Source organism: Nonomuraea recticatena, from assembly GCF_039533245.1.
In the GTDB taxonomy this organism is placed as follows: Bacteria; Actinomycetota; Actinomycetes; order Streptosporangiales; family Streptosporangiaceae; genus Nonomuraea; species Nonomuraea roseola.
The window spans coordinates 1-56,050 of the sequence record NZ_BAAATE010000019.1 but is presented as its reverse complement, the minus strand read 5'-3'; the positions used below and the strand labels follow the sequence as shown (position 1 = coordinate 56,050).

At 70.6% G+C, this 56,050-nt stretch carries 51 protein-coding genes (1 of these 51 cut by a window edge); 24 read left to right on the top strand and 27 right to left on the bottom strand.

Features of this window, described 5'->3' with window-relative positions; all coding sequences use genetic code 11:
* Together ABFX50_RS30535 and ABFX50_RS30530 are read right to left on the bottom strand one after the other, a co-directional pair.
* On the bottom strand, positions 1-1,179 hold the 5' end (the start) of the coding sequence (locus ABFX50_RS30535) for an ABC transporter permease subunit (RefSeq protein WP_346151112.1). The gene continues 1,524 nt to the left of window position 1, outside the view; only the first 1,179 of its 2,703 coding nucleotides appear in the window; the start codon lies at positions 1,177-1,179; its stop codon lies off the left edge, out of view.
* The gene (locus tag ABFX50_RS30530; protein ID WP_346151110.1) at positions 1,180-2,412 is read right to left on the bottom strand and encodes an ABC transporter substrate-binding protein; all 1,233 of its coding nucleotides are present in this window, start codon (positions 2,410-2,412) and stop codon (positions 1,180-1,182) included.
* A gap of 112 nt (positions 2,413-2,524) precedes the next feature.
* Here ABFX50_RS30530 and ABFX50_RS30525 point away from each other — a divergent pair, with 112 nt between their 5' ends.
* The 4 genes from ABFX50_RS30525 (at position 2,525) to qcrB (ending at position 7,259) form a co-directional block, all read left to right on the top strand.
* Positions 2,525-3,613: an alcohol dehydrogenase catalytic domain-containing protein gene (locus ABFX50_RS30525; RefSeq protein ID WP_346151108.1), complete on the top strand. Its 1,089-nt coding sequence runs from the start codon at positions 2,525-2,527 to the stop codon at positions 3,611-3,613.
* Between the two features lie 97 nt (positions 3,614-3,710).
* Entirely contained in the window at positions 3,711-4,241 is a 531-nt protein-coding gene (locus ABFX50_RS30520) for a TetR/AcrR family transcriptional regulator (RefSeq protein WP_346151106.1), read from the top strand.
* 277 nt (positions 4,242-4,518) lie between these two features.
* A complete protein-coding gene (locus ABFX50_RS30515; RefSeq protein WP_346151104.1) occupies positions 4,519-5,808 on the top strand; it encodes an NAD(P)/FAD-dependent oxidoreductase in 1,290 nt (429 codons plus the stop codon).
* Positions 5,805-7,259, top strand: a complete 1,455-nt coding sequence (gene qcrB, locus ABFX50_RS30510; RefSeq protein ID WP_346151102.1) for a cytochrome bc1 complex cytochrome b subunit — start codon at positions 5,805-5,807, stop codon at positions 7,257-7,259. Before ABFX50_RS30515 ends, qcrB begins: the two co-directional genes overlap by 4 nt.
* An 18-nt stretch (positions 7,260-7,277) precedes the next feature.
* Here the strand turns inward: qcrB and ABFX50_RS30505 are convergent, their stop codons facing one another.
* Complete coding sequence (locus tag ABFX50_RS30505; protein ID WP_346151100.1) at positions 7,278-9,341, bottom strand: protein kinase domain-containing protein; 2,064 nt, start codon at positions 9,339-9,341, stop codon at positions 7,278-7,280.
* Positions 9,342-9,636: 295 nt separating this feature from the next.
* Positions 9,637-10,431, bottom strand: coding sequence for a TIGR03619 family F420-dependent LLM class oxidoreductase (locus tag ABFX50_RS30500; RefSeq protein ID WP_346151098.1), 795 nt, complete (start codon positions 10,429-10,431; stop codon positions 9,637-9,639).
* A 58-nt stretch (positions 10,432-10,489) separates the two neighbouring features.
* Between ABFX50_RS30500 and ABFX50_RS30495 the strand changes: the two genes are divergently transcribed.
* Genes ABFX50_RS30495 through ABFX50_RS30485 form a run of 3 tightly spaced genes read left to right on the top strand, consistent with a single transcriptional unit; the run spans position 10,490 to position 13,334 of the window.
* Positions 10,490-11,263 carry an alpha/beta fold hydrolase gene (locus ABFX50_RS30495; RefSeq protein WP_346151096.1) on the top strand — a complete coding sequence of 258 codons (774 nt, stop codon included), beginning with the start codon at positions 10,490-10,492 and terminating at the stop codon, positions 11,261-11,263.
* Positions 11,260-12,507 carry an LLM class flavin-dependent oxidoreductase gene (locus ABFX50_RS30490; RefSeq protein WP_346151094.1) on the top strand — a complete coding sequence of 416 codons (1,248 nt, stop codon included), beginning with the start codon at positions 11,260-11,262 and terminating at the stop codon, positions 12,505-12,507. The genes ABFX50_RS30495 and ABFX50_RS30490 overlap by 4 nt, the downstream gene beginning before the upstream one ends.
* Positions 12,504-13,334 (top strand): TIGR03619 family F420-dependent LLM class oxidoreductase, encoded by an 831-nt coding sequence (locus ABFX50_RS30485; RefSeq protein WP_346151092.1) that lies wholly within the window; start codon positions 12,504-12,506, stop codon positions 13,332-13,334. Before ABFX50_RS30490 ends, ABFX50_RS30485 begins: the two co-directional genes overlap by 4 nt.
* On the opposite strand, the gene ABFX50_RS30480 is transcribed toward ABFX50_RS30485, so the two are convergent.
* Positions 13,324-13,881 (bottom strand): TetR/AcrR family transcriptional regulator, encoded by a 558-nt coding sequence (locus tag ABFX50_RS30480; RefSeq protein WP_346151090.1) that lies wholly within the window; start codon positions 13,879-13,881, stop codon positions 13,324-13,326. The genes ABFX50_RS30485 and ABFX50_RS30480 overlap by 11 nt on opposite strands.
* 63 nt (positions 13,882-13,944) lie before the next feature.
* Here ABFX50_RS30480 and ABFX50_RS30475 point away from each other — a divergent pair, with 63 nt between their 5' ends.
* Genes ABFX50_RS30475 through ABFX50_RS30465 form a run of 3 tightly spaced genes read left to right on the top strand, consistent with a single transcriptional unit; the run spans position 13,945 to position 15,671 of the window.
* On the top strand, positions 13,945-14,472 hold the full coding sequence (locus ABFX50_RS30475; protein ID WP_346151088.1) for an SRPBCC family protein: 528 nt from the start codon (positions 13,945-13,947) through the stop codon (positions 14,470-14,472).
* Positions 14,473-14,481: 9 nt separating this feature from the next.
* Positions 14,482-15,294 (top strand): HipA family kinase, encoded by an 813-nt coding sequence (locus ABFX50_RS30470; protein WP_346151086.1) that lies wholly within the window; start codon positions 14,482-14,484, stop codon positions 15,292-15,294.
* Positions 15,294-15,671: a DUF3037 domain-containing protein gene (locus ABFX50_RS30465; RefSeq protein WP_183648439.1), complete on the top strand. Its 378-nt coding sequence runs from the start codon at positions 15,294-15,296 to the stop codon at positions 15,669-15,671. The genes ABFX50_RS30470 and ABFX50_RS30465 overlap by 1 nt, the downstream gene beginning before the upstream one ends.
* Before the next feature lie 9 nt (positions 15,672-15,680).
* Here the strand turns inward: ABFX50_RS30465 and ABFX50_RS30460 are convergent, their stop codons facing one another.
* Entirely contained in the window at positions 15,681-16,421 is a 741-nt protein-coding gene (locus tag ABFX50_RS30460; protein WP_346151084.1) for an MBL fold metallo-hydrolase, read from the bottom strand.
* A 96-nt stretch (positions 16,422-16,517) separates the two neighbouring features.
* Positions 16,518-17,519 carry an NADP-dependent oxidoreductase gene (locus ABFX50_RS30455; protein WP_346151082.1) on the bottom strand — a complete coding sequence of 334 codons (1,002 nt, stop codon included), beginning with the start codon at positions 17,517-17,519 and terminating at the stop codon, positions 16,518-16,520.
* Between the two features lie 260 nt (positions 17,520-17,779).
* Between ABFX50_RS30455 and ABFX50_RS30450 the strand changes: the two genes are divergently transcribed.
* Positions 17,780-18,475 (top strand): DUF4097 family beta strand repeat-containing protein, encoded by a 696-nt coding sequence (locus ABFX50_RS30450; RefSeq protein ID WP_346151080.1) that lies wholly within the window; start codon positions 17,780-17,782, stop codon positions 18,473-18,475.
* Between the two features lie 9 nt (positions 18,476-18,484).
* On the opposite strand, the gene ABFX50_RS30445 is transcribed toward ABFX50_RS30450, so the two are convergent.
* From ABFX50_RS30445 to dxr, 6 genes are all read right to left on the bottom strand, one after another.
* On the bottom strand, positions 18,485-19,315 hold the full coding sequence (locus tag ABFX50_RS30445; protein WP_346151078.1) for an NAD(P)H-binding protein: 831 nt from the start codon (positions 19,313-19,315) through the stop codon (positions 18,485-18,487).
* Between the two features lie 10 nt (positions 19,316-19,325).
* A complete protein-coding gene (locus tag ABFX50_RS30440) occupies positions 19,326-20,168 on the bottom strand; it encodes a GNAT family N-acetyltransferase (protein WP_346151318.1) in 843 nt (280 codons plus the stop codon).
* A 52-nt stretch (positions 20,169-20,220) separates the two neighbouring features.
* Complete coding sequence (locus ABFX50_RS30435; protein WP_346151076.1) at positions 20,221-21,834, bottom strand: alpha/beta hydrolase; 1,614 nt, start codon at positions 21,832-21,834, stop codon at positions 20,221-20,223.
* Positions 21,835-21,932: 98 nt separating this feature from the next.
* A complete protein-coding gene (locus ABFX50_RS30430) occupies positions 21,933-23,300 on the bottom strand; it encodes an MFS transporter (RefSeq protein ID WP_346151074.1) in 1,368 nt (455 codons plus the stop codon).
* Between the two features lie 364 nt (positions 23,301-23,664).
* Positions 23,665-24,831, bottom strand: coding sequence for a flavodoxin-dependent (E)-4-hydroxy-3-methylbut-2-enyl-diphosphate synthase (gene ispG / locus ABFX50_RS30425; RefSeq protein ID WP_346151072.1), 1,167 nt, complete (start codon positions 24,829-24,831; stop codon positions 23,665-23,667).
* A gap of 35 nt (positions 24,832-24,866) precedes the next feature.
* Entirely contained in the window at positions 24,867-26,057 is a 1,191-nt protein-coding gene (gene dxr / locus ABFX50_RS30420) for a 1-deoxy-D-xylulose-5-phosphate reductoisomerase (protein WP_346151071.1), read from the bottom strand.
* 139 nt (positions 26,058-26,196) lie between these two features.
* Between dxr and ABFX50_RS30415 the strand changes: the two genes are divergently transcribed.
* The 4 genes from ABFX50_RS30415 (at position 26,197) to ABFX50_RS30400 (ending at position 30,191) form a co-directional block, all read left to right on the top strand.
* A complete protein-coding gene (locus tag ABFX50_RS30415; protein WP_183648471.1) occupies positions 26,197-27,189 on the top strand; it encodes a trypsin-like serine peptidase in 993 nt (330 codons plus the stop codon).
* A 104-nt stretch (positions 27,190-27,293) separates the two neighbouring features.
* A complete protein-coding gene (locus tag ABFX50_RS30410) occupies positions 27,294-28,313 on the top strand; it encodes a trypsin-like serine peptidase (RefSeq protein WP_346151068.1) in 1,020 nt (339 codons plus the stop codon).
* A 47-nt stretch (positions 28,314-28,360) separates the two neighbouring features.
* Positions 28,361-28,801 carry a GNAT family N-acetyltransferase gene (locus ABFX50_RS30405; protein ID WP_346151067.1) on the top strand — a complete coding sequence of 147 codons (441 nt, stop codon included), beginning with the start codon at positions 28,361-28,363 and terminating at the stop codon, positions 28,799-28,801.
* 169 nt (positions 28,802-28,970) lie between these two features.
* Positions 28,971-30,191 (top strand): saccharopine dehydrogenase family protein, encoded by a 1,221-nt coding sequence (locus ABFX50_RS30400; RefSeq protein ID WP_346151065.1) that lies wholly within the window; start codon positions 28,971-28,973, stop codon positions 30,189-30,191.
* Here ABFX50_RS30400 and ABFX50_RS30395 read toward each other — a convergent pair.
* Positions 30,188-30,403 (bottom strand): hypothetical protein, encoded by a 216-nt coding sequence (locus tag ABFX50_RS30395; RefSeq protein ID WP_346151316.1) that lies wholly within the window; start codon positions 30,401-30,403, stop codon positions 30,188-30,190. The genes ABFX50_RS30400 and ABFX50_RS30395 overlap by 4 nt on opposite strands.
* A gap of 152 nt (positions 30,404-30,555) precedes the next feature.
* The gene (gabT, locus tag ABFX50_RS30390) at positions 30,556-31,902 is read right to left on the bottom strand and encodes a 4-aminobutyrate--2-oxoglutarate transaminase (protein WP_346125340.1); all 1,347 of its coding nucleotides are present in this window, start codon (positions 31,900-31,902) and stop codon (positions 30,556-30,558) included.
* Between the two features lie 91 nt (positions 31,903-31,993).
* Between gabT and ABFX50_RS30385 the strand changes: the two genes are divergently transcribed.
* Positions 31,994-33,439: a PucR family transcriptional regulator gene (locus ABFX50_RS30385; RefSeq protein ID WP_346151063.1), complete on the top strand. Its 1,446-nt coding sequence runs from the start codon at positions 31,994-31,996 to the stop codon at positions 33,437-33,439.
* Here the strand turns inward: ABFX50_RS30385 and ABFX50_RS30380 are convergent.
* A complete protein-coding gene (locus ABFX50_RS30380; RefSeq protein WP_346151061.1) occupies positions 33,396-34,022 on the bottom strand; it encodes a TetR/AcrR family transcriptional regulator in 627 nt (208 codons plus the stop codon). The genes ABFX50_RS30385 and ABFX50_RS30380 overlap by 44 nt on opposite strands.
* 205 nt (positions 34,023-34,227) lie before the next feature.
* On the opposite strand from ABFX50_RS30380, the gene ABFX50_RS30375 reads away from it, so the two are divergent.
* Complete coding sequence (locus tag ABFX50_RS30375) at positions 34,228-35,655, top strand: aldehyde dehydrogenase family protein (RefSeq protein ID WP_346151059.1); 1,428 nt, start codon at positions 34,228-34,230, stop codon at positions 35,653-35,655.
* Between the two features lie 55 nt (positions 35,656-35,710).
* On the opposite strand, the gene ABFX50_RS30370 is transcribed toward ABFX50_RS30375, so the two are convergent.
* From ABFX50_RS30370 to ABFX50_RS30350, 5 genes are all read right to left on the bottom strand, one after another.
* Complete coding sequence (locus ABFX50_RS30370; RefSeq protein ID WP_346151057.1) at positions 35,711-36,292, bottom strand: FMN reductase; 582 nt, start codon at positions 36,290-36,292, stop codon at positions 35,711-35,713.
* Positions 36,293-36,298: 6 nt separating this feature from the next.
* Positions 36,299-37,372, bottom strand: a complete 1,074-nt coding sequence (locus tag ABFX50_RS30365; RefSeq protein WP_346151055.1) for an LLM class flavin-dependent oxidoreductase — start codon at positions 37,370-37,372, stop codon at positions 36,299-36,301.
* Positions 37,373-37,561: 189 nt separating this feature from the next.
* On the bottom strand, positions 37,562-38,695 hold the full coding sequence (locus tag ABFX50_RS30360; RefSeq protein ID WP_346151053.1) for an extracellular solute-binding protein: 1,134 nt from the start codon (positions 38,693-38,695) through the stop codon (positions 37,562-37,564).
* A gap of 105 nt (positions 38,696-38,800) precedes the next feature.
* A complete protein-coding gene (locus ABFX50_RS30355; RefSeq protein WP_183648504.1) occupies positions 38,801-40,306 on the bottom strand; it encodes a CoA-acylating methylmalonate-semialdehyde dehydrogenase in 1,506 nt (501 codons plus the stop codon).
* Entirely contained in the window at positions 40,293-41,567 is a 1,275-nt protein-coding gene (locus ABFX50_RS30350; RefSeq protein WP_346151051.1) for an aspartate aminotransferase family protein, read from the bottom strand. The genes ABFX50_RS30355 and ABFX50_RS30350 overlap by 14 nt, the downstream gene beginning before the upstream one ends.
* A gap of 279 nt (positions 41,568-41,846) precedes the next feature.
* On the opposite strand from ABFX50_RS30350, the gene ABFX50_RS30345 reads away from it, so the two are divergent.
* Positions 41,847-42,551: an alternative oxidase gene (locus ABFX50_RS30345; protein ID WP_346151049.1), complete on the top strand. Its 705-nt coding sequence runs from the start codon at positions 41,847-41,849 to the stop codon at positions 42,549-42,551.
* A 142-nt stretch (positions 42,552-42,693) separates the two neighbouring features.
* Here the strand turns inward: ABFX50_RS30345 and ABFX50_RS30340 are convergent, their stop codons facing one another.
* The 3 genes from ABFX50_RS30340 to ABFX50_RS30330 form a co-directional block, all read right to left on the bottom strand.
* Positions 42,694-43,035 (bottom strand): DUF6968 family protein, encoded by a 342-nt coding sequence (locus tag ABFX50_RS30340; protein ID WP_346151047.1) that lies wholly within the window; start codon positions 43,033-43,035, stop codon positions 42,694-42,696.
* Positions 43,019-45,079, bottom strand: a complete 2,061-nt coding sequence (locus tag ABFX50_RS30335) for an ATP-binding protein (protein ID WP_346151046.1) — start codon at positions 45,077-45,079, stop codon at positions 43,019-43,021. The genes ABFX50_RS30340 and ABFX50_RS30335 overlap by 17 nt, the downstream gene beginning before the upstream one ends.
* A 100-nt stretch (positions 45,080-45,179) precedes the next feature.
* On the bottom strand, positions 45,180-46,634 hold the full coding sequence (locus ABFX50_RS30330) for an MFS transporter (protein WP_346151044.1): 1,455 nt from the start codon (positions 46,632-46,634) through the stop codon (positions 45,180-45,182).
* Positions 46,635-46,688: 54 nt separating this feature from the next.
* Between ABFX50_RS30330 and ABFX50_RS30325 the strand changes: the two genes are divergently transcribed.
* The 4 genes from ABFX50_RS30325 to ABFX50_RS30310 all read left to right on the top strand — a co-directional run bounded on the left by ABFX50_RS30325 (position 46,689) and on the right by ABFX50_RS30310 (position 51,030).
* Complete coding sequence (locus tag ABFX50_RS30325; RefSeq protein WP_346151042.1) at positions 46,689-47,390, top strand: TetR/AcrR family transcriptional regulator C-terminal domain-containing protein; 702 nt, start codon at positions 46,689-46,691, stop codon at positions 47,388-47,390.
* A gap of 13 nt (positions 47,391-47,403) precedes the next feature.
* On the top strand, positions 47,404-49,011 hold the full coding sequence (locus tag ABFX50_RS30320) for an AMP-binding protein (RefSeq protein WP_346151040.1): 1,608 nt from the start codon (positions 47,404-47,406) through the stop codon (positions 49,009-49,011).
* Positions 49,012-49,099: 88 nt separating this feature from the next.
* Positions 49,100-50,716 (top strand): PucR family transcriptional regulator, encoded by a 1,617-nt coding sequence (locus tag ABFX50_RS30315; RefSeq protein WP_312895571.1) that lies wholly within the window; start codon positions 49,100-49,102, stop codon positions 50,714-50,716.
* Positions 50,713-51,030, top strand: a complete 318-nt coding sequence (locus tag ABFX50_RS30310) for a cupin domain-containing protein (RefSeq protein ID WP_246451980.1) — start codon at positions 50,713-50,715, stop codon at positions 51,028-51,030. Before ABFX50_RS30315 ends, ABFX50_RS30310 begins: the two co-directional genes overlap by 4 nt.
* A 91-nt stretch (positions 51,031-51,121) precedes the next feature.
* On the opposite strand, the gene trpS is transcribed toward ABFX50_RS30310, so the two are convergent.
* Positions 51,122-52,084, bottom strand: coding sequence for a tryptophan--tRNA ligase (gene trpS / locus ABFX50_RS30305; protein ID WP_346151037.1), 963 nt, complete (start codon positions 52,082-52,084; stop codon positions 51,122-51,124).
* Positions 52,085-52,265: 181 nt separating this feature from the next.
* Positions 52,266-52,394: a hypothetical protein gene (locus tag ABFX50_RS30300; RefSeq protein WP_346151035.1), complete on the bottom strand. Its 129-nt coding sequence runs from the start codon at positions 52,392-52,394 to the stop codon at positions 52,266-52,268.
* Positions 52,395-52,623: 229 nt separating this feature from the next.
* Between ABFX50_RS30300 and ABFX50_RS30295 the strand changes: the two genes are divergently transcribed.
* Entirely contained in the window at positions 52,624-54,093 is a 1,470-nt protein-coding gene (locus tag ABFX50_RS30295) for a phosphodiester glycosidase family protein (protein ID WP_346151033.1), read from the top strand.
* Positions 54,094-54,385: 292 nt separating this feature from the next.
* On the opposite strand, the gene ABFX50_RS30290 is transcribed toward ABFX50_RS30295, so the two are convergent.
* On the bottom strand, positions 54,386-55,624 hold the full coding sequence (locus ABFX50_RS30290) for a trypsin-like peptidase domain-containing protein (protein WP_346151031.1): 1,239 nt from the start codon (positions 55,622-55,624) through the stop codon (positions 54,386-54,388).
* A gap of 171 nt (positions 55,625-55,795) precedes the next feature.
* Here ABFX50_RS30290 and ABFX50_RS30285 point away from each other — a divergent pair.
* Positions 55,796-56,050 (top strand): hypothetical protein (locus ABFX50_RS30285; protein ID WP_346151029.1); only part of this gene is annotated, 255 nt, incomplete at its 3' end.

Genomic DNA, 56,050 nt, shown 5'->3' with positions numbered 1-56,050 from the left:
CCCGGAGGCGAACGCCCAGCCGCACGTCAGCGCCGCCATCGCGGCGAAGGCGGCCTGCGCCAGGTTGACCATGCCGCCGATCCCCGTCACCACCACGAACGAGCAGAAGATCAGCGCGAGCACCAGCCCCTGCGCCACCACGCCCACGTAGAAGTCGTCGGCGGGCCGGGTGAAGGTCCAGACCAGCAGCGCCGTCAGCGAGACGAGCCAGGGCAGGCGGCGCCGCCACACCGGCAGGTCGGCCAGGTAGTCGGGGGGCGGCGCGTCCTCCGCCGCGCTGCCGGCCACCCGCTCCCTCGACCTGTTGAGCAGGACCAGCCCCGCGAACAGCAGGAGCACGGGCACCGCGGTGCGCAGCCCGGTGATCTCCGCGGCGAAGTCGGCGTAGCCCGCCACCAGGTTCTGCACGACCCCGAGCCCGAGCCCCGCCGCGAACGTCCAGGGGATCGAGCGCAGCCGCCCGAACACCGACGCCGTCGCCGAGGCGAACAGCAGCACGGTGAACGCCCCCGAGTCCAGGCCCACCACCGGGACGGCCAGCACTCCCGCGAGACCCGCGAGAGCCGAGCTGAGCGTCCAGGCCAGCGCGGAGCTCGCGTCGGCGTCGATGCCCCTGAGCGTGGCCAGCCTGCGCCTGTCGACCGAGGCCCGCATCCGCAGGCCGTACGGCGTGTGCCGCATGAACAGCCAGAGCCCCGCCGCCACGAGGATCGCGACGCAGAAGGTGATCACCTGGTCGGAGTCGAAGCCGAAGGCCACCTCGACCGCGGGGTAGGGCCCCACGCCGTGCGGCAGCGCCGTGGCGTCGGCAGGCGGCAGCCCGAAGGGCTCCTCCACCAGGTCGGCGATCAGCAGCCCGAGCGCGGGCAGCGCGATCGTCAGCCCGATGGTCGCCACGATCTGCGCGGTCTCTCCCGCATGGGCCAAGCCCCTGAACATCGCCCTGTGCAGGCCGTACCCGAGCAGGGGGGCGAAGCCCAGCACCGCGAGGAGCCCCGCGGCCCATCCAGGCCAGCCGAGACCCACGTTGAGCTCGAAGAAGACCAGCGCGGTCAGGAAGCCGACCGCGCCGTGGGCGAAGTTGAACACGCCCGTGGCCGCGTACGACAGGGTCAGGCCCGACGCCATCACCGCGAAGACGGCGCCGGTGACCAGCCCGCTGAGGATGTAGGCCAGCATCTACTTGAGCGGCACGTTGTCGAAGCACTTCATGCTCTTGGCCACCCGGTAGGCGCCGCCTTCGAGCTTGACCAGCGCCCCGCAGCCGTTGGGTTCGGCGTGGTCCTTGGGGTACTGGATCTTCCCGAACCCCGCGTTCTCGTAGAGGAAGGAGCCGTTGCCCGTGGCCAGGAACTTCTCGCGGGTCAGGTCGCGGCCCGTCTGCTCCAGCATCTTCAGGAAGATGTCCGCCGACCAGTAGCCGATCGCCAGGTGCTGGGTGAGCGTCGCGCCCGGGGAGACCTTCTCCACGTCCTGTCTGAGCTGGGCGATCTCGGGCGCGCTCGACTCGAAGGGCTCGAACATCGGCGCGGCGACGACGCCCTCGAGCGCCCTCGCCGTGGCGGGGTCCTTGAGTATGGCGGCGTCGTAGCTGGTCGCGTCGCTGAGCACGCCCTTGTAGCCGGCCTTCTTCAGCGCGGAGTAGAGGCCGACGTTGAACTTGGTGCCCGCGATGATCGACACGACGATGTCGGGGGGTGCTCCGCCGTCCGAGGTCATGATCTTGTTGACGTAGGGCAGCCAGTCGGCGGGCGGCGCGGCGCCCGGCAGCGCCGAGTTGAGCCCGACCAGCGTGAACCCCGCCGCCTGGAAGGACTGCGAGATGGTCTTGCCTCCGTACTTGCTGCCGCTGGAGTCGGAGGTCTGCACGTAGACGGTCTTGCCGCTCGCGCCGCCGAGCAGGTCGGCCATCTGGTTGCCCCACCAGGTCTGCGAGCCCGCGCCCGGCTTGGGCGCCAGGCAGCCGTTGTAGCCGAAGCCGGTTCTGGTGCCGCACCACTGCGGGCCCGTCGCCCAGCCGAACCACGGCACGCCCTGCTGCTCGAGGAAGACCGCGCCGCCGAAGTTGGGGGCGTGCACGGGGACCAGCGCGAACACCTTGTCCTTCTGGACCAGCTTCTTGGCCGCGGCGTCGCCCTTGGCGGCGTCCTGGGTGTCGTCCTCCGCCCCGACGAACTCGATCTTCCTGCCGTGCACGCCGCCCGCCGCGTTGGCTCTTTCGAACCTGGCCCTGGCGCCGAGCTCGGCGTCCTTGGTGGAGTAGCCGCTCGCGCTGGTCTTGGTGAGGACCCCGCCCACCTTGACCGTCGTGTCGGTCACCCCTGGCGTCTGCGCGCCCGGAGCCGTCTTCTGCTGCGCCGCGCACCCCGCGAGCGCCACCACCGCCGCCAGCACCACGAGTTCTCGCCGCAACCCAGCCTCCGCCTTTTGGCCTAGCGCTCGCTTGGTTTTGCGTCAGCGTAGGTTCGGGCCGCGGGGGTGTCAACGCTTCTCTACCAAGCATTTGCTTGCTAGCGTGTGGCGCATGCTGATGCGCGCCGCCGTCCTCACCGGATTCCGCGAGCCGATGGAGATCCGCGAGGTCGAGATCGCCGACCCGGGGCCGGGCGAGGTGCGGGTGCGGATCAAGGCGTCGGGGGTGTGCGGGTCCGACCTGAAGGCCATCGACGGCAAGAGCCCCGTCGTACGGCAGCTGCCGTACATCCTGGGGCACGAGAGCGCGGGCGTCGTCGAGAGCGTCGGCGAGGGCGTGACAGGAGTCGGGCCCGGCGACCACGTCATCATCGCGATGAGCGGCGCCTGCGGCAGGTGCCGCCAGTGCGGCGCCGGCCGTTTCCACCTGTGCTCGGGCCCCGCGAGGATGACCGCGATCATGGGAGGCGCGCCGCGCGTCACGCTCGAGGGGCAGGAGACCCGCAGGTTCATCGGCATCGGTTCCTTCGCCGAGTACGCGCTCGTCAGCGAGGCGATGTGCGTCAAGATCGCCATCGACGCGCCCTTCGACGCCATGTGCCTGCTGGCCTGCGGCGTCGTCACCGGTGTGGGCGCGGTGCTGAACGTCGCCCGCGTGAGCCCCGGCTCCAGTGTGCTCGTCGTGGGCTGCGGCGGCGTCGGGCTCAACGTCGTCCAGGGAGCGGTGCTGGCGGGCGCTACCACGATCATCGCCGCCGATGTCGCCGAACAGAAGCTCAAGCTCGCCTCCCGCTTCGGCGCCACCCACACCCTGCTCGCGGGCGACCTGCCCGCACAGGTCGGCGAGATCACGCGCGGCGGCGTCGACTACGCCTTCGACGCCACGGGGGTGGCCGGCGTCCTCGGCCAGGCCTTCGCCGCCACCCAGCCGGGCGGCACCACGGTCATGGTCGGCAGCCCGCCCTCGGGCGCTGCCCTGACCATCGAGCCGGGGCTGCTCTTCGCCTCCCGCAGGCTCATGGGGACCCAGGGCGGCGACGCCGCTCCCCTGCGCGACCTGCCGATGCTCGCGGCGCAGTACCTGCGGGGCCGCCTCGACCTCGACGGCCTGGTCACCGAGCGGCTGCCGCTGTCCGACGTCAACCAGGCCGTCGCCCACGTGCGCGAGGGCTCCGTCGCGCGCACGGTGATCGTCTTCTAGCCACCGGCGGAAACGTCTCCCCACCTGCGTCCTGTACGTCCGTACAGAGCCCTACGATGGGCACACTGGATGTGCAAGCCTCTGGTGGAAAGAGACGATGACCACACTCGAGCAGGGTCACGACACCCGCACGCGCATCCTCGCGGCGGCCAGGAAGCTGTTCGCCGAGCGCGGGTACGCCGCGACCTCGCTGGCCGACATCGCCGCCGCCGTCGGGCTCACCAAGACGGCCGTCGCCTACCACTTCCACCCCAAGGACCGGCTGGCCGCCGAGCTGATCGCGCCGTGCGCCGACGACATGCTCGACCTGCTGGGCGCGCAGTTCCCCGACCGGGCGGCGTTCGTGACGGCGCTGGTGGAGTTCACCGTACGGCACCGCGCGGTGACCAGGCTGGTCATGGAGGATCTCGGCGGCGCCGACGAGGCCCCTCCAGGATCGCCAGGCGAGGCGATCAGGACCTTCCGCGACGAGATCTTCGCCAAGCTCGTCGGGGCCGAGCCGTCGGCGCAGGACCGGTTGCGCGGGTGGGCGGTGCTCGGCGCGCTCCAGTGGGGCGTCGTCCACACGATGGACCTGCCCGAGGAGACCGTCCGCGACACCCTGACCACCGCCGCCCTCGCCATCTGACCCGCCCGAGGCCGGCCGGTTCCCGATCCGCGCCTCCCTCGCCGGCCGTCCCACCGTGCGCGCGCGCCCATGGCCGGACTTCCTGCGGTGACCTCCGCCGCCGCGCCGCAGGGGAGGCCGATGTCACCTCCCCTCATGTCACAGCTCACCGGGCTATTCCGTCGTAGGTGTGTAAGCACCTAGGAACCGCGGAGGAGTCCACCATGGTGGAACCCACGATCGCGCTGGTGACGGGGGCACACGACGTGTCCGCTTCCCAGCCCCTGACTGACGCCCCATGTCGCCGCCACGTGTCGTGATCGTCGGAGCCGGCCTCGCCGGATATCACGCCGCCTCCGCTCTCTCCCGCCGCATGCGGGGCAGGGCCGAGGTGGTGCTGGTGAACCCGACCGGCTTCACGCTCTACCTGCCCCTGCTGCTCGACGTGGCGGCAGGGAAGCTCGATCCGAGCCGGGTCACGGTCCCGCTCGCCAGAGCGCTGCCCGACGTCCGGGTCGTCCTCGGCACCGTCGACCGCATCGACACCGGCTCCCGGCGCGTCCACTATGTCGACGCCGACCAAGCCGCGGGCCTGCTCGCCTACGACCGGCTCATCGTCACCGTCGGCGGCGTCACCAAGGTCCGGCCGGTCTCGGCGGTCTCGGCGCACAGCTTCGGCTTCCACGACATCGCCGAGGCCCTCCACCTGCGCGACCACATCGAGCGCCAGCTCTACCTGGCCGCCACCAGCGACAACCCCACCGAACGCGCCGCCCGCCGCACGTTCGTCGTGCTCGGCGCGGGGCACACCGGCACGGAGCTGGCCGCTGCCGGGCAGCTCATGTCCAGGGAGATCGCACGCGGTCACCCCTGGCTGCGAGAACAGCCGATCCGCTGGATCCTGGCCGAGCCGGCCGAGCGGCTGCTGCCCGACATGCATCCCCGCCTGTCCGAAACCGCGACGCGAGTGCTGCGGCGACGCGGCGTGGACGTGCGGACTCGGACCTCGGTTGGACAGGTCACCTCCGGAGGGCTGCGGCTGTCCGACGGCGAGTTCGTCCCCACGCGGACGATCGTCTGGAGCTTCGGAGTTCGCCCCGATCCCCTGATCAACGGCCTCCGGCTGGCGGTCGAGCAGGGGCGGATCAGGGTCGATGAGTACCTCTCCGTGCCCGGTCATCCCGAGATCTACGTCTGCGGGGACGCCGCAGCCGTCCCCGACCTCACCCGGCCCGGCAAGATCACCCCGATGAGCGGACGGCACGCCGTACGCCAGGGCAGGCTGGCAGGCCGCAACGTCGCCGCCTCCCTCGGATCGGGCAGGCGCGAGCCGTACCGGCACGGCAACCGCGGCGCCACCGTGGACCTGGGCGGCTGGCAGGCGGCGGCCGACCCGCTGGGCATCCCGTTCTCCGGCATCGCGGCCAAGGCGGCGACCCGCGCCTGCCGCCTGTTCACCGTCCCGGCCAACCGCATGGCGATCGTCAACGACTGGCTGGCCGACGCGCTGCTGCCGGGCCGGCGCACCCCGCGCCACCGGGCTCCCGTGTCGATGACGCCACTGAATCTCACCCAGGAGAAACGATGAAGGCAAGTGGGCTGGCCAAGGCCCTGGACGAGCGGGTCGGCGGCGGGGCCTGGCTGAACAAGGCGATGCGGAAGGTCTTCCCCGATCACTGGACTTTCCTGCTCGGCGAGATCGCCCTGTACGCCTTCGTCATCGTCTTGCTGACCGGCGTCTTCCTCACCTTCTTCTTCAAGCCGAGCATGACCGAGGTGGTCTACGACGGCTCCTACGTGCCGCTGCGCGGGGTCGCCATGAGCGAGGCCTACGCCTCGAGCCTGGAGATCAGCTTCGACGTGCGCGGCGGGCTGCTGATGCGCCAGCTGCACCACTGGTCCACGTTGGTCTTCCTGGCCGCGATCTGTGTCCACATGCTGCGCAACTTCTTCACCGGCGCCTTCCGTAAGCCGCGCGACCTGAACTGGCTGATCGGTGTCCTGCTGTTCACGCTGGTGCTGCTCAACGGGCTGTTCGGCTACTCGCTCCCCGATGACGCGCTGTCGGGCGCGGGGCTGCGCATCCTGCACGCGGTCATCCTGTCGATCCCACTGGTCGGCACCCACACCGCGATGTTCCTGTTCGGCGGCGAGTATCCGAGCGACGACATCATCTCGCGCCTGTTCAGCATCCACACGCTGCTGATCCCCGGCCTGCTGCTGGCGCTCATCCCGTTGCACGCGGTGGTGCTGACCTGGCGGCAGACGCACACGCAGTTCAGGGCGAAGGGCCTGTCGAACCGGGTGGTCAGGGGGGCGCCGTTCTTCCCCGCCTTCCTGGCGAAGACGACGGCGTTCTTCCTGTTCACGTTCGCGGTCGTCTCCCTGCTGGCCACGCTGTTCCAGATCAACCCCATCTGGCTGTACGGCCCTGCCCGTCCCAGCGTGGTCAGTTCAGGCTCGCAGCCCGACTGGTACATGGGCTTCCTGGAGGGCGCGCTGCGCATCATGCCCGGCTGGGAGATGACCGTCTTCGGGCACACGCTGACGCTCAGCCTCATCATCCCCGCGCTGATCGCGCCCGGCCTGCTGTTCACCGGCCTCGCCGTGTACCCGATGCTGGAGCGCCGCTTCACCAGGGACACCCGTGTGCACAACCTGCTCGACCGGCCACGTGACGTACCCTGGCGCACCGGCCTCGGCGTCGCCGGCATCGTGTACTACGGCATCCTGTGGGCGGCCGGCGGCAACGACGTCCTGGCCACCGCCTTCGGCGTCTCGCTGTACGCCACCACCTGGTTCTTCCGCGTCGCGATCTTCGCGGGTCCGGTGCTGGGCTATCTGATCACCTACCGGATCTGCCTGGGCCTCCAGGACCGCGACCGGCACACCGTCACGCACGGGGTGGAGACCGGCGTCATCGTCCGCGGCGCGGACGGCGGCTATGCCGAGATCGACCGTCCCGTCACCGAGGAGGAAGCCGCACTGCTGCTCGCTCCTGGCGCCGTCGAACCCCGTGAACTGGAACGCCGCCCATGACCGCCCGCGAACTGCTGATCAGTTCTCGGGCGGGCTCTCCTCGTCGGTCGGCGTCGGCCTCGGGGTGGGTTCGGCGCCCGCGGGCGGTTCGGCGCTGTCGGGAGGCAGGGTCGGTTCGGAGGGGTCGGGGAAGGACTGGCCTGCCACCCCCACCGTGATCACCACCGTCCGTCCAGGCGTGGCGCACGTTCCCGGCGACACGCTCTGTCCCAGGACGGAGTTCACGACGTCGGGGTCGTCCACGATCTGCGCCTTCTGCCGTACCGCGAAGCCCGCCGCCTTCAGCGAACCCCGCGCCTCGGCGCGGGAGAGCCCCACGACCGGCGGCACCCGTGCGCCCTGCTGGGCGACCAGCAGCGACACCGTCCTGCCCGGCGCGAGTCTGGCGCCCGCCCCCGGCTTGCTGCTGATCACCTGGCCGCCGGGCAGCTCGGAGCAGCTCTGCGTGATCTTCCCCGTCCTCAGCCCCGCGGCGGCCAGCGCGGACGAGGCGGCCTCACGGGTGAGCCCGGCCAGCGCCGGCACCCTCGGACCCGCCGCCACCTCCAGGTCGACGCGGGTGCCTCTGGCGACCCTGGTCCCGCCCCCCGGCGTGCTCCCGAGCACCTCACCCGGCGAACGCGCCGAGTCGCGCTCGGACACCGACCCCACCACGAGCCCCGCGTCCTTGATCGCGCGGACGGCGGCGGAACGATCCATGCCCACGAGTGAGGGCACGGAGTAGGTCACGGGAACGACGGACGGCGGAGGGGAGGGCTGGCGCTCGATCGAGGTGGGGGTGTCCTTGATCTTGCCGGAGCCCTGCTGACCCGGCGGCGACGCGGCGGCCGAGGAGGTCACCCGCGTGGGCTCGGCGACGGACACGGGAGGCGCCTCGCTGCTCTGGAGCGCGGGCACCAGCACCGCCACCAGCACCGCGGCGCTGACCAGCAGCGCGCCGGACACGGCCAGCGACGCCCTGTTCGCGGCGGGCCCCACCCATCTGCCGGGGTGCGTGGCCTCGGGCGTCCGCCCGTCTCCCCCCGGCCACGAGGGGTGCCCCCCGTCGTCGCCAGGCACCCGTGGCCACGGCACGACCGAGCCCCTCGGATCGCTCCGGACGGCGGGCGAGCCCGAACCGCGCGCCGATCGCGAGGCCCTGGCCTGCGACGCGCCCGACCGCACCCTGCCGCGCGACTCGGGCAGCAGGTAGCCCTCCGCCGCCCCCGTCGCCTCCGGCTCGGCCAGCGGGTAGGGATCGACCCTGAGGATGTGCGGCGGAGGCGAGCGCAGCACCTCCGCCGGAACCTCGTCACCGGCCCCCAGCAGCGCGAGCAGCAACTCCCTGCTGGTCGGCCGGTTGCGCGGGTCCTTGTCGAGGCAGTGCTCGACAAGGGCGCCGAGCCGCCCGTCGAGACGGCCGAGTTCGGGCTCCGCGGTCAGGATGCGGTGCAGCACCGGCGCCACCGAGTCCTGCCCGAACGGCGCGGAGGCGTTGGCCGCGAAGCACATGGTGGCGCCCCAGGAGAACACGTCCACCGCGCCGGTTATCGCTGAGGCGGTGATCTGCTCGGGCGCCATGTAGGCCGGCGTCCCCACGCCCCTGCCGCTGACGGTGGCCGCCGCGTCCAGCGCCTTGGCCAGGCCGAAGTCGATCACGCGAGGCCCGTCGGGGCCGAGCAGCACGTTCTGCGGCTTGAAGTCGCGGTGCACGATCCCGGCCCTGTGGATGGCGGCCAGCGCGGTCGCGGTGCCGACGGCCAGCCGTTCGAGGGCGCCGCCGCTGCGCGGCCCCGCCAGCGCCACCTCCCTGCTCAGAGAGGGGCCGTCGACGTACTCGCTGACGATGTACGGCCTGCCGTCGTCGAACCCCGCGTCCACCACCTGCGCGGTGCAGAACCTGGCGACGTGCTTGGCCAGCTCGACCTCACGCAGGAAAGCCGCCTGCTCGTCCCCCACAGGCCCGTGAAGCAACTTGACCGCGAACGATTCTTCCCCCAGAGTGCCCAAGTAGACGACGCCCTGACCGCCCTCCCCCAGGCGTCCGGACAGCTCGTAGTCTCCCAGTCTCTTCGGGTCCCCCATCTTGAGCGGTACAGGCACGGGCGCCTCCCCTCGCTGCCACCCGTCACCTCTCTACTGAAGTCGAGGGATCGTGGCGCGTCAACGGACCGTAACTCCGTTGTGATGTCCCTATTTCTGCACACTTGCGGTAGGGCGAGCGGCGGTCTCACCCGCCCTGATCACCCGAAACGCGTGCTTGGCCGGAAAGGCCGCCTCTGACCTGGGACAGGTCGAAACCAGGTGGCGAGCGCGGCCGTACGGGCAGGCGGGGCGGGCGCCGGAGGACGGGTGCGAGCCGTACCGGGAAGGTGACCTTCGCGTTAGGGTGCCGCGGCTAGAGAAACGTCGCGTACTGGTCCAGAACGGGCAGCACCTCGTCGCCCGGCCCGCTGGGCAGCGACAGCACGACCTCCTCGATGCCGAGCGAGGCGTAGTAGTCGAGCTTCCCCTGTGTGGGCAGCGTGCCGAACGGGATGACCCTGGCCGTGGCCGCCACCTCGCGCAGCGCGGGCAGCGCGGCCTTGATCCCCTTGCCCCCTATCGGCATCCATCCGTCGGCGTACTGCGCGACGTGCTCGAACAGCTTGGGCCCCGCCGCGCCGCCGACGTAGACCGGCGGCCCCGACAGCGGCTTGGGCCACGACCACGAGGGCTCGACGCCCTCGAAGGCCGCCACCTCCTGGCTCCACAGCGCCTTCATCGCCAGCACGTTGCGCCTGGCCACCTCTCTCCTGTCCCTGTACGGCACGCCGTGGTTCTCGATCTCCTCGACGTTCCAGCCGAAACCCACGCCGACCGCCACGCGCCCGCCCGACAGGTGGTCGAGCGTGGCGATCGCCTTGGCCGTGACGATGGGCTCGCGCTGGGCGGCCAGCAGGATTCCGGTCCCGAGCGTGATCGTCGAGGTCACGGTGGCGGCCGAGGCCAGCGCGACCAGCGGGTCGAGCGTGCGCCTGTACTCCTCGGCCAGCTGCGGCGTGCCCGTCGGCGGCGGCGTACGGCGGGAGACGGGGATGTGGGTGTGCTCGGGAAGGTAGAGCGAGGAGAAGCCGCGCTCCTCCGCCGCCCTGGCCAGATCGGCGACCGGCATCGCCAGGTCGGTGCTGAACATCGTGACGCCAAGCCGCATGACCGACTCCTTAACCAAGCGATTGCTCGGGACCGTTTCTTAGAGTAGCTTGCCGCTCATGGGATTCGCTGCGGCCGGGGATGTGCGGCTGTTCTACACCGACGACGGCTCGGGTGACACGACGCTGCTGCTCGTGCACGGCTGGGGCGCCGACTCCCACCAGTGGGTCCACCACATCCCCTCCTTCGCCGCGAGATTCCGGGTCATCGCCGTGGACCTTCGCGGACACGGCTACTCGTCGGCTCCGCCGAGCGGCAACAATCCGCCCACCATGGCCGAGGACCTCCTCGCCCTGCTCGACCTGCTCGCCGTCGAGCGCTGCGTGGCCGTCGGGCACTCCATGGGCGGCGTGATCGCCTCCAGGCTCGCCGTCGAACACCCCTCACGGGTCGAGGCCGTGGTCGGAGTCGACCCGGGCTACGGAAGGCCCGACGAGGTCGTCGCCATGGCGGTCGCGATGCGCGAGACCCCCGCCGTGCGCATCGACGAGTGGTGCTACACGCCCGCCTCGCCCGCCTGGCTGCGCGAGTGGCACAGGCGGCGGCTGCTCGCGACACCCCCGCACGTGCTGACCGAGGCGTACGACGCGCTGTGGTCGGGACCCGAGGCGATCGGCTCGCGGGCCGCCGCCGAGCCCTACCTGTCCCGCCGCGAGTGCCCCGTGCTCACCTTCTGGACCGACCCCGCGCAGGCGGCGTGGGAGTCGGACCTGTTCAAGCATCCCGCCTCGCGCACGGTCTGCTGGCAGGGCAGCGGCCACCGGCTGCACGAGGAGCGGCCCGCCGAGTTCACGCTCGTGGTCAACCAATGGCTGAAGGAGATCTCCCGGTGAAGTTCGCGATCTTTCTCAACCCCCAGATCCCCGGTTCCGGGTACGCGGCCGAGGAGAACGCCCGCGCCAGGCGGCCGATCGGGCGGGACACCGAGTCGTACCAGAGGCTGCTGCACGAGGTGCGGGAGATCGCGGTGCACGCCGACAGGATCGGCTTCGACGCGCTGATGATGACCGAGCACCACTTCCATTCGGAGGGGATGGAGTTCTCGGTCAACCCGCTGATGTTCCTGACCGACCTTGCGGCGCGGACGGAGCGGATCCTGCTGGCCCCGCTCGGCCTGGTGCTGCCCGCCTGGGACCCGATCAGGGCGGCGGAGGACGTGGCGCTGCTCGACCAGTTCTCCAAGGGACGGCTGCGGCTCGGCGTGGCGCGCGGCTACCAGAACAGGTGGATGAACGTGCTGGGCCAGCGCTGGCATGCGGCGGCCGCCAGATCGGACGGCTCCTCCAGCGACAACCGCAACTTCGACGTCTTCGGCGAGGTCCTGAAGATCATGAAGATGGCGTGGACGCAGGAGACGCTCCGCTACAAGTCCGACGTCCTCGACTATCAGGTGCCCTATCCCTTCGAGGGCATCGAGGGGTGGCCGGCCACCGAGTGGACGCGGACCTTCGGCGCGCCCGACGAGCTCGACGACGAGGGCAGGGTCCAGGCGGTCAGCGTGTGCCCGAGGCCGTACCAGAACCCGCACCCCGAGCTGTGGCAGCCGTTCACGATCTCCGACCGCTCGGTCATCAGGGCCGCGCAGGAGGACATCATGCCGTGGATGTTCACGCCGAACCCCGACGACCACGCCGCGAAGGCCAAGCTCTACCAGGAGGAGTCGGCCAAGCAGGGCCGCGACTACAAGCTGGGTGAGCACACCGGCATCCTCAAGATCGTGGGAATCGCCGACACCACGGAAGAGGCGATCAACACCTACGGCAAGAAGATCCCCAAGGACTTCGCCGCCTTCTTCGGCCCCTTCGGCTACCTGGAGGTGCTGCGCAAGAAGGAGGACGACAGGCACGAGCCGATCTCACCGGAGAAGGGCGACGTGCGGCGCATGAACGATGTCGAGATGGCGCTGTTCGGCTCGCCCGACGACGTCAAGCGCGGCATCCAGCGCATGCTCGACCGCATGCCCGACCTGGAGTGGTTCGGCCTGTACATGCAGGGCCAGCAGGGCGTGCTCCCCCTCGACACCGTCAAACGCAACCTCGAACTGTTCGCCACCAAGGTCATCCCGGAGTTCCAGTGAGGTTCTGGCTCGGCGCCTCGTTCTGTGACACGAACGAGTTCGTCGAGTTGGCCGTGGCGGCCGAGCAGTGTGGGTTCGACACCTTCACGCTGTCGGACCACCTGTTCTTCGCCGATTTCAGCACGCCGTACCCCTACGGCAGGATGCGATGGACCGCCGAGACGCACTGGCCGGACGTATGGGTGACGATCGGCGCGATGTCGGCGGTCACGACGCGGCTGCGTTTCTCCCCCAACGTCTACATCGCCCCCGCCCGCGACCTGATCACCGTGGCCAAGCAGGTGTCGACGGCCGCCGTGCTGTCGGGCGACAGGGTGAGCTTCGGGGTCGGCGTGGGCTGGTGCAAGGAGGAGTTCGCCGCCACCGGTCAGGACTTCCACACGCGCGGGCGCAGGCTCGACGAGATGCTCCCGCGCCTGCGCGAGCTCTGGTCGGGCGCCCAGGTCGAGCTGCCGGGACTGCCGCCGCTGTCGATGTCGCCGGCGCCCGCCGCGCCGATCCCGATCTACGTGGGCGGCGACAGCGAGGCGGCGCTGCGCAGGGCGGCCAGGGCAGGAGACGGCTGGATCGGCAACCGGATCTACACCGAGGAGCAGATCGACGCGGTCCTCGCCGACCTGCGCCGCTATCTGAAGGAGTACGGCAGGCCCGAGGACGCACTGGAGATCGTCGCCCCGCTGGCCGTGCTCCCCGACGCCGCCACCTACCGGCGCTTCGCCGACAAGGGCATCACGGCCACGATGGCCGCGCCCTGGTGGCTGTGGCCAGGCGAGCCCAAGGTCGCCACGATGGAGCGCTTCGCCGAGGAGGTCATCTCTAAGATGTGATCTCGGTAGGGTCCACGCCCAGCTCGGCCAGTGCCTGGGCCACGACGTCGCGCGGGGCGGCCTCCACCACGCCGATCCTGGTCAGCGCGGCGATCCCGAGATAGCTGCTGTACCCGGCGACCACCCTGTCCCTGGCCGTGGGGGCGGGCTGGCCCAGCTCCTCCAGCGCCGCCTGCATGACGTCGAGCCTGCGGGTGCTGACCCTGCGCGCCACGCCTGCGACGAAGGGGTCGTCGGCCGCGCTGATCAGCCTGAAGGAGATCGCCGCGTCGGCGGGGTCGGCGAAGGCCAGCTCCAGCAGCGCGCGCATGCGCGCCCCCGGCTCCTCGATCGTCTCGAGTTCGGCGATCACCTGCTCGGTGCGCGACTCCCAGAGCGCGAGAGCCGCCGCGACCAGTGCCTGCCTGTTGGCGAAGTGCCAGTAGAAGCTGCCCTTCGACACGCCCAGCCTGGCCGCCACGGCTTCTACCGCGACGGCTGCCAGGCCGCCCTCCACGAGCGCGTCCAGCGCCGCCTTCGCCCAGTCGTCCGCCGTCAACCGACCCATCCGGCCAGCCTTCCATACGATGCCGTACAGTCTGACCATACGCCACCGTATGGAAGGTCGCCCATGCCCACGCTCGCTGACCGCTACATCCCCGTCCCCGAACACGCCGAGCGGCACTCGATCGTCATCCGCGCCCCGAGGGAACGGGTCTGGGCCGCCGTCCAGGACCTGCGCCCGAGCGACATCAAGGCGGCCAGGCCGCTCTTCGCCGCTCGCGACGTCATCTCCCGCCTGCTCCACGGGCACGCCCAGAGCGACCTGCCGAGCTTTGCCGTCCTGGCCGAGGAGCCCGGCAGGGAGGTCGTGCACGGGGTGGTCGGGCAGTGGTGGCGGCTGGGCGCCGCCGCCAACCTCACCGTCGCCGACTTCGAGACCTTCGACAGCCCCGGGTACGGCAAGGCCACCTTCGGCTTCCTGCTGACCGACCTCGGCGGTGGGCGGACGCGCCTGACCACGGAGACCAGGGTGGTGACCACCAGCCCCGACGCGCGCCGCGCCATGGCCCGCTACTGGCTGGTGATCAGGTTCGGCAGCGGCCTGGTCCGCAGGGCGATGCTGGGGGCGGTGAAGCGCAGGGCGGCGGGCCGATAGCCTCGTCCCATGCTGGAAGAGATCACGGCGACCCGCTACGTGACCCCGTTGCGCGAGGGCGGGTCGCTGCCAGGCGTGGTGGAGGCCGACGACCTCGGCACCTACGCCGTGAAGTTCCGCGGCGCGGGTCAGGGGCCCAAGGTGCTGGTGGCGGAGGTCATCTGCGCCGAGCTGGCCAGGGCGCTCGGGCTGCGCACCCCCGAGCTCAAGCTCATCGAGCTCGATCCCCAGATCGGCCTGCGCGAGCCCGACTTCGAGATTCAGGCCCTGCTCCAGGCGAGCGAGGGGCTCAACCTCGCCGTCGACTTCCTGCCGGGCGCGCTGGGGTTCGACCCGCTCTCGTGGCAGCCCGACGCCGCGTTCGCCGCCGAGGTGCTGTGGTTCGACGGCCTCATCCACAACGTCGACCGCAGCTGGCGCAACCCCAACCTGCTGGTCTGGCACCACGACACCTGGCTCATCGACCACGGCGCCGCGCTGTGGTTCCACCACAGCTGGAAGAGCGCCGACCCGCAGCGGCCCTTCGACGCCGGCGACCACGTCCTCGCGCCTTTCGCCACCGACGTCTCCGCTGCTGGCGACAGGCTGGCCGAGAGGGTCACCAGGGAGCTCCTCTCGTCGATCACCGCTCTGGTGCCTGACGAGTGGCTGGAGGACGACGTGTTCGACTCGGCGCAGGCCGCGCGTGAGGCCTACGTCGAGCACCTGCTCGCCCGCGCCCACGGCCCTCGGGCCTGGCTGCGCATGGCGGGCGAGACGCCCGCGAGGCCGAAGAGCGGCCCCAGCTCGGTCGGCGCGTTCTGGAAGCAGGGAGACAAGTGATGCAGCGCGACGTCTACGAGTACGCCGTCATCCGCGTCATCCCGCAGATGGAGCGCGGGGAGCAGATCAACGTCGGGATCCTGCTCTACTGCCAGCCGCGCGCGTACCTGTGCGCCCGCGTCGAGCTCGACGAGGCCCGCCTGCGCGCCCTCGACCCGGCCGCCGACGCCGCCCAGGTTCGGCAGGCGCTGTCGGCCTACGAGCTGGCGTGCGGCGACGAGGCGGGCCCGCTGGTGCGCGAGTCCCTCGGCAGCAGGTTCCGCTGGCTGACCGCCCCTCGCAGCACGGTGGTGCAGACCTCGGCCGTGCACGCCGGCCTCACCTCCGACCCCGACGCCGAGCTGGCCAGGCTCTTCGACCGCCTGGTCCGCCTCTGACCGAGCGGCTCACACCTCGACGGTCATGCCGCCCACCGCGACCGCGATCTCGTCGCGGAAGCTTGTGCCCGCGGCCTTCACGGCGGCCTCGGGGTCCGTGCCCGGCCACAGATGCGTCAGCAGCAGCCGTCCCACCCCCGCCTCGGCGGCCTGCTGCCCGGCCTGGAAGGCGCTGGTGAGGTAGCCCGCGTCGTCGGGCGGCATCTGGTCGGGATAGGTCGCCTCGGCGATCAGGAGGTCGCTGTCACGAGCCAGCGCGACCAGGTCGGGGCTCGGGCCGCCGTCTCCTGTGTAGGTGACCGACGTGCCGCCCGCCCGCACCCGCACGGCGGCGTTGGGCACCCAGTGCGGCAGCAGCGCCGTGTCGACCGTGAAGGGGCCGAAGGCCAGCCGGTCGCCGGCCTCGAACTCACGCACCTGGTAGGCCTCCTCCAGCATGCCCGGCCTGTCCAGGGACAGGACCGCCGACAGCGCGCCTGGCAGGGCGTGGATCGGCAGCGGCGGCGGCCTGTGCCCGCCCAGCGCCCTCGCCCTCAGCAGCGGGTTGAGATCCGCGCAGTGGTCGGGATGTCCGTGGCTGATGACGACCGCGTCGACCTGCTCGGCGGTCGTCGTCTCCAGCAGGCGTGGCAGCGCCGCGTAGCCCAGGTCGAGCAGCAGTCTGAAGCCGTCGTGCTCCACCAGGAACCCGCTGCAGGCCTGTCCCGCGGTGGGCCAGGCGCCGCACCCTCCCAGCACAGTGATCCTCATGAGCCCGATGATGCCATCGAGTGCGGGGAGCCGGCGCGCCCTCGGCGTCGCCGGCTCCCCTCCGTGCCGTCCTGTCATGCGCCGCTGTCCGGCTGTTCAGAGCCTGACCAGCATCTTGCCGACGTTGCCTCCTCGCATCATGTCGAGGAAGGCCGCGGGCGCCTGGGCGATGCCCTCCGCCACGGTCAGCTCGGTGTGCAGCGAGCCGTCCGCCAGCCAGCCCGCCGCCTTGCCGATCCACTCGGGGAACAGGTGGAAGTAGCTGTTGATCAGCATGCCGCGCAGGTTGGCGTCCTTGGCCGCCAGCGAGAACAGGTTGGCGGGGCCGGGGACGGGTGAGGTGGCGTTGTAGGTGCTGATCGCGCCGACCAGCGCGATCCTGCCGCCGTGCCGCAGGGCGTCGATGGCGGCCACCAGGTGGTCGCCGCCGACGTGGTCGACGTAGACGTCGACGCCGTCGGGCGCGGCCTCGGCCAGCTGGGCGGCGAGCGAGCCCGCCCGGTAGTCGATGGCCGCGTCGTAGCCGAACTCCTCGACCAGCTTCTTGGCCTTCAGCGGTCCGCCCGCCGAGCCGATGACCCTGGCCGCGCCCAGCTTGCGGGCCAGCTGACCCGCGATGCTGCCCACCGCTCCCGCCGCCGCCGAGACCAGGACGACGTCGCCCTGCCGTACGGGGGCGACCTCGGTCAGCGCGGCGTAGGCGGTCAGGCCCGTGGTGCCGAGCGCGCCCAGGTAGGCCTCGGCGGGGGCCAGAGCGGTGTCGACCACGGTGGCGGCGGCCGCGTCCATGACGGCGTACTCACGCCAGCCGAGGAAGTGCACGACGGTCGCGCCGACGGGGACGCCGGCCGAGCGGGAGGCGACGACCTCGCCGACCGCCGAGCCGTCCATGGGGGCGCCGAGCTGGAACGGCGGCAGGTACGACTCGACGTCGTCCATCCGCTCGCGCATGTAGGGGTCCACGGACATCCAGGTGTTGCGGACCACGATCTGGCCCTCTTCGGGCTCGGGGACGGTGGTCTCCACCAGCTCGAAGTGCTGAGGAGCGGGCTCGCCGACGGGGCGGGCTGCCAGGCGGATCTCACGGCTCGCGGTCATGGTGTCTCTCCTTGTTCGGCCGGTCTCGCTGACCGGTGGGACCACTGTGCCGAGCACCGCGCACGATCGGCTGGGGGTCGGCTGGGGGCGGCCGGGGGTACGGCCGGGGCGCCGCGGGAGCTCGGCGATCCGCCCGCGGGGCACGGCGCCGTCGAGGGATCGCCGCCGGGGTCCCGGGGCTGTGCGAGGGTGGCCACTCAGGGGTGTTTCAGGGTGGTCCCTGAAGGCGTCGCTCCCTGCCTGTAGGAGAGTTGGCTCTCGTGAAGACGAAGAGGACGATCGTGATCGCGAGCCTGGTCGGGCTCGGGGCGGCCCTGACGGGATGCGGCGGGCTGGGCGCGAAGGAGCGGGAGAGCGTCAGCTACGACGTCACCGACAAGGTGGCGGCGCTGAGGGTGGAGGCCGATTCGGGCACCGTCGAGGTGGTGGAGTCGGACCGCAAGGGGATCCACGTGACCGAGACCCTCGTCTGGAACAAGAACAAGCCCACCACGAGCCACGTGGTGAAGGGCGACACGCTGGCGCTGTCGTTCACCTGCCCGATCTCGGTGGGGATCAACTCGGGCTGCGACGTGAGCTACCTGGTCGAGGTGCCGAAGGGCCTGCTGGTGGACGCCGAGACCGACTCCGGCCAGATGACGCTGACCGGCCTGTCGGGCGAGGTGAAGGCCAAGAGCGACTCGGGCGCGATCGAGGCCGACCGGCTGACCGCCAAGCAGGTCCTCGCGGAGACCGACTCGGGCGACACGAAGCTGGTGTTCACCGCGCCGCCCGACAAGGTGGAGACCAGAAGCGACTCCGGCTCCAGCGAGGTGCGCGTGCCGAAGGGGCCCTACCACGTCACGGCCGAGACCAGCTCGGGCGACAAGGAGATCGCGGCGATCCACGACGACTCCGCCGCCAGGACGATCGAGATGAGCAGCGACTCGGGCCGCCTGGAGGTCGCCGCCTCCTAGCTAGTAGAACTAGGCGTCCGTCCGGCGGAAGGCGGCGGCGTTGGCCGCGGCCCACTCCGCGAAGGGCCTGGGCGGACGGCCGGTGACCTGCTCGACGGTGGGCAGCACGGGCGACTCGTCGAGGTTGCCCGCGGCGAAGAAGTCGAAGAAGGCGTCGACGTACATCTGCGGCATGGCGGCGCTCATCTGGGCCCTGGCCTCCTCGTCGGAGAGCCCGACGAAGGTGAGGTCGCGTCCCAGCACCTCGCCGAGCAGGCGCACTCTGTCGGCGGGCAGCAGTGACTGCGGCCCCGTGAGCGGGTAGACCTGCCCCTCGTGTCCGTCGGTCAGGAAGGCCGTGGCGGCGACCGCGCCGATGTCGAGGGGGTCGATGGCGGCCACCCGAACGTCGGGGAAGGCGTCCTTCACCACGTCGCCCGCCCTCAGCTGGTCGAGCCAGCGGAAGGTGTTGGCGAAGAAGGTGCGCGGGCGCAGGATCGTCCACGGCACGCCCGACTCGCGGACCATGGCCTCCGACTCGATGTGGTAGCGAGAGACGGCGTTGGCCGGGTTGCCCGTCTCGGCGGCGCTCGCCGACAGCAGCACGACGCGCTCCACGCCCGCCTTGGCGATCTCCGCCAGCGTCGCGGCCATGTTGTCGTAGCCGCTGAGCAGGAAGACCCCCCGCACCCCCTCCAGCGCCGCCGCGACGGAGGCGGGGTCGTTGAGGTCGCCTGTGGCGAGTTCGGCCGGCAGGTCGGCCTGCCGCCTGACCAGCGCGCGGACCGGCGCACCCGCCTCGGCGAGCGCGCCTACGACGGCCCTGCCCGCGTTTCCTGTGGCTCCAGTGACGAGGATCATGAAAAAGAGCCTAGAACAGGACAGACATGAACGTGTCGACCTCATGGAAGCCGACCCTTCTGTAGACGGCCCTGGCCGCGTGGTTGAAGTCGTTGACGTACAGCGAGACGACTGGAGCGAAGCAGGAGAGCGCCGCCTCCACCACCGCCGCCATGCCCGCCACCGCGTGACCCTGGCCGCGCAGCGCGGGGTCGACCCAGACGCCCTGGATCTGGCAGGCCTGCGGGGTGACGGCGCCGACCTCGGCCTTGAACACGACCTTGCCGTCGTCGATGCGCGCGTAGGAGCGGCCGATGCGGATCAGCTCGGCCACCCGCGTGCGGTAGAGCGCGCCGCCGTCACCCCCGTTGGGCGAGATGCCCACCTCTTCGGTGAACATCGCCACGCAGGCGGGCAGGAGGATGTCGAACTCCTCGGGACGCACCCGCCGTACGAGCGGGTCGGCGGGATACGGGGACTTCTGGGTGGTCGCCATGACCGGCTGCGACCAACGGATGGCCCTGGCCCGCCCCCAGTGCGGCTCCAGCCGCTCCCACAGCAGCTCGACCGCGGGGGCGGGGCCGACGATGGACGAGCATCGGCGGCCCTGCTTGCGCGCGCGGTCGGCGAAGGCGTGCACGGCCTCGGGCCCGGCGTTGACCGGCACCAGATTTGCTCCGGCGTAGCAGAGCGAGGTGAGCGCGCCGCGCGGCCCGAACCCCCACATCTGCCCGCCCAGGCGCGTCGGGTGCAACCCGACGCTCCTGACCCGTGAGGCGACGAAGACGTTGGCGACAGGGTTGGTGTCGAGAAGTGCGAGCACTTCGTCCCTGTCGCTGTCGTCGAGCACGCGCGACGCCGATGTACGCAGCATCACACCGGCCAGCCTACGCGACCTGCCCCGTTTTGACATGAACCACGCCCAGCTATCGACGGCCGAGCGCCTCCATCAGACGCAGGTGCGGCGCGTCTCCCGCCGCCATCCGCTCCATCGGCGTCGGTTCCGGCACGCCGGGGCAGTTCGCCCGCGCGGAGGGCAGCGAGCCGTCCTCGAGGTAGCGGAACAGGTGCTGGTCCACGCACCCGTCGCCGCCCAGCGCGACGCCGTGGTTGCCACCCGGCACGACGAGCATGCGGGCGCTGGGGAACAGCCCGCGCATGTTCACCGCCCCCTCGTACGGCGTGGCGGCGTCGCGCCGCGACTGGATCATCAGGATCGGCGGCAGCTCACGGGCCGCCCTGAGCGTCACGGGCGTCCCTGCCGGCGTGGCCCAGAACGCGCACGGCGCGTTGTACCAGGCGTTGGGCCAGGTGAGGAAGGGCGCGACGCGGTGCAGCCTGGCCATGTCGGTCCGCCAGGTCGTCCAGGTGCGCGGCCACGAGGCGTCGGTGCACTGCACGCCCAGGTAGACCGCGTAGCCGTTCTCGTCCTCCGCGCTGTTCTGGCCGTGCTGCTTCCACACCTCGACCAGGCCCTGCACGTCACCCTGGCGCACGTACCTCGACCAGGCGCCCGCCAGGCTCGGCCACATCTGGTTGGCGTACCCGCCGAGGGTGAACAGGTCGTCGAGCTCGCTCGCCCCCACCTTTCCACCTGCCGCTCTGGCGGCCAGGCGATGGCGCATGGAGTAGTAGGCGAAGGAGGTCTCCTTCACCGTACGGCCCAGCCGGTAGACCGCGTTGTGCTTGGCCGTCCAGGCGAGGAAGTCGCGGTGACGCCGTTCGAAGGCGAGGTTCTGGGCGAGGTTGGCCTTGTACCAGACACCCTTGGGGTCGACCGTGCTGTCGAGCACGAGGCGCTTGAGCCTGCCGGGGAAGAGCGAGGCGTAGACGGCGCCGAGGTAGGTGCCGTAGGAGTAGCCGAAGTAGCTGATGCGCTCCTCCCCGAGCGCAGCCCTGATGGCGTCCATGTCGCGGACGGTGTTCTCGGAGGTCAGATGCGGCAGCATCCACGCCCACATGTTGCCGCAGCGGGCCGCGTACTCCTGGGCCCTGCCGAGCAGCACCCTCTCGGCCGCGAAGCTTCTCGGCACCTGGTCGGGGCGGGGCGCCGAGAAGTACTTGGCAGGATCGACGCAGCGCAGGGCAGGCTCGCTCTTGCCGACCCCGCGCGGGTCGAAGCCGACCACGTCGTAGCGGGCCGCCAGGCCAGGCGGCAGCGCCGAGGCTACATGCGTGGCCAGGGCGAGCCCCGAAGCACCCGGGCCGCCGGGGTTGACCAGCAGCGTGCCCAGGTGGTTGGCGTCGCGGGAGACCGATCCCTTCACCCTGTTGAGCGCCAGCTTGATCTTCTGGCCGTAGGGATCACGGTGGTCGAGAGGCACCCGCAGAGTGGCGCACTCCACCCCCGGCTGCTCCGGCTCGACCTCCGGCCGATCGATGATCCCGAGACTGCCCAGGACACGGGCGGCGAGCGAAGGCTGCTTCACACACGGTCCCCAGACCACCCCGGAGCCCGCGTTCGCCTCGGCGCTTCCCGCCCCGCCCAGCCCGGCGACCAGCAGCGCCAGTCCGGCGCCAATCCCGACAAACCGCTTCACCCTGTCGTCTCCTCTGCTCATAGGACAGGGAGATACTCCCCTGCGCTGTCATTTGACTACTGTGCGCATGGGTGATTGCTTGCCAACGTGTAATGCTCTCATTGCTCTGCGTAGCCATGGTGATGTGTCCTTCGGGCCAGGACGAGGACGCAGACCGTGGCGACGGCGGCGAGGGCGGCCAGCGCGAGGCACACCGCGCGAAGGGCAGAGGTGAAGGCCACGCCTTCCATGCTGCCTCCGCTGAGCGCGGCCAGCATCGCGCCCACGGCCGCCAGCGCCACGGTCTCGCTGGTCAGGCGCGCGGTGTTGAACAGGCCTGAGGCGGCCCCCGCCCGCTCAGGCGGGAGGCTGGCGATGGCCAGCCCGTCGAGCACCCCGTTGGACAGCCCCACGCCGATGCCGACCAGCGCGAACGGCGCCAACAGTGTCATGAGCGTGCTGTCGGGCCCGATGGTGACCAGAAGCAGCGCTCCCGACCCGCTCACCGCCACACAACCGGCGACGGTCGCCACGGGACGCCGCCTGGCAAGCGCCGCCCCTGCCGGGGGAAGGACGACCGAGGGAACGGTCAGCATGAGCAGCCAGAGCCCCGCCTGCGCGGGCTGGAGGCCGACGACCGAGATCAGGTACGAGGGGAGGTAGACCACCAGCGGCACGAGGATGCCCATGAGGGCCCCCGCCGCCACCGAGAACGCCAGGAACCTCCTGTCGGCGACGAGACCGGTCTCGATCATCGGAAAGGCCACGCGGCGCTCCACGACGACGAAGGCCGCGGCCAGCACCAGCGCCGCGGCGAACGAGCCGACGATGATCGGGCTGCCGAAGCCCATGGCGGGGCCCTCGTCCAGGGCGAAGATCAGCACCAGCAGGGCGGAGGTGAACAGGGCCGCGCCCGCCCGGTCGACCCCGCGTCCACCCGCTCCGCGCATGGCGGGCAGCGCGGGCACGAGCGCCAGGGCCAGCGCGGAGATCGCCGCGGGCACGGCGAACACCGCCCGCCAGCCCAGCCACTCCACCAGCAGGCCGCCCGCCGTGGGGCCGAGGGCGAGCCCCGCCCCGAGCGCCGCGCCGAGCAGGCCGAAGGCGCGCGCTCTGGCCTGGCCGTGGAAGGTCGCGGCGAGGATCGAGGTCCCGCCGGTGGTCGCCGCCGCCGCGCCGACCCCGCCGACGGCCCGCACGAGGTCGAGCAGCAGGATGTCGGTCGCGGCCGCGCCCGCCACGCCGCTCGCGCAGAACAGCGCCACGCCCCAGGCGAAGACCCGCCTGCGGCCCAGGACGTCGGTCAGCGAGCCCGCGAACACCAGGAAGGCGGCGAAGCAGGCGTTGTAGCTGTTGACCACCCACTGGGTCGCGGCCAGGCCGGCGTCCAGGTCGGCCCTGATGCCGGGCAGCGCGACAGAGGCGCCCGTGATGGACAGGGGAAGGGTGATGAGGGCAAGAAGAATGATGACGAGTGTTCGTCGCACCGCGCGCTCCGTGTGTCGAGCATGGAGCCGGGCAGCGGTAAAGGCCGCACCGGCGACTGACGCTGATGCGGCGGCTCAGAGTGGGATCACGCCGCCGCTAGGGGCGGCGCACTCTGTCCGACTCGGGCATGTCTGCCTTTCACTGGCACGATGAACGCTCGGTTTTCTACCGGACCAGGCTCCCGGCCGTCAACTTCTCTGCCTCATGACAGCCACTGCCCCATGACGACGTTGTCTCATGACGACCTCTGCGCCACGACGGCCGGCACGCGGCCAGGCTCCCCGGCGTTCCGTGACGCCGGGGGCGGGGCGGTGAGGACGGGGCGGTGGGGGCGGGCGGTGGGGGCGGCGGGCCCCTGCGGACTCAGCCGACGACGACCTGCGGGCCCGGGACCTCGTCGTCGAGGTCGACCTCGACGCCCATCTGCTCGGCGATGCGCAGCGCCTCCTCGATCAGCGTCTCGACGATCTGCGACTCGGGGACGGTCTTGATGACCTCGCCCTTCACGAAGATCTGCCCCTTGCCGTTGCCCGAGGCGACCCCGAGGTCGGCCTCGCGCGCCTCGCCCGGGCCGTTGACGACACAGCCCATGACCGCGACGCGCAGCGGCACCTTCATGCCCTCCAGGCCCGCCTGGACCTGCTCGGCGAGGGTGTAGACATCGACCTGGGCGCGCCCGCACGAGGGGCAGGAGACGATCTCGAGACCCCGCTCGCGCAGCCCGAGAGACTCGAGGATCTGGGCGCCGACCTTGACCTCCTCGACGGGAGGCGCCGACAGCGAGACGCGGATGGTGTCGCCGATGCCCTCGGCCAGCAGCGCGCCGAACGCGACGGCCGACTTGATCGTGCCCTGGAAGGCGGGGCCCGCCTCGGTGACGCCGAGGTGCAGCGGGTAGTCACACTGCCTGGCCAGCTGCCGGTAGGCGTTGATCATGACGACGGGGTCGTTGTGCTTGACCGAGATCTTGATGTCGCGGAAGCCGTGCTCCTCGAACAGCGAGCACTCCCACAGCGCCGACTCCACCAGCGCCTCGGGCGTGGCCTTGCCGTACTTCTGCAGGAGCCTGGGGTCGAGCGAGCCCGCGTTGACGCCGATGCGGATCGGCACGCCGGCGTCGGCGGCGGCCTTGGCGATCTCACCGACCTTGTCGTCGAACTTCTTGATGTTGCCGGGGTTGACGCGGACGGCCGCGCAGCCCGCTGCGATGGCGGCGAAGACGTACTTCGGCTGGAAGTGGATGTCCGCGATGACGGGGATCTGGGACTTCTTCGCGATGATCGGCAGCGCGTCGGCGTCGTCCTGCGAGGGGACGGCGACGCGCACGATCTGGCAGCCCGAGGCGGTGAGCTCGGCGATCTGCTGGAGAGTCGCGTTGATGTCGGCGGTGACCGTGGTGGTCATCGACTGGACCGAGACCGGAGCGTCGCCTCCCACCGGCACGCTGCCGACCATGATCTGACGGGAGTGGCGCCGCTCGGCCAACGGCTTCGGACGGACCGACGGGATGCCCAGTGCTACGGAAGTCACGTCCTCCAGTCTAGGCAGCGACAGGGACCGTCCGGTTACGCCGTCGAGAACATCCGCTTCGCCGCCTCCCGGGCCCATGCGTCAGCCGCTAGAACCTCTTCCACCGATTCGGCCGCAGTCGCCCTGTGCTGTTCGACGACCTTGGCGACAGTGTCGACGATTGCGAGGAAGGGAAGTCTGCCTTGCTGGAAAGCCTCGACGCACACCTCGTTCGCCGCGTTGTAGACGGCCGGAGCGGTGCCGCCCTCCTCGCCGACGTGCCTGGCGAGTGCGACGGCGGGGAAGGCCTCGTCGTCGAGCGGCTCGAAGGTCCAGGTGTGCGCCGTGGTCCAGTCGACGGCATGGGCGGCGCCTGCGACCCTTCGGGGATGGCCGAGCGCGAGCGCGATCGGCAGGCGCATGTCAGGCGGGCTGGCCTGGGCGATGGTGGAGCCGTCGACGAACTCCACCATCGAGTGGATGATCGACTGCGGGTGCACCACCACCTGGATCCTGTCGAAGCCGATGTCGAAGAGCAGGTGCGCCTCGATCACCTCCAGGCCCTTGTTGACCAGCGTGGCAGAGTTGATCGTGATGACCGGCCCCATGGACCAGGTGGGGTGCGCCATCGCCATCTCGGGCGTCACGTCGGCCAGCTCCGAGCGCCTGCGCCCGCGGAAGGGCCCGCCGCTGGCGGTGACGACGAGCCTGCGCACCGCCTCGGGGTCGTGGCCCGACGGGCCTGCCGCCCACAGCGACTGCTGCAGCGCGGAGTGCTCGGAGTCGACGGGCAGGATCTGCCCCGGTTTGGCCAGCCGCTTGACCAGCGGCCCTCCGATGATCAGCGACTCCTTGTTGGCCAGGGCGAGCGTGTGGCCCGCCTCCAGCGCGGCGAGGGTGGAGGTGAGCCCGAGCGCGCCGGTGATGCCGTTGAGCACGACGTCGGCCGGCATGGCCGCCACCTCGGCGACCCCCTCGGGGCCTCCCAGCACGGTGACCCCCGGCAGCGCCTGCCTCAGCACGGGCACGGCCGCCGCGTCGGCCACCGCCACCACCTTCGCGCCCGTCTCGACGGCCTGCCTGGCGAGCAGGTCGGTCCTGCCTCCGCCCGCGGCGAGGGCGGCGACGGTGAACCGCCCAGGGTTTCGGGCGATGACGTCGAGGGCCTGGGTGCCGACGGAACCGGTCGATCCGAGCACGGTCACGGAGCGGGAGAGGTCTGAGTCCACGGCCCCATTGTTCCGCATCCGCCGCAACGCCTGTTAATCAGGGGAATTGAAGTAAATAAATGTCCGAATAACGCTATATCGTTCTACGCAATTAGCGAGAAATCTGGATATTGGTGCCGCTAGCTTCCAACCTCAGTTCCGGTCAATGGAGGTACGCATGCACCGCAGACTCGCTCTGCTTTCCATCCTCACCCTCGCCACCGGCGCCGCCGCGCTCCCAGCGGCGGCGGCTCAGGCGGGAGCGGGACCGAAGCCGGTCGCCGAGGAGGCCGCCGACACCAAGACCGAGCAGAAGGCGGTCACGCAGTACTGGACGCCGGAGAAGATGGAGGAGGCCCAGCCGCTCACGCCTCCCGCGCCCAAGTCCGGCGGCAAGTACGGCGCTCCAGGCGAGCCCACCACCGGCATCCCGTGGGAGGCCCCGCCGACCAGTTCGGCGCCCGGCCAGCCGCAGGCGGCCAAGGCCAGCTCGGGCACCGCGTGGACGGGCGGCGGCGCGATCACCAAGACCGCGGGCCGCGTCTTCTTCACCTACCAGGGCCGCAACGCCTCGTGCTCGGGCAACGCGGTGACCAGCGCGAACAAGAGTGTCGTCATGACCGCGGGGCACTGCGTCAAGATGGGCGGCGCCTTCCACACCAACTGGGTCTTCGTCCCCGGCTACGACAAGGGCGCGAGGCCGCACGGCACCTGGGTGGCCAGCAAGCTGCTCACCACCCCGCAGTGGGACGCGCGCGAGGACATCAACCACGACGTCGCCGCCGTGGTCGTGGCCCCGCTGCAGGGCAAGGCGCTGACCGACGTCGTCGGCGGCCAGGGCGTGGCCTTCAACCAGGGCAGGCGCCAGCAGATGCACTCCTTCGGCTACCCGGCCGCCGCGCCGTACGACGGGTCGAAGCTGATCTACTGCAGCGGCAGGGCCTTCGACGACTTCCTGATGTCGAAGGACCACGGGCTCACCTGCAACATGACGGGCGGCTCCAGCGGCGGGCCCTGGTTCGTGAGCTTCGACGAGAAGACCGGGCTCGGCACGCAGAATTCGGTGAACAGTTTCAAGTACAACTTCGCGCCCAACTGGATGTTCGGCCCGTATTTCGGCGCCGAGGCCCAGGCTGTCTACAACGCCGCGCAGAACACGAACGCACTCTGAGCTGATTTACCGAAAGTAGTCACAACAACACACCTAGTAGTGCAGACTCGTGGGTCATGACCTCGAGCCTCCCCCTGCTTGCGTCCGTTCCACTCGTCGCAGGCATGTTGGGCGCGGCCCTGATCGGCGCCACGCCCGTCCAGCACGCATCGAAGCCGGTCGCGCCGGTCCCTGCCCAGCAGGAGGACGTCGTCGAGCACGTGGCAGCTCGCAGTTCTGACGAGCAGCGCCGCGTGCTCGACTACTGGACCCCCACCAGGATGTCGAAGGCGCTGCCGATCGACCTGCTCGACACGGTGGCCAAGACCGCCCTCCCCAAGGACGGTGGCCTGCTGAGCGGCCTGTCCAACAGGGCGGGCCTCGCCACCGCGCCCGAGCTCTCCGGAGCCGCGGGCAGGATCGTCACCCCCCGCAGGCAGTCCGCCAGGCCCACCGCCACGACCAGCGGCTCGCGCTGGGGCACGGGCGGCCTCGTCACCCGCACCACCGGCAGGGTCTTCCTCACCATGGACGGCGTCGACTTCGTCTGCTCGGCCAGCACCGTCAAGAGCGCCAGCAAGGACCTCGTCGTCACCGCGGGCCACTGCGTCAAGGACGGCAAGGGCGCGTGGGCCGGCAACTGGACCTTCGTGCCGGGCTACGAGCCCGGTGGCGGCAAGCCGTACGGCTCCTACACCGCCCGCAGGATGTTCGTCGCGGGGCCGTGGTCCCGTTCGGCCGACGACAGCTACGACGTCGGCATGGTGGCGCTCAACACCTCGAACGGCCGCCACGTCGCCGACGTGGTGGGCACGCAGGAGATCGCCTTCAACTCCTCGCGCGGCGGCCAGGTCTACGGCTTCGGCTTCCCCGCCGACCCGCCGTTCGACGGTGAGAACCTCATCTACTGCTCGGGGCAGGTCCGCGACGATCCCTACGGCCAGACGCGCGACCAGGGCCTGCGCTGCGACATGACCGCGGGCTCCAGCGGCGGTCCCTGGCTGTCCTCCTTCGACGTCACCACCGGGCGCGGCAGGCTCACCTCGGTCAGCAGCTTCAAGTACAGCAACGACCGCGGCACCATGTACGGCCCCTACTTCGGCGACTCGGCCAAGGCGCTGTTCGCCACCGCCGAGCGGGCCTGACCGTCGCGTCACACGCTCGAAACACGGAGGTCGTTATCCTGCCGCGCATGCGGATAACGTCAGAGAACTCCGAGTCGCCGCAGGTCGTGGAGCTGTGCGCGGAGCAGCAGGCCGAGCTGGCCTGGCGGCAGCGCGACGTCGTCGACGACACCCCCAAGCACCTCGACCCCCGCATCTCCTTCCTGCTGATGCGGTCGGACGAGCTGGCGGTGGGTTGCGTGGGGCTCCAGCCGCTGGAGCCCGGCGTGGGCGAGGTCAAGCGGATGTACGTCAGGCCCGGCCACCGCGGTCGCGGCCTGTCCAGGACGCTGCTGGCGGAGGTGGAGAAGCTCGCCGCCGAGCGCGGCATGCACACGCTCAGGCTCGAGACCGGCCGCCTGTTCGAGGAGGCGATCGGCCTCTACACCTCCGCCGGCTACGCCTCGATCCCGCGCTTCGGCGACTACGTCGACTGCGCCGAGAGCGTCTGCTTCGAAAAGCACCTCTAGCGCCTCGATCATCCTGGCGGGGGCCTGCCCGCCGGTGATCGAGCAGTCCGTCTCGGCGTAGAGCGCGCTCGTCCACGCCGCCCACCGCCTGCGCGGGGGACTGTCCAGGGCGCGGTGAAGGCTGAGACACCGGTTGGCTGAATGACCAGTCAGTGGGTAGTGTTCCGACATGAGAATCCTTCTTGTGGGAGCCGGCGGCGTCGGCTCCGCCGTGGTCCCCATCGCCGCTCGCCGAGATTTCTTCGAACACATCGTGGTCGCCGACTCGAAACAGGACCGGGCGGCCGCGGCCGCCGCCAAGGCCGGCGACGCCCGGTTCAGCGCCATCCAGCTCGACGCCTCCGACAGGGCCGCCGTGGTCGCCGCGTTGCGCGAGCACCGGTGCGACGTGCTGTTCAACGCCGTCGACCCGCGCTTCACCATGCCGCTGTTCGAGGCGGCGCTGGAGGCGGGGACGCACTACCTCGACATGGCGATGTCCCTGTCCAGGCCGCATCCGCGCGCGCCGTACGAGCTGACAGGCGTGAAGCTCGGCGACGAGCAGTTCGCGAAGGACGCCGAGTGGCGCGCCGGCGGAAAGCTGGCGCTGGTCGGGATGGGCGTCGAGCCCGGCCTGGCCGACGTGTTCGCCAGGTACGCCGCCGACCACCTGTTCGAGAGCATCGAGGAGCTGGGTGTCAGGGACGGCTCGAACCTGGTCGTCGAGGGCTACGACTTCGCGCCCACCTTCTCCATCTGGACGACGATCGAGGAGTGCCTCAACCCGCCGGTGGTGTGGGAGGACGGCCGGTGGCGCACGACCGAGCCGTTCAGCGAGCCGGAGGTGTTCGACTTCCCCGAGGGCATCGGCCCCGTGGAGTGCGTGAACGTGGAGCACGAGGAGGTGCTCCTGGTCCCGAGGTGGATCGACGCCAAGCGGGTGACGTTCAAGTACGGCCTGGGCGAGGAGTTCATCGGCGTCCTCAAGACCCTTCACAAGCTCGGCCTCGACGGCACCGACAAGGTGCGGGTGGGCAAGGAGGAGGTGGCGCCGCGCGACGTGGTCGCCGCGAGCCTGCCCGACCCCGCCACGCTGGGCGAGCGCATGCGCGGCAAGACCTGCGCGGGCACGTGGGTGAAGGGCACCGGCAAGGACGGCAGGCCGCGCGAGGTCTACCTGTACCACGTGGTCGACAACGCCTGGTCGATGAGGGAGTACGGCGCGCAGGCCGTGGTGTGGCAGACCGCCATCCACCCGGTGGTGGCGCTGGAGCTGGTGGCCAGGGGCGTGTGGAGGGGCGAGGGCGTGCTGGGCCCCGAGGCGTTCGACGCGGTGCCCTTCCTCGACCTGCTCACCGAGTACGGCTCGCCGTGGGGTCTGCGCGAGCAGACGGCGTCCCGGGCCGCCTAGCGCGAGGGAAGGCCCACGACGGTGGCGGGCATGGCAGGAAGCAGCGCCTCGGCGCAGTCGGGGCAGGCCAGCACACGAGAGCTGTCGGGCAGGCGCCCGACGTGCACCCTGGGCCTCGGCCACCGTTTGTGGCACACCACGCAGGCGTCGCCGTCGCGCTGCGCGAAGCTCAGCCCCTCAGGGTCGAACGTCGCCATGCCGAGCCAGTCCATCACGCTCCTCGCAGTCACCGCTCGTGGTCATACCGGAACCGTTATAGCCGGATGATCGTTGAGCGCACTGCCAAGCAATGGTGAAAACTCGGCGATGGCGATACGCAAAAACGGGCATCCAGCCGCAAGCCGGATGCCCGATTTTCGCGAGGTTAGGCCGACAGCGCCTTCTCGAGGATGGCCAGGCCCTCTTCGAGCAGGTGCTCGGGCATCACGAGCGGCGGCAGGAAACGCAGCACGTTGCCGTAGGTGCCGGCGGTCAGCACGAGCAGACCCTCGGCGTGGCACCTGCGGACGATCTCCGCCACGACCTCGGGGTTGGGCTCCTTGGTGCCGGGCTTGACCAGCTCGATCGCGATCATCGCACCGCGCCCGCGGACGTCGCCGATGACGTCGAAGCGCTCCTGCATCGCGCGCAGCCTCGGCAGCATGATCTCGCCGATGCGGCGCGCCCTGGCGACCAGGTCCTCAGACTCGATGGTCTCCAGCACGCCCAGCGCGGCCTCGCAGGCCAGCGGGTTGCCGCCGTAGGTGCCGCCCAGGCCGCCCGCGTGCACCTTGTCGAGCAGGTCGGCGCGGCCGGTGACGGCGGCCAGCGGCAGACCGCCCGCGATGCCCTTGGCGGTGGTGATGATGTCGGGGACGATGCCCTCGTCCTCACAGGCGAACAGCTGCCCGGTGCGGGCGAAGCCGGTCTGCACCTCGTCGGCGATGAAGACGATGCCGTTCTCGCGGCAGTACTCCGCGATGCGCGGCAGGAAGCCCTTGGCGGGCTCGATGAAGCCGCCCTCGCCCGCGATCGGCTCGATCACGACGGCGGCCACGTTGCCCGCGCCGATCTGCTTGTTGATCGCGTCGATGGCCTGGGCGGCGGCCTCCTCGGCGCAGTTCTCCGGACCTGTCGGCCAGCGGTAGGGGTAGGCCAGCGGCACCCTGTACACCTCGGGCGCGAAGGGACCGAAGCCCTGCTTGTAGGGCATGTTCTTGGCGGTGAGCGTCATGGTGAGCAGCGTGCGCCCGTGGTAGCCGTGGTCGAAGACCACGACGGCCTGCCTGCCGGTGGCAAGGCGCGCCACCTTGACCGCGTTCTCCACGGCCTCGGCGCCGCTGTTCACCAGGAACGTGCGCTTCTCGTGGTCGCCGGGGGTGAGCTCGTTGAGCTTCTCGCACACCTCGACGTACGACTCGTACGGCGTGACCATGAAACAGGTGTGCGTGAAGTCGGCCACCTGCCTGCTGACCCGCTCGACCACGCGGGGAGCGGCGTTGCCCACGCTGGTGACGGCGATGCCGGAGCCGAAGTCGATCAGGGAGTTGCCGTCGATGTCGACGACCACGCCGCCACCGGCCCTCGTCACGAAGACGGGCAGCGTGGTGCCGATGCCGGGCGGCACCGCCGCCTGCTTGCGCGCGAGCAGCTCCCGCGACTTCGGCCCTGGGATCTCGGTGACGAGGCGACGCTCCTGCGGAAGCGCCGGGCCTCCCTGATATGTGCTCATACCGTGACGGTACGGCGGGCGGCGCCCAACGCCGATGTGTCGCGATGGCACAATGGGCACAGCTCGCTTTGCCGGAATGGACAAACACTCGATGGCGCCTTCTCTGCAGACCGTGGTGCGCCGCATGCGGCTGCGCCCGCTGGCCGGTTCGCTCGACCGTCCCGTTCGCTGGGTCGCGGTCAGCGAGCTCGAGGATCCCACGCCGTTCCTCGAGGGCGGCGAGCTGGTGCTGACCACCGGCATGCGGCTGACCTCGGGCTTTTCGGCCTACGTGGGCAGGCTGGTGGAGCGCGGGGTGGCGGGGCTCGGGTTCGGCGTCGGCCTGACCCACGACGACGTGCCGGCCGAGCTGGTCGAGGCGGCCATGGCGGCGGGCCTGCCGCTGCTCGAGGTGCCGCGCGAGACCCCGTTCATCGCGATCGGCAAGACGGTCAGCGAACTGCTGGCGGCCGAGCAGTACGACGAGATCAGCAGGGCGTTCGCCGCGCAGGGCAGGCTCACGCGGGCGGCGCTGCAGCCCGAGGGCACGCACGCGGTGATCGACAGACTGGCCAAGGAGGTGGGCGGCTGGGCCGCCCTGATCGGCGAGTCGGGCGAGGTCGCGCACGCCACCCCTGACGCCCGCCTCGACACCGTGCTGCCCGCGCTCGACCGGCTGCGCCGCGGCTCTCACCGGCAGGAACCCGCCGAACGCCCGCTGTCCAGCGTGGCGCTGTCGTCGCCGGGAGAGCACGTGATCGTGCAGCCGCTCAGCGGCACCTCCAGGCGCATCAGGGGATTCTTCGCCGTCGGCGCTCCGCACCCCTTCTCCCCCGTCGCGCACACCGTCGTCAACGCCGCGGGCTCGCTGCTCACCCTCGCGCTGGAGCAGGGCAGGTCGCAGCTGGCGGCGGAGAGAGGGGTGCGCGCGGCCGTCCTGACCCTGCTGCTGGCGGGAGAGGTGGAGCGGGCGCGGGCGGCGCTGGCCCCGATGGGAGGGCGGCTGCCCGCCGAGCCCGTCACCGTGCTGGCGGCCGACGGCGAGACGCTGGAGGCCATGGATCCGCGCACGTTCACCACCGAAGGTCTCGCGCTGGTCGAGGAGGTGCCGCCGGGGCTCGAGGGGCCCGTCGGGGTGAGCTCGCCCGTGCCGTACGGCGAGCTCGACAGCGCGATCGAGCAGGCGGGCCGCGCGCTCGAGGCGGCGCGCAAGGCCGAGGGCGGCACGGTGAGGTTCGCCGACCTGGCGGGCCAGGGCCTGCTGGCCCTGCTCGACCCCGCGGCCGCGCACGCCTTCTCCTCGGCGCTGCTCGCGCCGCTCAACGAGTACGGCTCACGCGCCGACCTCGTCGAGTCGCTGCGCGCCTACCTCGGCGCCAACGGCCACTGGGACGCGGCCGCCCAGCGCCTCGGCGTGCACAGGCACACGCTGCGCTACCGGATGAAGCGCGTCTCCGAGCTGCTCGGCCGCGACCTCGACGATCCGGGGGTGCGCGCCGAGCTGTGGATCGCGCTCAGCTCTTGCCCGCCAGGTAACAGCAGATCGTCGCGGTCGTGACCGCCTCGTAGGTGCGGCCGTCGCGCAGGTGGCCGGCCCGTTCGAGGCTGATCGCGCCCTGCGCCGCCGCCCACAGCGCGTCGGCGATCTTCCGAGGCTGCGTGGGCACGAGGTAGCCGGCCGAGATGCAGTCGGAGATCACCCTGTCGAGGATGTTGAGCGCGGCGCGGGCCAGGGTGCGCGCCCGCTCGCTCGGCTCGAATGCGGGGATGGCCCGCTCGAACATCAGCGTGTAGAAGCCGGGCTCGGCCAGGCACGCCTCGCGGTAGGCGGGGCCGAGCGCGGTGAGGTACTCGAAGGGGTCCTTCCTGGCGGGCACCGCCTCGAGAAAGCGGCGGAAGCGCTCGAAGCCCTCCAGGTAGAGCGCCTCGGCCAGGCCCTCCCTGCTGCCGAACATCGTGTAGATGACCGTGGTGGAGCAGCCCGCCTCTGTCGCGATCCTGCGCATGGACAGGCTGTCGGGCCCTTCGCGGGTCAGCAGGGTCACCGCCACCTCGAGGGTGCGGCCGCGCAGCCGGTCGTGGGAGGTCCGTTCACCCAGCAGGTAGGCACCTTGAAGCCCCAGCGGCGCAGACGTGGTCATGGGGCCATGCCTTTCATGCTCGGGGGAACCGCACCAGGAGGACTTAGCCAGTAAGGAGATCGCTCAAACCACTCGACAAGCTAAACATCCTGAAATAGCACTACATCTGTTACACACGGCTTTGTTCGGAACGGCCTGCCGGCACCCCCGCTGTTGTGCAACGTGGAGAACTTACCCGTCGCCGGATGTGGCATACCGTCGGGGTATGGACGTGCGCAGCTTCTGGCTCGCAGGTCGGCCCGCCACGGGCGACCGCGAGCTCACCGTTACCAACTCCCACGACGGCCGCGTGGTCGGCACCTACTCGGTGCCCACCGACGCGCAGGTCGAGGAGGCTGTCGCCGCGGCCGCGGCCGTACAGAAGGAGGCCGCCGCGCTGCCCGTGCACGTGCGCGCCGAGGCCCTGGCCCACGTGGCCAAGCGGCTGGCCGAGCGGCACGAGGAGATCGCGCAGCTGATCACCGGCGAGAACGGCAAGCCGATCTTCTGGGCGCGCGGCGAGGTCAACAGGGCCATCTCCACCTTCCGCTTCGCCGCGGAGGAGACCAGGCGCTGGTCGGGCGGCGTGCAGCGGCTCGACACCGAGCCCGCAGCGGCGGGACGGCTGGCCTACGTCAGCCGCCAGCCGAAGGGCCCCGTGCTGGCGATCACGCCCTTCAACTTCCCGCTCAACCTCGTCGCGCACAAGGTCGCCCCCGCGATCGCGGTCGGGGCGCCCGTCATCGTGAAGCCCGCGCCCGCCACGCCGCTGTCGTCGCTGGTGCTCGGCGAGATCCTGGCCGAGACCGACCTGCCCGCAGGGATGTTCTCCGTCCTGCCGGTCGAGAACGAGCGCGCCTCCGCCCTGGTGCAGGATCCCCGCCTGCCGGTGGTCTCCTTCACGGGATCGGGCCCGGTCGGCTACGCGATCATGGACCAGGTGCCGCGCAAGCACGTCACGCTGGAGCTGGGCGGCAACGCCGCGGCCGTCGTGCTGGCCGACGCCGACCTCGACTGGGCGGCCTCGCGCGTCGCCCTGTTCTCCAACTACCAGGCGGGGCAGAGCTGCATCGCCGTGCAGCGGGTCATCGTCGAGGAGTCGGTGCGGGCGGCCTTCGAGGAGAAGCTGGTCGAGGCCGTCGCCGGCCTGGTCACCGGCGACCCGCTCGACGAGAAGACGCAGGTGGGCCCGCTGGTCTCGGTGGCCGCCGCCGAGCGCGTGGCGGCATGGGTGGACGAGGCCGTCGCCTCGGGCGCCCGCGTGCTGGCCGGCGGCACCCGCGACGGCGCCACCGTCGCGCCCACGGTGCTCACCGACGTCCCCGCCGACGCCAAGGTCTCCTGCGAGGAGGTCTTCGGCCCCGTCATGATCGTCAAGCCGGTCGCCTCCGTCGACGAGGCCTTCGCCGAGGTCAACTCCTCCAAGTACGGCCTGCAGGCGGGCGTCTTCACCCGCTCGCTCGACGTGGCGTTCAGGGCCAATCGCGAACTGGAGGTCGGTGGCGTCATCGTCGGCGACGTGCCGTCGTACCGCGCCGACCAGATGCCTTACGGCGGCGTCAAGGAGTCGGGCGTCGGCCGCGAGGGCGTCCACTCGGCCATGGAGGACCTCACCTACGAGAAGGTCATGGTCCTCACGGGCCTGTCGCTCTGACCGCACAGGGCGGGGAGCGGCGTTGAGGAACGCCGCTCCCCGCCCTGTCCCGCGCTCACGGCCTGAGCGCCGCGAGCTGCTGCTCGAACGGGACGACCTCGTCCACCTGGGCCCTGACCGGCTGCTCCTTGCCCATCAGCCCCGCCAGCTCGGAGGCCGCGCGCTCGATGCGGTCCGACAGGCCTTCCGCTCCCCAGTCCTCCGAGGCCGCGTACACCGCCGTCGGGGCCACGATCGCCCTCAGGTAGGCGAACATCGGCCGCAACGCGTGCTCCAGCGCCAGCGAGTGCCGCGCCGTGCCTCCCGTCGCCGCGATCAGCACCGGCTTGCCCGCGAGGGCGTCGTGGTCGATCACGTCGAAGAAGGACTTGAACAGCCCGCTGTAGGACGCGGTGAAGATCGGCGAGACGGCGATCAGGCCGTCGGCCGAGGTCACCGCGTCGATCGCGGCGCGCAGCCTGGCCGCGGGGAACCCGGTCACCAGGTTGTTGGCGATGTCGACGGCCAGGTCACGCAGCTCGATGACCTCGACCTCCACCTCGGGCACCCGGTCCACCAGCGCCGACGTCAGCCGATCGGCCAGCAGGCGGGTGGAGGACGGCAGGCTGAGACCGGCCGAGACGACGGCGAGCTTCATGATGGATCAACCCTTCTGCGCGAGCAGCGACTGGTGAGTGGGGGCGTCGGGCACGTTGGCGGGCCGCCCGATCGCGAACTCCTTGCGGAGCACGGGCACGACCTCCTCGCCGAGGATGTCGAGCTGCTCCAGGACCGTCTTCAGCGGCAGTCCCGCGTGGTCCATGAGGAACAGCTGGCGCTGGTAGTCGCCGAAGTACTCCCTGAACTTGAGCGTCCGCTCGATGACCTGGTCGGGGCTGCCGACCGTGAGCGGGGTCTCGGCCATGAACTCCTCGAGCGAGGGGCCGTGGCCGTAGACGGGGGCGTTGTCGAAGTAGGGGCGGAACTCGCGGATGGCGTCCTGGGAGTTCCTCCGCATGAACACCTGGCCGCCGAGGCCGACGATGGCCTGCTCGGGAAGGCCGTGACCGTAGTGGGCGTACCGCCTCCTGTAGAGGCTGATCAGCTGCTGGTAGTGCTCCTTCGGCCAGAAGATGTTGTTGGCGAAGAACCCGTCGCCGTAGTAGGCGGCCTGCTCGGCGATCTCGGGGCTGCGGATCGAGCCGTGCCAGACGAACGGCGGCACGCCGTCGAGGGGCGCGGGCGTCGAGGTGTAGCCCTGCAGCGGGGTGCGGAAGCGGCCCTCCCAGTCGACCACCGGCTCGCGCCACAGCCTGTGCAGCAGCGCGTAGTTCTCGATGGCCAGCGGGATGCCGTCGCGGATGTCCTTGCCGAACCAGGGGTAGACGGGGCCCGTGTTGCCACGGCCCATCATCAGGTCCACCCTGCCGTCGGCCAGGTGCTGCAGCATCGCGAAGTCCTCGGCGATCTTCACGGGGTCGTTCGTGGTGATCAGCGTGGTCGAGGTCGACAGGATCAGGCGCTCGGTCCTGGCCGCGATGTAGCCGAGCATCGTCGTCGGCGAGGAGGCGACGAAGGGCGGGTTGTGGTGCTCACCTGTCGCGAACACGTCGAGGCCCACCTCTTCGGCCTTGAGCGCGATCGTGACCATCGCCTTGATCCGCTCGGCCTCCGTCGGCGTCCTGCCGGTGGTCGGGTCGGTCGTGACGTCGCTGACGGTGAAGATTCCGAACTGCATGGCGATCGCCGCCCTTCATGTTGAAGTTTCAATCGTCATGAACAGTGACCATTGACAGGATATTCCACACATGAAGAAGGAGCGCCCCGGGGTCGGGGGGAACACCCGGGACGCCCCTTGGCGGACGTCACCCAGCGGGGGGACGGGCGCGCCCGCGGCATGGTCAAGCGGTGGTTGGCAGGCCCCCGATCAGCTCACAAGTCCTTGCCACCGCTTGGTCCAGGCGGCATAGTCAGTGCATTCCCCCTCAGGGGGTGCGCAATCCCCCGGTGGGCGTACGGCAAAGACCACCTTTGCCGGCTTGGCCGTCTTGGTGACGCCGTAGGCGGCGCAGACCGCCGCGGCCCTGCCCTTGCAGGCTTTGGAGGTGGCGGGGGCCAGCCCCACCCACGCGGCGGCGTCACGCTGGGTCTCGGCCATCGCGGTCCAGCTGAGCCAGCGGTAGGCGCAGTCGAGGCTGGGCGTGCTCGCGTTCAGCATCCAGGAGTCGACCCAGCCCGTGGTCGCGGACGTGTCGAGCGCCTTGACGTTCCTGCCCGCCTTCTGCAGCAGCATCCTGAAATACGGCGTGGCCTGCGCGATGTCGACCTTGCCCGTGGCGAACGCGCGCACCAGGGTGATCGGGTCCTTCCAGTACAGCCGGTTCTTGTTCTTGCCCAGCAGCGTCATGGCCTGGTCGAGCTGGCCCGCGGTGAGCTCGTACGGGTCCTCGGCCCCGCCGGCGAGCGCGGCGTCGGCGATGGAGAGAGGGCTGTCGGGCAGCGCGGCGGTCTGGCTGTCGTACAGCGCCGAGGCGTCGCGCGGCTTGGTCTTCGAGGCGTCGTAGATGATCTCGTTGGTGCCCCACAGGTACGGCACGCCGTACACCTTGCCGTCGACCTCGCTCTGGTCGCGCAGCTGCTTGGTCAGCTCGTCGTACCCCGTGACCCTGGCGGTGTCGATGGGCTGCACCTGCTGGGCCGCGATCAGGCTCGCGGCCACCTCGGGCCCCGCCGAGATCACGTCGTAGGCCCGCCTGCCCACGATGTCCTGCATCTCCTGGGCGGTCTGCACGGTGTCGAGCCTGGCGATGCGGCAGCCCGTCGCGCTCTCGAAGTCGGCCACCCAGTTCGTCGTGGCGCCGCCCGACTCCGCGTACCCCTTGTAGGTGAGGATCTGCAGGGTGCCGTCGCTCTGGGTGGGGCTCGTGGTCGGCGTCGGGCTCGAGGCCGGTGTCCGCGAGGGAGTGGGGCTGGCCTTGGGAGCGGGGGTCACGGGCCTGTCCGCCGCGGTCGCCGTCGCGCATCCGGCCATCGCCATACACGCCGCAACGGCGACAGCCATGGCAGATATGTGGTGTTTCACGAAGTCCCCCTTGTCCAGGCTGGAGCTTACCGGGGACCGCGTGGGGCAGGGGTGCGCGCCGCCACGGCCCGCACCCCTTGCTGACTACTTGTTGGTGGGGAACCCGAGGTTCACGCCGCCGTGCGAGGGGTCGAGCCACCGCGAGGTGACGACCTTGCCCCGCGTGTAGAAGTGCACGCCCTCCGCGCCGTGGACATGCGTGTCGCCGAAGAGCGAGGCCTTCCATCCGCCGAAGCTGTAGAAGGCCATCGGCACGGGGATCGGCACGTTGATGCCGATCATGCCGACCTCGACCTCGTTCTGGAAGCGCCTGGCGGCGCCTCCGTCGTTGGTGAAGATCGCGGTGCCGTTGCCGAACTCGCCGCCGTTGATGAGCTCCAGGCCCTCCTCGTAGGAGGAGATCCGCACCACCGACAGCACCGGGCCGAAGATCTCCTCGGTGTGCACGCGAGAGCCCGGGGGCACGTGGTCGAGGAGGGTGGGACCGAGCCAGAAGCCCGGCGTCTCCGCCGCCTTGCCGCCGCCGAGCACCGCGGTCTCGCGCCCGTCGATCACCAGCTTCGCGCCCTCGGAGACGCCCAGGTCGAGGTAGGAGGCGACCTTGTCGCGGTGCACCTCGGTGACCAGCGGGCCCATCTGGGAGCGCTCGTCGTCGCCAGGGCCGATGGTCAGCTTGGCGACCCTCTCCTCGATCTTGGAGACGAGCTCGTCGCCGACGGGGTCCACGGCCAGCACGACCGAGATCGCCATGCACCGCTCGCCGGCCGAGCCGAAGCCCGCCGAGACCGCCGCGTCGGCGACCAGGTCGAGGTCGGCGTCGGGCAGCACCAGCATGTGGTTCTTCGCGCCGCCGAGCGCCTGGACCCGCTTGCCGTTCGCGGTGCCGGTCTCGTAGACGTAGCGGGCGATCGGGGTGGAGCCGACGAAGGAGACGGCCCTGACGTCCTCGTGGGCCAGCAGCCTGTCGACGGCCACCTTGTCGCCCTGGACGACGTTGAAGACGCCGTCGGGCAGCCCCGCCTCCTTCCAGAGCCGCGCCATGAGCAGCGAGGCCGAGGGGTCCTTCTCCGAGGGCTTGAGGATGAAGGCGTTGCCGCAGGCGATCGCGATGGGATACATCCACATCGGCACCATCGCGGGGAAGTTGAACGGCGTGATGCCCGCCACGACCCCGACGGGCTGCCGGATGGAGTAGGAGTCGACCCTGGTCGAGACGCCCTCGGAGAAGCCGCCCTTCAGCAGGTGCGGGATGCCGCAGGCGAACTCCACGACCTCCAGGCCCCTGGCCACCTCGCCGAACGCGTCGGAGTGCACCTTGCCGTGCTCGGCGGAGATCAGCGCGGCCAGCTCGTCGCGGTGGGCGTACATCAGCTCGCGGAAGCGGAAGAGCACCTGCGCCCGCTTGACCAGCGACGCGTCGCGCCAGGCGGGGAAGGCCGCGACCGCGGCCGCGACGGCCGCGTCGACGTCGGCGACCGACGCCAGCGACACGTGCCCGCTGACCTCTCCGGTGGCGGGGTTGAAGATCTCGGCGGTACGGCTGTCGCCGTCCACCAGGGATCCGTTGATCCAGTGCTTAACGAGCTTCATCGTTGATGGTCTCCAGAGCGTTGACGATGATGCCGAGCCCCTCAGCGGCCTCGTCCATCGTCAGGGTGAGCGGCGGCGCCATGCGGATGACGTTGCCGTGGAGGCCGCCCTTGCCCGCGAGCAGGCCCGCCTTCTTGGACTCCTCCATGAACCTGGCGGCCAGCGCGCCGTCGGCCAGCTCCACCGCGAACATCAGGCCCTTGCCGCGGACGCCGGTGACGATCGGCAGCCGCTCTGCGGCCTCGCGCAGTCCGTTGATGATCAGCGTGCCGGTGCGCTGGGCGTTGGCCTGCAGGTCGTGGTCGAGGACGTAGTCGAGCGTGGCGTTGGCGGCGGCCATCGAGATCGGGTTGCCGCCGAAGGTGGCCAGGCCCACCGCGTGCAGGTTGTCGAGCAGGTCGCCGCGGGCGACGATGCCGCCGACCGCGAAGCCGTTGCCCAGGCCCTTGGCGAAGGTCATCATGTCGGGGGTCACGCCGTGGTTCTGGATCCCGAAGAAGGCCGAGCCCGTACGGCCCCAGCCCGTCTGCACCTCGTCGGAGACGAACAGGATGCCCTCTTCGTCGAGCACCTCCTTGTAGGCGGCGAACAGCCCGTCGGGGGCCATCGTGAAGCCGCCCACGCCCTGGATCGGCTCGGCGATCAGCGCCGCCACGTCGTTGGACACGGAGGTGGCCAGCACGTGGCGCAGGTCCTCGACGCAGACCTTGATGTAGTCGGCGTCGGACAGGCCCGCGAACTGGGGCAGGTGGCGGTCGGCGCCGTGCAGGAAGGTCGCGTTGACCGGCGAGTAGGAGTTGTTCTTCCACGCCCGGTTGGAGGTGACGCCGATCGCGCCGAAGGAGCGGCCGTGGTAGCTCTGCCGCATGGCGAGCACCTGGTCGGACTTGCGCGCGTAGGTGGCCAGCAGCAGGGCCGTCTCGTTGGCCTCGGTGCCCGAGTTGGTGAAGAACACCTTCGCGTCGGGGATGCCCGAGAGCCTGGCGATCTTCTCGGCCAGCTCGACCTGGCCGCGCAGCAGGTAGACCGTACTGGTGTGCACCACTCCGGTGGCCAGCTGACGCTCGACGGCCTCACGCACCTCGGGCACGTCGTACCCGATCATGTTGGTGAGGATCCCGGCGAAGAAGTCGAGATAGCTCTTGCCCGAGGCGTCGACGACACGGTTGCCCTTGCCGCTGACGATCTCGATGGGCTCGTTGTAGTAGAGGGCCACCCAGTTGGGGATTACCGCCCTGTGGCGCGCGAGAAGGTCCGACATGCTACGAGTATCCCGGTTATCCACCACGCATCCCACCTCCAAACTGTCGGCATGACGCGACATCGGCTTACACATTGCCCTCACAGAATATGTCTGGACATAACGACGTCCAACGGGCCCTCCCGAACACCCCTCCCCTAGGGGATGTCCCGTGCACCTGGCGACGTACGCCGGAGACCCGCACTACATCGCGAGAGGCATGCCCATTGCCCTCCGGCGGCGGACGCCGGGGCACCCGCCCGTCGAGCACGATCAGGTCATCGAACGAAGGAGACAGAGATGACCATCACGATCGACCGCCCCGAGGCCCCCGCAGGACCGCCCAAGCTCGACCGCGACGCTCTCCGCCGCGCGCAGGCCGAGACGCTCGACACGCCGCGCATGGCCTACAGCCTGCTGGCCAAGATGATGTTCAAGCCCGTCGACCTCATGTACGGCAAGCAGGGCTCGTTCACCAAGTTCGCCATGCTCGAGGTCATCGCCCGCGTGCCGTACCAGGCGTGGGAGCGGATGGGCTACTGGGCGGTGCACCGTTACGCGGGCAGGTCGGTCCTGGCCAAGAGGGTCTTCGAGCGGATCGTCGAGGCCCGCGCCGACCAGGACAACGAGCAGTGGCACCTGCTGATCATGCAGGACCTCATCCAGCGCAACGGGATGAAGCAGAACTGGCTGCTGCACAAGGTGGCGCCGTGGTTCATCTCGTTCTTCTACTACCACGTCTCGTGGGTGCTGTTCCTGGTCAGGCCCGAGGCCTCGTACCGGCTGAACGCGGAGTTCGAGGACCATGCCGAGCACGAGTACATGACCTTCGTGGCCGACAACCCCGACCTGGAGTTCATGCCCGACCCCGGGACGTACGCCGACGAGTACGGACGCTACCGGTCGGTGGCCGACCTGATGCGGCAGATCGGCCACGACGAGCGCGTTCACAAGCTGGCCAGCCTGGAGAACGTCAAGGACCCCCACTGGGCCCCCACCCGGTGACCGTCCGCTCGCCGGCCGCGGCGGGGAGGCCGGGACCACGGTGAAGGCTGCTGCATGGTTCAAGGTGACGCGTTCGCGTCAGGCACGAACGACGCTACGTCGACCGCGTCCAGGAAGCCGTCACGTCAGGGCCGCCCGCCGTTCAGAAGGGGCGGCCTCCGGGCTCCACCGTGAGGCCGATGTCCGGCAAACCCAGCCAGTCCAGCCGGACCGACGCGGCCCGCGCCCGCTCCTCCAGCTCCAGTCGCGCCTTGTACACGCTCAGCAGCAGCGCCTGCAGCGAGTCGACGCCGAACGCCGCCCCGACGCCCTCCTCGCCCAGGCCCAGGATCTGATGGGGGCAGCACCAGTCGCCGTGCTCACTCAGCGCGTCGGGACACGGCCGGCCGAACCTGACCGTCACCCGGGTACGCGCCCCGTCCGCCGCCACGGCCTCCACCTGCCGCTCGGCCATGACCTCACCGATCTCATCCATCATGTCCATGCCTCTCAGTCAAGGTTCCCGCTGCGCCGTGGATCTCGCGGTGCCACAGGTCTTCGCAGACCCGCTCGACGCCGGCGAGCAGGTGGCGGCGGTAGGTGGTGAAGGGCAGACCGAGGCGTTCGGCGGCGATCTCCTGCGTCGGCGCCCCGTGCAGGTACGTGGCCGACAGGGCCCGGTGGAACTTGACCGCCCGCTGGTCCTCGCCCACGCTGGCCACGGCCTGTTCGAGGAGTTGGCGCAAGGCGGCGGCGGGGTCGGAGCCGGTCTCGATGACGATCCTGCTGCTGGTGAGCGGGTTGCCCGCCAGCTCGCCCGGCCGCGACAGGGTCTTCAGCGCCCTGCGTACGGCCTCGGCGAACTCCGCACGCGACAACACGGCCAGCGCGGGTGCCGGGGCGGCCGAGGCCTCCTCCGAGCCGGTGAGCAGCAGCCGATTGAGCCGGTCCAGCCACGCCTGCGCCGGGACGGCCCGCCAGTCGTGCGCGAACAGGGCCCACTCGGTGCCGCCGAGCCAGGCATGTTGCCCTATGTCGTGGATGTCGTAGTAGCGCAGGTAGTCGCGCATGGGGTCATCGTGCCTCATGGCCATGAACGACCAGGCCATGCGGTCGGCGCGCAGGCAGTAGCCGATGGAGCGCCACTGGATCAGGTCCGTCACCGGTGACATGCCCTGGTGATCCGGCCGGGTCCAGGTCCGGCCGACGGCCAGATGCTCGCCAGGCCGCAGCGGTGCGAAGGCGCGGGCGTTGGCCCAGGCCGTGGCGACGATCGGGTCGGCCGCCTCCTCGTCGGAGGGCTCGGACAGCCGCAGCCAGGAGCAGGCGGCCACCATCTCGCCCGTCGCCGTGCGCCGGTGGAGGCGGAACGCCTCCGGCTGGCGGACGGACCAGAACGCGACGGCGGCGGCCGACTCCTCGCCCTCCACCTCGGCGGCCAGCCGTACCAGCGCTTCGGCGTCCCGCGGCCGGAAGGCGTCCTCGTACACCTCGCCGTCGCCGCTCCAGCTCTGGAACTCCGCGGTCGATCCGACCGTCCGGTGCAGAAAGAACAGCGAGCCGACGGCGCCCAGCACGTCGGCGTCGCGCGCGGCGCGGATGCGTGCGGCGAGGTGGGCGTTGATGCGCTCGTGCATGTCGGCATACCCCTGCGGGTCGCGCCAGCGCAGGTCGGCCTCCAGCACCTCGCGCACCACGTCGTGCGGGAACAGCCCGCGCGGCGACGACTGCGCGAACGGCAGCCGCCGCAGCCAGGCGAACAGCTCCGCGGCGTCGTCCGGCAGCACCTCGCGCAACAGATCCTCGGTCGTCACGTACGCGTGCGCGCACACCTCCAGCGCATGCCGGTGCGCCGCACTGGGCACCTCGCCCACGAGCTGGTCCAGCAGGGTCGCGACCACGTCCTGCTGAGGCGTCCAGCGCGAGCTCGCCTTGCGGTCGCGGACCGCCACCGCGGCGCCCAGCGACAGGGCCAGCGGATGACCGCCGGCGAAGGCCAACAGCGGCCCGCGCAGTTCATCGCTCACGCCGCGTGCGTCCAGCAGCGCCTCCGCCTCCGCCGGCCGCAGGTCGCGCAGCGGCAGCACGCGCAGCGCGCCGGCCCAGGCCGGGTCGGCCTGCCACATCAGGTCCGGCGGCACGCGCCCGGCCACCACGACCACCGCGTCGACCGGCAGGCGGGGCAGGAACCGCTCGCGCAGCCAGCCCTCCAGACCCTGCACGCGCTCGAAGGTGTCGATGAGCAGCACCGCGCCCTCGTCGCCGAGCACCGACGCGGCCTCGGCCTCGGCCTCGAAGGAGGCCGGCACCGGATCCAGCGTGTGCCCGTCCACCGTCGTGACCGATCGCCCGGTCGCGGCCGCGTGCTCGGCGAAGCGGCGCAGCAGCGTGGACTTGCCGACGCCGCCGGGACCGTACACGTACACGACGCTGCAGCCGCCACGCAGCGCCGCGTCGAAGACGGCGAGTTCCTCCTCCCGCCCCACGAAAGCCCGCTCCCGCGCCGCCTGCAGGCGGCGTCCGAGAACCAGATCATCGCCCCCATGCATGGAGCAACTGTAGCTTTCCTGCGATCTCTGTCGTGTCTGGTGATCGGCGACTGAACAGAGAACGACCTGGTGAACGAGCGGCACCCCGGGCGACCGGGGGTCACACCTCGGCCGGCACCGGGGCCGCCGCGGGGGCCTTCGAGCGCAGGACGGCCATCGCCAGGCACGCCGCCGCCACGCACGACACCGCCCCGATCCACGACCCCGTCGCCATCGCCGTGCTGAACGCCTCCCTGCCCGCCGCCGCCACCTCGGGCCCGAGCAGCACGGCGTTCGCGATCGACTCCTGGGCCGCCTCGGGCGCGGTCGAGGGCATCGCCGAGGTGTACACCCCCGCCAGCACGCTGCCGAGCGCCGCGATGCTGAGGGCCATGCCCACCTGCTGGATGGTGTCGTTGAGCGCCGACCCGACACCGGCGTGCTCCATCGGCACCGCCCCCATGAGCGTCGCGTACGCCGCGGGCCCCGCGATCCCGCCGCCCGCGCCCATGACGAGGAAGGCCACGAACAGCGACCAGTAACCGGTGCTCATGGCCATCACCACGAACGACACACCCATGATCAGCATGCCCGCGACGATCAGCGTCTTGTTGCTGGCCTTCTGCCCGAGCGCGGCGCCCACTCCGTTGAAGATCGCCGCCGAGACCGCGTACGGCAGCAGCGCGAGCCCCGCCTGCGCCGCGCCGTACCCGAGCACGAACTGCAGGTACTGCGTCAGCATCAGCATCACCGCGCCCGACCCGAACGACATCAGCAGGATCGAGAACGACGACCCGCTGAAGTTGCGGCTCCTGAACAGGCCCAGCGGCAGCATCGGGCTGGCCGACCTGCGCTCCCACATCAGGAATCCGCCGAGCGCCAGCACGGCCACGGCGATCATGACGGGGTTCCACGTCCGCTCGATGACCACGTAGACCAGCGAGACCAGGCCGACGATCGAGAGCACCACGCCCAGCGGGTCGAGGCTGCGGGCCGGCCCCTTGGTCTCGGGCATCAGCACGAGGGCGGCGATGATGCCGACCACCGAGATGGGGACGTTGAGCAGGAACACCGAGCCCCACCAGTAGTGCTCGATGAGCAGGCCGCCCACGATGGGCCCGGCGATCACGCCGATCATCGCGACGGCGCTCCACGCGGCCATGGCCTTGCGCCGCTCGTCGTCGTCGAAGGTCGTGATCAGGATGGACAGGGTCGAGGGCATGAGGATCGCCCCTCCCACGCCCATCAGCCCTCTGGCGGCGATGAGCTGCCAGGGTTCGACGGCCAGCACGGCCACCAGGGAGGCGCCGCCGAACAGGGCGAGGCCGATGACGAGGAAGCGGCGCCTGCCGTACCGGTCGGAGAGACTGCCCGCGGTGAGCAGCAGGCCCGCGAAGACCAGCACGTAGGAGTCGAGGATCCACTGGATCTCGGAGGGGCTGGCGCCCAGGTCCTGCATGAGGGTGGGGATCGCCACGTTGAGGACGGTGCTGTCCACCACGAGCGGCATCAGCGCCAGGCAGAGGACGACGAGGGACCACCAACGACGAGGGTCTCGTACAGTGTTCGAGTTCACTCGCACACTGTACGACAAGCTCGCACACTGTGCGAGCGGATTTATGCTGGTCCTGTGACCGCCAAGCAGTTCGCCTCCGTCTGGACTCGCGAGCCCCGCCAGGGGAAGGCGCAGGGCCTGACCCGCGACCAGATCGTCAGGGCCGCGATCGAGATACTGGACGCCGAGGGCCTCGACGCGCTGAGCATGCGCAAGCTCGGCGCCAGGCTCGGCGCCGGCGCCACGAGCCTCTACTGGCACGTGGCCAACAAGGACGAGCTGTTTGAGCTGGTCTACGACGAGGTCTGGGGCGAGATGTCGGTCCCCGACCCCGACTCGGCCGGCTGGCGCGACACCGGGTGGGCCTTCGCGCACGGCATGCGCAAGGTGATCCTGCGTCATCCATGGCTCGCCGGACTGCTCGGCAAGTTGCCCGCCATCGGCCCCAACGCGCTGCGCGCGGCCGAACTGCTGCGCAAGGGGCTGCACCAGGCGGGCTTCCGCGGCCTCGAGGAGGACTACGCGGGGGCGGCGATCACCGCTTTCGTCTTCGGCTCGGCCATCCCCGAGGTCGTGTGGACGAACGCGGCCGCGGAGAAGAACTACGACGCCGAGAGCATGCGCGAGGCCGTCAAGACGGTCGCGGCCGACTATCCCGACCTCATCGCCCGCGCGGAGGAGTACGCCGCCCACGAACCCGCGGCGGTCCGCGAGATGAACTTCGCCTTCGGACTCGCCTGCGTGCTCGATGGCCTTGAGAGGCGGCTGGTCACGTAGCAGGATCGCCAGCATGAGCGATTTCCGCGCCGCCAGAGACTTCCTGCTGCAGGCTGACTACGCCACCGCCCGCCGCGACTTCCGCTGGCCCAGGCCCGCGGAGTTCAACTGGGCGCTCGACTGGTTCGACGGCGTGCTGGCCGCCGAGACCCCCGACGCCGTCGCGCTCAAGATCGTGGGCAGGGTCTCCTACACCTTCGCCGAGCTGTCCAGACGCTCGGGTCAGGTCGCCAACCGGCTGCGCGAGCAGGGCGTACGGCGTGGCGACCGCATCCTGCTCATGCTCGGCAACCAGGCCGAGCTGTGGGAGGCGTTGCTGGCGGCGATGAAGCTCGGCGCGGTGGTCATCCCCGCCACGACGCTGCTGTCGGCCAAGGACGTCGCCGACAGGGTCGAGCGCGGCGCGGTCGCGCACGTCATCGCCAACGCGGCGGACGCGGCCAAGTTCACCGGCGGGTCGTACACGAAGATCTCCGTGGGTGAGGCGGAGGGCTGGCTGTCGTTCTCCTACGGGGAGGAGGGCTTCACGCCCGACGGCGTCACCCGCGCGGACGACACGCTGCTGCTCTACTTCACCTCGGGCACGACCTCCCAGCCCAAGCTGGTCGAGCACACGCACCTGTCCTACCCCGTCGGTCACCTGTCGACGATGTACTGGATCGGCGTACGGCCTGGCGAGGTGCACCTCAACGTCTCCTCCCCCGGCTGGGCCAAGCACGCGTGGAGCAACGTCTTCGCCCCGTGGAACGCGGGCGCGACCGTGCTCGTCCACGACTACCAGCGCTTCTCCGCCGCCGAGCTGCTCGAGGTGCTCAGGACGGAGAACGTCGCCACTTTCTGCGCGCCGCCGACGGTGTGGCGGATGCTCATCCAGGAGGACCTCGGCGCGTGGCGGCTCCCGCTGCGCACCGCGGTCGCCGCGGGCGAGCCGCTCAACCCCGAGATCATCGACCAGGTCGCCAAAGCGTGGGGCATCACCATCCGCGACGGCTACGGCCAGACGGAGACGACCGCGCAGATCGGCAACGTCCCCGGCCTGCCTGTCAAGCCCGGCTCGATGGGCCTGCCGCTGCCCGGCTACGACATCGCCCTGCTCGACCCGGTGACCGGTGAGCCTGGCGACGACGGCGAGATCTGCCTCCCGCTGGACGACCGCCGCCCCCTCGGCCTGATGTCCGGATATGTCGGGCGGGAGAGCGACCAGGCCGGCTACTACCACACCGGCGACGTGGCCAGCCGCGACGCCGACGGCTACATCACCTACGTCGGCCGCACCGACGACGTCTTCAAGGCCTCCGACTACCGCATCTCGCCGTTCGAGCTGGAGAGCGTGCTGCTGGAGCACGAGGCGGTGGCCGAGGCCGCGGTCGTCCCCGCCCCCGATCCGGTACGGCTGGCCGTGCCGAAGGCCTATGTCACGCTGGCCCCCGGCTTCGAGCCGACGGCCGAGACGGCCCGTTCGATCCTGTCGTACGCCCGCGAGCATTTGGCCCCCTACAAGCGCGTGCGCCGCCTGGAGTTCGGCGACCTCCCCAAGACGATCTCCGGCAAGATCCGCCGCGTTGAGCTGCGGGAACAGGCGCCCGCCCACGAGTACACCGACGATGATCTGAGGGCGTGAGCCGGTACGCGGACATAGAATGGTTCGCGCGACATCGTGTAAATGTCGTGGTAGCCATAGTTACATCCTGATCGGATAGGCTCCACACGTGCTGCCCACTATCTCCGACGTTCTGTCCCTGGAGACCGTTCGCAGGGGCAATCCCCGCGTGGTCGCAGGCGCGGATCGGCTCGACAGCCGGGTGCGGTGGGTGCACGTGGGCGAGATCGCCGACATCGCACACCTGCTGCGCGGCGGCGAGCTGGTTCTGACCACCGGCGTCGCCCTGCCCGAAGATCCCGAGAAGCTGGCCGCCTACATCGGCGAGCTGTCGGCCGTCGGCGCCGCCGGGCTGGTCGTGGAGCTGGGCCGCAGGTTCGTCCGCGAGCTGCCGCGCGCGGTGGTCAAGGCGGCGGAGGAGCACGGCCTGCCGCTGATCGTGCTGGCCCGCGAGACCCCTTTCGTGCAGATCACCGAGTCTGTCCACGCCAGGATCATCGACATCCAGCTGGAGGAGCTGCGCGCCTCCGAGCAGCTGCACGAGGTCTTCACCGAGCTGTCGGTGGAGGGCGCCTCGCCCGCCGAGGTGCTCGCCCAGGTCTCCAGGCTCTCCGGCCGGCCCGTGCTGCTGGAGAACCTCGCCCACCAGGTACTGGCCTGCGAGTCGGCGGGCCGCGACACCGGTGTGCTGCTGGCCGGATGGGAGTCGAGGTCGCGCGCGGTCGCCCCGCAGGAGCGCACCTCCTACGACGCCTCCTCGGGCTGGCTGGTCACCACCGTCGGCGCCCGCGGCCAGGACTGGGGACGGCTCATCCTGCTCTGCGACGCCCCGCCGGGCCCCCGCGAGATGGTGCTGGCCGAGCGCGCCGCCACCACGCTGGCGCTGGGCCGCCTGCTGGAGCGCCACCAGGAGTCGCTCGAACGCCAGGCGCACGGCACGATCATCACCGGCATCCTCACCCACGCCTACGCCGACCCCGACGAGGCCGCCGCCCGCGCCCGCGCGGTGGGCGTGCCGCTCACCGGACGCAAGCTCGTCAGCGTGGTCCTGCGCCTGGTCGACCCCGTCGACCAGGCGCTCGACGGCCAGGCACTGCTCGGCGAGCTGGCCGAGGCCACCGCCTCTGTCTGCCGCGACGCCAAGCTGCCCGCCCTCGTCGGCGCGCTCGACCAGGACCGCGTCGGTGTGCTGCTCCCGCTGCCGCCGCGCACGCAGGTCGAGCCGGCGCTCACCGCGCTGGCCGAGCGCCTGCGCGCGATGTGGAAGCCGGGCTCGACGTTCGTGCTGGCCGCGGGCTCTGCGGTCGAGTCCGTCCGCGACGTGCGGCGCAGCTTCCTCGAGGCCGAGCAGGTCGCCGACGTGGCCGTCCGCCAGCCCGACGGCAGGCCCTACTACCGCCTGCCCGACCTGCGCCTGCGCGGCCTGCTCCATCTGCTGCGCGACGACGCCAGGATCCAGACGTTCGCCGAACGCGAGCTGGGGCCGCTGCTCGCGCACGACGCCCAGCGCGGCGGCGACCTCACCCGCATCCTGCGCATCTACCTCGACGCCGGACGCAACAAGGCGGTCGCCGCCCAGAAGGCGCACCTGTCGCGCCCCGCCTTCTACGACCGGCTTCGCCGCCTCGAGCGCATCCTCGACACCGACCTCGACGACGTGGAGTCGTGCCTTTCGCTCCACGTCGCCCTCCTGGCCCTCGAATCCTTCCGCAGGGAGAACCGTTGATCCGCGTCATGCGCGTCGCCGACGTCCGGCTCGAGCCCGATCCGCTCGACCCCTCCCAGATCGTCTCAGGAACCCCCGTCACCTCGGTCGCCGAGCTCGACGAGGGGCGCGGCATCTGGGAGATCACCCCTGGCGTCGTGACCGACGTGGAGCGCGACGAGATCTTCGTCGTCCTGTCGGGGCGGGCCACGATCGAGACCGACGACGGGCAGCGCGTCGAGGTCGGCCCAGGCGACGTGTGCCTCCTGCCCGAGGGCGCGAAGACCACGTGGACGGTGCACGAGACCCTGCGCAAGGTCTACCAGGCCCACTGAGCAGGTCCTGCTTTGGTTGATCGCCGGCCCACGTTCGACAGGTGGCCACCGAGGCTGTCTCAGACAGCGGGCCGATCGCCACCCGCGCCGGCTAGAACCCCATGGCTTGCCTGACCTCCTCCAGCGTCAGTACGGCCCGCTCCCTCGCTCTGGCGTTGCCGGCCGTCAGCACCTCGCGCGCGTCGGCGGCGTCCAGCGAGGACCTCAACTTCCTCATCGGGTCGAGGAACTCGTTGACCGCCTCGGTGAGCAGCCGCTTGAGCCGCGCGGCTCCGCCGTCCCCGATCTCCTCGGCGATCTCCTCGGGCGCGCGGCCGAGGCAGAGCCCGGCCAGCGTGAGCAGGTTGGCCACCTCGGGCCTGCGCTCAGGGTCGTAGGTGATGTGCCGGTCGGCGTCGGTGCGGGCGGCCCTGATCACGGCCGCGGTCTCGTCCGCTGTGGCCTTCAGCGCGATCGCGTTGCCCCTGCTCTTGCTCATCTTGCCGCCGTCGAGGCCCTTGAGCAGCGGCGCCGAGCCCATCATGGCCTCGGGCAGCGGGAAGACCGGGGCGTAGCGCTCGTTGAAGCGGCGCGCGACCAACCTGGTCACCTCGACATGCGGCAGCTGGTCCTTGCCGACGGGCACCAGCGTGCCCTTGCAGAACAGGATGTCGGCCGCCTGGTGCACGGGGTAGGTGAACATCAGCCCGCTGACCGCGCTCTGCGAGCTGTGCGCGATCTCGTCCTTGACGGTCGGGTTGCGCTTCAGCTCCGCCACGCTGACCAGCGAGAGGAACGGCAGCAGCAGCTGGTTGAGCTCGGGCACGGCGCTGTGCTGGAAGATCGTCACCTTGGCCGGGTCGAGCCCGATCGCGAGGTAGTCGAGCAGCAGCTCGGTGATGTTGTGCTGGATCCGGCCCGGCACGTCCCTGTCGGTGATCACCTGGTAGTCGGCGACCAGGACGTACATCTGATGGAGCTCCTGCAGCCGCACCCGGTTGGCCAGCGTGCCGAAATAGTGGCCCAGGTGGAGCGGGCCTGTCGGGCGGTCACCTGTGAGCACGGTGTGGTTCATTCTGGGGTCCTTTCGCAAGCGTCCCCAGAGACCACGAAAGGCCGTCCGGAGACGGCCTTCACGCATGTGGAAGTCAGGGGCCGTCGGGCGGCCACCACCACATGCCGATTGTCATGACCCCATTATAGGGCGCAAGCCGCACTGGACCCAGATTCCGTACGGCTTGCGCCCGGCTCGTTGTTCACCTGCCGTGATCCCGCGTCGCGTCGGCGTGGATCGTGTCGTCCGCGCAGATGTACATGTCCCACCGCCGGGGACGCGCCACGAACGCGCCGAGAATGAATCCCAGGACAACGCTCGCGATGATCACAAGGAGGATGCTCAGCCCCATGTCGGCTGCCTCTCGGGATGATGTGCCGCTCGAACTCATTGGAAAGCGGCTTACCGAAAGGTAACCCCGGATGGTCACCCACCGCAGCTGAATCCCGGCATTGTCGTGTCAATTAGGTAACTGTCTTACCTGGTCTGCGTGTTCGGCTGACTGGGCGCTGTTGATCTCGCCAGTATGGATCGGTTGCCGTCCTTCTGGGGAGTTTTTCATGTCTCGACGCACCCTCGTCGGCCTTGCCATGGCCGCCGCTCTCACGGTCACCGTTGCGGTGCCCGCCACGGCAGAGGAGGTGTCGGCTCCCTTCCCCTCGACGAGGTTCCCCCTCGGCGAGCGCGGGCTGCCGGCGAAGACGCACAAGAGCGTCGGCGGCGGCATCGACCTCTACAGCGTCGCGACCGGCACCGCCAACGACGGCTACACCGTCACCGTGCTCATGCCCAGCGGGCGCGACTACGGCAGACGCGAGACCGCCGAGGCGAAGGCCGCCGAGGTGGAGGCGGCGGGCCAGACCGCCAGCGTGCAGCGCGTGGTCCGTCCCGCGGTCTCGGACGACCCGTCCGAGGAGATCTTCATGGTCCGCGTCGGGCTCTGGCCGCTGAAGGACAAGGACAAGGCCGTCAAGGCGGCCAAGGAGCTGTCCGACGCGGGGGTGAAGGCCCGCGCCGACTACCTCGGCGACGACGGGGTGAAGACGACGGGCCCCTGGCAGATGCAGGTCCTCACCGTCGACCCGCGCAGGTTCCGGGGTTCCTACGCCGCGAGCCTCGGCACGAGCGTCGCCAAGCGCGAGACCACCTCCTCGATGGCCAGTGCGCGGAAGGCGATCGCCGCCGTCAACGGCGGCTTCTTCAACATCCACACCTCTCCGGCGCTGCGCGGCGAGCCCGTCGGCATCTCCGTGGTCGGCGGCAGGCTGCTCAGCGAGGCCGTCCCCGGCCGCTCGGCCGTCGTCCTCAAGGGCCGTACGGCCCGCATCACCGAGCTCACCACCAAGATGTCCGCCATCTCCCAGGACGGCACCCGCCTCGACATCAACGGCGTCAACCGGCTCGGCACCACGGACGAACTCATCCTCTACACCGAGGAGTACGGCGCCAAGACCCCGGCCAACGGCGGCGCCGAGGCCGTCCTCGACGCCTCAGGCAAGGTCATCGCCCTGCGGACGGCGGGCGGCGCCGTACCCAAGGGCGCGCGGATCCTGCACGGCGCGGGCGCGGCGGCCGACTGGCTGTGGGAGCACGCGTGGGAGAAGTGGAGCGTGACCGTCGACACCAAGGTCATCGACGAGCGCACGGGGCGCAGGATCGCCCTCACCCCCGACGTCAGCGTGATCGGCGGCGGCGTCGGGCTCATCCGCAACGGCCGCATCAAGGTGACCGCCAAGCGCGACGGCCACGACTCGGTCAACATGATCCTCCGCCGCCACCCGCGCACCCTCCTCGGCGTGACGAGGTCGGGCGGGCTGGTGCTCGCCACGGTCGACGGACGCAAGCCGGGCATCACGGTGGGCGCGAACATGATCGAGGCGGCGCAGCTGATGAAGTGGCTGGGCGCGGTCCAGGCGATCAACCTCGACGGCGGCGGCTCGACCGCGATGGTCGTCGGCGGCAAGGTCGTCAACCAGCCCTCCGACGGAGGAGAGCGCGCGGTGGGCGACGCCCTCCTGGTCCTCCCCTGACCCGCTGCACCGAGGTCGCTCCCTGAGTCTCCGCCGGCGCCTCCTTCGAGGCACCGGCGGCTTCCAGGGGCTCCCCCGCCGATCTCGCCTGGGCCCCGCGTCATCAGCCGTTTCTCCTCACGGCGTCGCCGATCCTTGGGGGATGTCCTTCAGGTCCCGCGATCGCCGGGGCATGCCGCCGGGAGCCATGGGGTTCCCGGCGATCTCTCAGAGGGTCGGTCGGCAGCCCCGATCTGAGCATCTCGCCGGGACGGTTTCGGCTTCGCCCAGCGGCGATCTCAGCCCAGCCACTTCAGCGAGACGACTTCAGCTCGGTGATGAAGGCGCCGACATACGGGTGCGCGGGGTACAGCTCTCGCACCCGGAGAAACCTCTCCAGCGCCCGGCTGTTCCGCCCGGCGAAGTAGTCGTCGAGCGCCGCGTCGTACACCTTGGACGTCTCCGACATCACCGGCGCCACCCCCGCCGCCGCCAGCCGCTTCCTGATGACGCCCACAGGAAGCACGAAGCTCGCGTTCTCCGTGTCCGCGCCGTCCACCTGCCGGGCACCCGCGATCAGCGTGCCGACGACCTTCCCCTCCTTGCTGAACACCGGCCCGCCGGAGTTCCCTCCGTAGGACGGCGCCTGCGCCTGCAGGTACGGCACGCCGCTCACCGTCGTGCGCTTCACGTTGTACGCGCCCTCGGTCAGCGACGGATACATCCTCGACCGCTCGTCCAGCGTCGCGTTGAACACCGTGATGCCGGGGAACCCGCTGATGTAGAGGTAGTCGCCCACCCTGACATCGCCGTCCCGCCCGAGCGACAGCGTCGGGAGGTTACGCGCCCCCTTCATCCGCAGCAGTGCGAAGTCCACCCCCGGATAATCGCTGCCCTTGGCGACCAGCCCGAGAGCGCGAACGCTGATCCTGCCCTTCCCGTCGTGCATCTTGACGGCGAGCCGCTTCCGCACGCCCGTCACCCGCATCGCCTTCAGGTCGTAGGCCGTGAACAGCGTCCTGGCCAGCTTCGCCATGCCGTCGTCGGGCTGGGCGAACCCCGCCACGCTCTTGAGGAAGCCGCGCACGTCAGCCTCGATCACCTTGGGTAGCGCCAGCCCGGCGAACCGCTGGCGGAGAAGGGTGTTGTCCGTGGCCACGCAGTGCGCCCCGGTCACCATGTAGCCGTCGGGCGTGATCCACCAGCCCGTGCAGATGGAGCTGACCTCGGTGGCCGCCTTCCTGGCGGGCTTACCTGGCACGAGGTACTTTCCCACGTTCCGCGACGCCGTCCTGAGCACCCACTTGACCTGGCTCTGATGGTCAGCCGGGATGCGGCCGGCCTTCGCGTGCTTCTCCGCCTTGGCGAACAGCGCGGTGAAAGCCGCGGTGGGGACGGGCGAGGGAACCATGACCGTCCCGCTGTAGGACATCCCGATCAGCTGGACGGCCGGGTTGGTCCTGGCCGCGAGCCGGGTGCCGACGGCGATGTCTCGCGGGCGCGGGTCGGCATGCGCGATCCCTTGCGCGAGTGTCGCTGCTGAGAGTGCCATGGCGATGGCTGTTGCTGGTACACGTCGACTGCGCATGGTCCCGCCCCTTGGATACGTCGTTGGAGCGAGCGTGCGGCGAGGACCTTACAGACGACCGACGTCCGGTTTCGAACGCCTTGCGAAGCACTTCACCACCACACCGAGCCACCTCGGGATCTCGATCAGAAGCGTGTGGCGGTGATGGTGTCCGCCAAGCCCATGAGCCCGACGTGGCTGCCCGAGGAGAACGGCGACCGAGCGGTGGTGAGGCTGCATGTACCGGTCGAGGGGGATGTCCACCTGATCGGAGAAACGCGCACGAAGCAAAAGCCCGTCCGAACAACAGAAAAGACCCCGGAAATGCAGAAAGGGCCCCACCCAACGGGTGAAGCCCTTCCATACAAAGATTGCGCGGCGGCGACCTACTCTCCCACACCCTCCCGAGTG

Coding starts and splice junctions, on each gene's coding strand:
- ABFX50_RS30295 (WP_346151033.1), top strand. CDS start 52,624: ATGTCTCGACGCACCCTCGTCGGCCTTGCCATGGCCGCCGCTCTCACG.
- ABFX50_RS30405 (WP_346151067.1), top strand. CDS start 28,361: ATGCGGATAACGTCAGAGAACTCCGAGTCGCCGCAGGTCGTGGAGCTG.
- ABFX50_RS30415 (WP_183648471.1), top strand. CDS start 26,197: ATGCACCGCAGACTCGCTCTGCTTTCCATCCTCACCCTCGCCACCGGC.
- dxr (WP_346151071.1), bottom strand. CDS start 26,057: ATGCGGAACAATGGGGCCGTGGACTCAGACCTCTCCCGCTCCGTGACC.
- qcrB (WP_346151102.1), top strand. CDS start 5,805: ATGAAGGCAAGTGGGCTGGCCAAGGCCCTGGACGAGCGGGTCGGCGGC.
- ABFX50_RS30385 (WP_346151063.1), top strand. CDS start 31,994: ATGGCGCCTTCTCTGCAGACCGTGGTGCGCCGCATGCGGCTGCGCCCG.
- ABFX50_RS30455 (WP_346151082.1), bottom strand. CDS start 17,519: ATGACCGCGAGCCGTGAGATCCGCCTGGCAGCCCGCCCCGTCGGCGAG.
- ABFX50_RS30370 (WP_346151057.1), bottom strand. CDS start 36,292: ATGAAGCTCGCCGTCGTCTCGGCCGGTCTCAGCCTGCCGTCCTCCACC.
- ABFX50_RS30380 (WP_346151061.1), bottom strand. CDS start 34,022: ATGACCACGTCTGCGCCGCTGGGGCTTCAAGGTGCCTACCTGCTGGGT.
- trpS (WP_346151037.1), bottom strand. CDS start 52,084: ATGAACCACACCGTGCTCACAGGTGACCGCCCGACAGGCCCGCTCCAC.
- ABFX50_RS30520 (WP_346151106.1), top strand. CDS start 3,711: ATGACCACACTCGAGCAGGGTCACGACACCCGCACGCGCATCCTCGCG.
- ABFX50_RS30470 (WP_346151086.1), top strand. CDS start 14,482: ATGCTGGAAGAGATCACGGCGACCCGCTACGTGACCCCGTTGCGCGAG.
- gabT (WP_346125340.1), bottom strand. CDS start 31,902: ATGAGCACATATCAGGGAGGCCCGGCGCTTCCGCAGGAGCGTCGCCTC.
- ABFX50_RS30290 (WP_346151031.1), bottom strand. CDS start 55,624: ATGGCACTCTCAGCAGCGACACTCGCGCAAGGGATCGCGCATGCCGAC.
- ABFX50_RS30500 (WP_346151098.1), bottom strand. CDS start 10,431: ATGCGGCTTGGCGTCACGATGTTCAGCACCGACCTGGCGATGCCGGTC.
- ABFX50_RS30480 (WP_346151090.1), bottom strand. CDS start 13,881: ATGGGTCGGTTGACGGCGGACGACTGGGCGAAGGCGGCGCTGGACGCG.
- ABFX50_RS30410 (WP_346151068.1), top strand. CDS start 27,294: ATGTTGGGCGCGGCCCTGATCGGCGCCACGCCCGTCCAGCACGCATCG.
- ABFX50_RS30375 (WP_346151059.1), top strand. CDS start 34,228: ATGGACGTGCGCAGCTTCTGGCTCGCAGGTCGGCCCGCCACGGGCGAC.
- ABFX50_RS30465 (WP_183648439.1), top strand. CDS start 15,294: ATGCAGCGCGACGTCTACGAGTACGCCGTCATCCGCGTCATCCCGCAG.
- ABFX50_RS30360 (WP_346151053.1), bottom strand. CDS start 38,695: ATGGCTGTCGCCGTTGCGGCGTGTATGGCGATGGCCGGATGCGCGACG.
- ABFX50_RS30350 (WP_346151051.1), bottom strand. CDS start 41,567: ATGTCGGACCTTCTCGCGCGCCACAGGGCGGTAATCCCCAACTGGGTG.
- ABFX50_RS30515 (WP_346151104.1), top strand. CDS start 4,519: ATGTCGCCGCCACGTGTCGTGATCGTCGGAGCCGGCCTCGCCGGATAT.
- ABFX50_RS30340 (WP_346151047.1), bottom strand. CDS start 43,035: ATGGACATGATGGATGAGATCGGTGAGGTCATGGCCGAGCGGCAGGTG.
- ABFX50_RS30365 (WP_346151055.1), bottom strand. CDS start 37,372: ATGCAGTTCGGAATCTTCACCGTCAGCGACGTCACGACCGACCCGACC.
- ABFX50_RS30495 (WP_346151096.1), top strand. CDS start 10,490: ATGGGATTCGCTGCGGCCGGGGATGTGCGGCTGTTCTACACCGACGAC.
- ABFX50_RS30345 (WP_346151049.1), top strand. CDS start 41,847: ATGACCATCACGATCGACCGCCCCGAGGCCCCCGCAGGACCGCCCAAG.
- ABFX50_RS30400 (WP_346151065.1), top strand. CDS start 28,971: ATGAGAATCCTTCTTGTGGGAGCCGGCGGCGTCGGCTCCGCCGTGGTC.
- ABFX50_RS30445 (WP_346151078.1), bottom strand. CDS start 19,315: ATGATCCTCGTCACTGGAGCCACAGGAAACGCGGGCAGGGCCGTCGTA.
- ABFX50_RS30460 (WP_346151084.1), bottom strand. CDS start 16,421: ATGAGGATCACTGTGCTGGGAGGGTGCGGCGCCTGGCCCACCGCGGGA.
- ABFX50_RS30335 (WP_346151046.1), bottom strand. CDS start 45,079: ATGCATGGGGGCGATGATCTGGTTCTCGGACGCCGCCTGCAGGCGGCG.
- ABFX50_RS30355 (WP_183648504.1), bottom strand. CDS start 40,306: ATGAAGCTCGTTAAGCACTGGATCAACGGATCCCTGGTGGACGGCGAC.
- ABFX50_RS30525 (WP_346151108.1), top strand. CDS start 2,525: ATGCTGATGCGCGCCGCCGTCCTCACCGGATTCCGCGAGCCGATGGAG.
- ABFX50_RS30395 (WP_346151316.1), bottom strand. CDS start 30,403: ATGGACTGGCTCGGCATGGCGACGTTCGACCCTGAGGGGCTGAGCTTC.
- ABFX50_RS30320 (WP_346151040.1), top strand. CDS start 47,404: ATGAGCGATTTCCGCGCCGCCAGAGACTTCCTGCTGCAGGCTGACTAC.
- ABFX50_RS30440 (WP_346151318.1), bottom strand. CDS start 20,168: ATGCTGCGTACATCGGCGTCGCGCGTGCTCGACGACAGCGACAGGGAC.
- ABFX50_RS30475 (WP_346151088.1), top strand. CDS start 13,945: ATGCCCACGCTCGCTGACCGCTACATCCCCGTCCCCGAACACGCCGAG.